The sequence below is a fragment of the Nocardia sp. NPDC059229 genome (genome assembly GCF_042754165.1).
Lineage (GTDB): Bacteria > Actinomycetota > Actinomycetes > Mycobacteriales > Mycobacteriaceae > Nocardia.
Map to the genome: position 1 here is coordinate 818668 of NZ_JBHZAK010000001.1, position 57671 is coordinate 876338.

Annotated in this window: 52 protein-coding genes and 2 pseudogenes (2 of these 54 only partly in view); 27 read left to right on the forward strand and 27 right to left on the reverse strand. The window is 68.8% G+C overall.

Going from position 1 to position 57671, the window contains the following annotated elements; genetic code table 11:
• A protein-coding gene (locus ACFXHE_RS03825; RefSeq protein WP_379379485.1) for a flavin-containing monooxygenase crosses the window boundary here: on the reverse strand, positions 1-179 show its beginning. It extends 1174 nt beyond the left edge of the window; the window shows 179 of its 1353 coding nt (coding positions 1-179); it begins with the start codon at positions 177-179; its stop codon lies off the left edge, out of view.
• Between the two features lie 146 nt (positions 180-325).
• On the opposite strand from ACFXHE_RS03825, the gene ACFXHE_RS03830 reads away from it, so the two are divergent.
• Complete coding sequence (locus tag ACFXHE_RS03830) at positions 326-982, forward strand: TetR/AcrR family transcriptional regulator (protein WP_379379487.1); 657 nt, start codon at positions 326-328, stop codon at positions 980-982.
• Between the two features lie 13 nt (positions 983-995).
• Here the strand turns inward: ACFXHE_RS03830 and ACFXHE_RS03835 are convergent, their stop codons facing one another.
• From ACFXHE_RS03835 to ACFXHE_RS03870, 8 genes and pseudogenes are all read right to left on the reverse strand, one after another.
• The gene (locus ACFXHE_RS03835; RefSeq protein WP_379379489.1) at positions 996-1505 is read right to left on the reverse strand and encodes a nuclear transport factor 2 family protein; all 510 of its coding nucleotides are present in this window, start codon (positions 1503-1505) and stop codon (positions 996-998) included.
• A gap of 99 nt (positions 1506-1604) precedes the next feature.
• Positions 1605-1817 (reverse strand): hypothetical protein, encoded by a 213-nt coding sequence (locus ACFXHE_RS03840; RefSeq protein ID WP_379379491.1) that lies wholly within the window; start codon positions 1815-1817, stop codon positions 1605-1607.
• A gap of 155 nt (positions 1818-1972) precedes the next feature.
• Positions 1973-2785 carry a sirohydrochlorin chelatase gene (locus tag ACFXHE_RS03845; RefSeq protein ID WP_379379493.1) on the reverse strand — a complete coding sequence of 271 codons (813 nt, stop codon included), beginning with the start codon at positions 2783-2785 and terminating at the stop codon, positions 1973-1975.
• 263 nt (positions 2786-3048) lie between these two features.
• Positions 3049-4194, reverse strand: a pseudogene (locus ACFXHE_RS03850) (uroporphyrinogen-III synthase); the annotation flags it as partial.
• A complete protein-coding gene (gene nirD / locus ACFXHE_RS03855) occupies positions 4191-4604 on the reverse strand; it encodes a nitrite reductase small subunit NirD (protein ID WP_379379495.1) in 414 nt (137 codons plus the stop codon). The gene nirD and the pseudogene ACFXHE_RS03850, both read right to left, overlap by 4 nt.
• A 64-nt stretch (positions 4605-4668) precedes the next feature.
• Positions 4669-7233: a nitrite reductase large subunit NirB gene (nirB, locus tag ACFXHE_RS03860; protein ID WP_379379497.1), complete on the reverse strand. Its 2565-nt coding sequence runs from the start codon at positions 7231-7233 to the stop codon at positions 4669-4671.
• Between the two features lie 24 nt (positions 7234-7257).
• On the reverse strand, positions 7258-8748 hold the full coding sequence (locus ACFXHE_RS03865; RefSeq protein WP_379379499.1) for a nitrate/nitrite transporter: 1491 nt from the start codon (positions 8746-8748) through the stop codon (positions 7258-7260).
• A 269-nt stretch (positions 8749-9017) separates the two neighbouring features.
• Positions 9018-10307: an MFS transporter gene (locus tag ACFXHE_RS03870; protein ID WP_379379501.1), complete on the reverse strand. Its 1290-nt coding sequence runs from the start codon at positions 10305-10307 to the stop codon at positions 9018-9020.
• Positions 10308-10372: 65 nt separating this feature from the next.
• On the opposite strand from ACFXHE_RS03870, the gene ACFXHE_RS03875 reads away from it, so the two are divergent.
• Both ACFXHE_RS03875 and ACFXHE_RS03880 read left to right on the forward strand, forming a co-directional pair.
• Positions 10373-11056: a FadR/GntR family transcriptional regulator gene (locus tag ACFXHE_RS03875; RefSeq protein ID WP_379379503.1), complete on the forward strand. Its 684-nt coding sequence runs from the start codon at positions 10373-10375 to the stop codon at positions 11054-11056.
• 173 nt (positions 11057-11229) lie between these two features.
• Complete coding sequence (locus ACFXHE_RS03880; RefSeq protein WP_379379505.1) at positions 11230-12690, forward strand: MFS transporter; 1461 nt, start codon at positions 11230-11232, stop codon at positions 12688-12690.
• Positions 12691-12813: 123 nt separating this feature from the next.
• Here ACFXHE_RS03880 and ACFXHE_RS03885 read toward each other — a convergent pair whose 3' ends face one another.
• The 3 genes from ACFXHE_RS03885 to ACFXHE_RS03895 all read right to left on the reverse strand — a co-directional run bounded on the left by ACFXHE_RS03885 (position 12814) and on the right by ACFXHE_RS03895 (position 16075).
• Positions 12814-13665, reverse strand: a complete 852-nt coding sequence (locus ACFXHE_RS03885; protein ID WP_379380379.1) for a TIGR02569 family protein — start codon at positions 13663-13665, stop codon at positions 12814-12816.
• A 178-nt stretch (positions 13666-13843) separates the two neighbouring features.
• Positions 13844-15028 (reverse strand): adenylyltransferase/sulfurtransferase MoeZ, encoded by a 1185-nt coding sequence (gene moeZ, locus ACFXHE_RS03890; RefSeq protein ID WP_379379507.1) that lies wholly within the window; start codon positions 15026-15028, stop codon positions 13844-13846.
• A gap of 96 nt (positions 15029-15124) precedes the next feature.
• Positions 15125-16075 carry a sigma-70 family RNA polymerase sigma factor gene (locus tag ACFXHE_RS03895; RefSeq protein WP_379379509.1) on the reverse strand — a complete coding sequence of 317 codons (951 nt, stop codon included), beginning with the start codon at positions 16073-16075 and terminating at the stop codon, positions 15125-15127.
• A 127-nt stretch (positions 16076-16202) separates the two neighbouring features.
• Between ACFXHE_RS03895 and ACFXHE_RS03900 the strand changes: the two genes are divergently transcribed.
• Positions 16203-17621, forward strand: a complete 1419-nt coding sequence (locus ACFXHE_RS03900) for a DHA2 family efflux MFS transporter permease subunit (RefSeq protein WP_379379511.1) — start codon at positions 16203-16205, stop codon at positions 17619-17621.
• Here the strand turns inward: ACFXHE_RS03900 and ACFXHE_RS03905 are convergent.
• A complete protein-coding gene (locus tag ACFXHE_RS03905; RefSeq protein ID WP_379380381.1) occupies positions 17606-18565 on the reverse strand; it encodes a DUF3152 domain-containing protein in 960 nt (319 codons plus the stop codon). The genes ACFXHE_RS03900 and ACFXHE_RS03905 overlap by 16 nt on opposite strands.
• A 532-nt stretch (positions 18566-19097) precedes the next feature.
• Between ACFXHE_RS03905 and ACFXHE_RS03910 the strand changes: the two genes are divergently transcribed.
• Positions 19098-19763, forward strand: a complete 666-nt coding sequence (locus ACFXHE_RS03910; RefSeq protein WP_354834016.1) for a TetR/AcrR family transcriptional regulator — start codon at positions 19098-19100, stop codon at positions 19761-19763.
• 103 nt (positions 19764-19866) lie between these two features.
• On the opposite strand, the gene ACFXHE_RS03915 is transcribed toward ACFXHE_RS03910, so the two are convergent.
• From ACFXHE_RS03915 to ACFXHE_RS03925, 3 genes are all read right to left on the reverse strand, one after another.
• Entirely contained in the window at positions 19867-20094 is a 228-nt protein-coding gene (locus tag ACFXHE_RS03915; protein WP_379379513.1) for a DUF3107 domain-containing protein, read from the reverse strand.
• A gap of 148 nt (positions 20095-20242) precedes the next feature.
• On the reverse strand, positions 20243-20968 hold the full coding sequence (locus ACFXHE_RS03920; RefSeq protein ID WP_379379515.1) for a ferritin-like fold-containing protein: 726 nt from the start codon (positions 20966-20968) through the stop codon (positions 20243-20245).
• A gap of 104 nt (positions 20969-21072) precedes the next feature.
• Positions 21073-22107: an alpha/beta fold hydrolase gene (locus tag ACFXHE_RS03925; RefSeq protein WP_379379517.1), complete on the reverse strand. Its 1035-nt coding sequence runs from the start codon at positions 22105-22107 to the stop codon at positions 21073-21075.
• Positions 22108-22587: 480 nt separating this feature from the next.
• Between ACFXHE_RS03925 and ACFXHE_RS03930 the strand changes: the two are divergent.
• The 4 genes and pseudogenes from ACFXHE_RS03930 to ACFXHE_RS03945 form a co-directional block, all read left to right on the forward strand.
• A pseudogene (locus ACFXHE_RS03930) lies at positions 22588-24087 on the forward strand (DEAD/DEAH box helicase); the annotation flags it as partial.
• Positions 24088-25170: 1083 nt separating this feature from the next.
• On the forward strand, positions 25171-26394 hold the full coding sequence (locus tag ACFXHE_RS03935) for a hypothetical protein (RefSeq protein ID WP_379379519.1): 1224 nt from the start codon (positions 25171-25173) through the stop codon (positions 26392-26394).
• A 72-nt stretch (positions 26395-26466) separates the two neighbouring features.
• Positions 26467-27078: an acid phosphatase gene (locus ACFXHE_RS03940; RefSeq protein ID WP_379379521.1), complete on the forward strand. Its 612-nt coding sequence runs from the start codon at positions 26467-26469 to the stop codon at positions 27076-27078.
• 14 nt (positions 27079-27092) lie between these two features.
• Complete coding sequence (locus ACFXHE_RS03945; RefSeq protein ID WP_379379523.1) at positions 27093-27572, forward strand: GNAT family N-acetyltransferase; 480 nt, start codon at positions 27093-27095, stop codon at positions 27570-27572.
• Positions 27573-27706: 134 nt separating this feature from the next.
• On the opposite strand, the gene ACFXHE_RS03950 is transcribed toward ACFXHE_RS03945, so the two are convergent.
• A complete protein-coding gene (locus ACFXHE_RS03950) occupies positions 27707-28144 on the reverse strand; it encodes a hypothetical protein (protein ID WP_379379525.1) in 438 nt (145 codons plus the stop codon).
• A 117-nt stretch (positions 28145-28261) separates the two neighbouring features.
• Between ACFXHE_RS03950 and ACFXHE_RS03955 the strand changes: the two genes are divergently transcribed.
• Positions 28262-29200: a diacylglycerol/lipid kinase family protein gene (locus ACFXHE_RS03955; protein ID WP_379379527.1), complete on the forward strand. Its 939-nt coding sequence runs from the start codon at positions 28262-28264 to the stop codon at positions 29198-29200.
• Between the two features lie 255 nt (positions 29201-29455).
• A complete protein-coding gene (locus ACFXHE_RS03960; protein WP_011211115.1) occupies positions 29456-29710 on the forward strand; it encodes a WhiB family transcriptional regulator in 255 nt (84 codons plus the stop codon).
• Between the two features lie 214 nt (positions 29711-29924).
• Here ACFXHE_RS03960 and ACFXHE_RS03965 read toward each other — a convergent pair whose 3' ends face one another.
• Together ACFXHE_RS03965 and ACFXHE_RS03970 are read right to left on the reverse strand one after the other, a co-directional pair.
• Entirely contained in the window at positions 29925-31439 is a 1515-nt protein-coding gene (locus tag ACFXHE_RS03965; protein ID WP_379379529.1) for a sensor histidine kinase, read from the reverse strand.
• A gap of 88 nt (positions 31440-31527) precedes the next feature.
• Positions 31528-31743 (reverse strand): biotin/lipoyl-binding carrier protein, encoded by a 216-nt coding sequence (locus tag ACFXHE_RS03970; RefSeq protein WP_379379531.1) that lies wholly within the window; start codon positions 31741-31743, stop codon positions 31528-31530.
• A 92-nt stretch (positions 31744-31835) separates the two neighbouring features.
• Between ACFXHE_RS03970 and ACFXHE_RS03975 the strand changes: the two genes are divergently transcribed.
• Complete coding sequence (locus ACFXHE_RS03975; RefSeq protein WP_153805149.1) at positions 31836-31910, forward strand: 50S ribosomal protein bL37; 75 nt, start codon at positions 31836-31838, stop codon at positions 31908-31910.
• 83 nt (positions 31911-31993) lie between these two features.
• Here ACFXHE_RS03975 and rsrA read toward each other — a convergent pair whose 3' ends face one another.
• Positions 31994-32263 (reverse strand): mycothiol system anti-sigma-R factor, encoded by a 270-nt coding sequence (rsrA, locus tag ACFXHE_RS03980; RefSeq protein WP_379380383.1) that lies wholly within the window; start codon positions 32261-32263, stop codon positions 31994-31996.
• A gap of 8 nt (positions 32264-32271) precedes the next feature.
• Positions 32272-33144, reverse strand: coding sequence for a sigma-70 family RNA polymerase sigma factor (locus ACFXHE_RS03985; RefSeq protein WP_379379533.1), 873 nt, complete (start codon positions 33142-33144; stop codon positions 32272-32274).
• 149 nt (positions 33145-33293) lie between these two features.
• On the opposite strand from ACFXHE_RS03985, the gene ybaK reads away from it, so the two are divergent.
• From ybaK to ACFXHE_RS04005, 4 genes are all read left to right on the forward strand, one after another.
• Positions 33294-33788: a Cys-tRNA(Pro) deacylase gene (gene ybaK, locus ACFXHE_RS03990; protein ID WP_379379535.1), complete on the forward strand. Its 495-nt coding sequence runs from the start codon at positions 33294-33296 to the stop codon at positions 33786-33788.
• Between the two features lie 155 nt (positions 33789-33943).
• Positions 33944-34492: a MarR family winged helix-turn-helix transcriptional regulator gene (locus ACFXHE_RS03995; RefSeq protein WP_379379536.1), complete on the forward strand. Its 549-nt coding sequence runs from the start codon at positions 33944-33946 to the stop codon at positions 34490-34492.
• 71 nt (positions 34493-34563) lie between these two features.
• Positions 34564-36186 (forward strand): MDR family MFS transporter, encoded by a 1623-nt coding sequence (locus ACFXHE_RS04000; protein WP_379380385.1) that lies wholly within the window; start codon positions 34564-34566, stop codon positions 36184-36186.
• A gap of 172 nt (positions 36187-36358) precedes the next feature.
• Complete coding sequence (locus ACFXHE_RS04005; RefSeq protein WP_379379538.1) at positions 36359-36655, forward strand: hypothetical protein; 297 nt, start codon at positions 36359-36361, stop codon at positions 36653-36655.
• Positions 36656-36729: 74 nt separating this feature from the next.
• On the opposite strand, the gene ACFXHE_RS04010 is transcribed toward ACFXHE_RS04005, so the two are convergent.
• Positions 36730-37497: an SOS response-associated peptidase gene (locus ACFXHE_RS04010; protein ID WP_379379540.1), complete on the reverse strand. Its 768-nt coding sequence runs from the start codon at positions 37495-37497 to the stop codon at positions 36730-36732.
• Between the two features lie 131 nt (positions 37498-37628).
• Here ACFXHE_RS04010 and ACFXHE_RS04015 point away from each other — a divergent pair, with 131 nt between their 5' ends.
• The gene (locus ACFXHE_RS04015) at positions 37629-39137 is read left to right on the forward strand and encodes an aldehyde dehydrogenase family protein (protein ID WP_379379542.1); all 1509 of its coding nucleotides are present in this window, start codon (positions 37629-37631) and stop codon (positions 39135-39137) included.
• Between the two features lie 64 nt (positions 39138-39201).
• Here the strand turns inward: ACFXHE_RS04015 and ACFXHE_RS04020 are convergent, their stop codons facing one another.
• Positions 39202-39495: a hypothetical protein gene (locus ACFXHE_RS04020; protein ID WP_379379544.1), complete on the reverse strand. Its 294-nt coding sequence runs from the start codon at positions 39493-39495 to the stop codon at positions 39202-39204.
• A gap of 202 nt (positions 39496-39697) precedes the next feature.
• Between ACFXHE_RS04020 and aroA the strand changes: the two genes are divergently transcribed.
• The 4 genes from aroA to ACFXHE_RS04040 all read left to right on the forward strand — a co-directional run bounded on the left by aroA (position 39698) and on the right by ACFXHE_RS04040 (position 42816).
• On the forward strand, positions 39698-40981 hold the full coding sequence (gene aroA / locus ACFXHE_RS04025; RefSeq protein WP_379379546.1) for a 3-phosphoshikimate 1-carboxyvinyltransferase: 1284 nt from the start codon (positions 39698-39700) through the stop codon (positions 40979-40981).
• On the forward strand, positions 40942-41985 hold the full coding sequence (rsgA, locus tag ACFXHE_RS04030) for a ribosome small subunit-dependent GTPase A (RefSeq protein WP_379380387.1): 1044 nt from the start codon (positions 40942-40944) through the stop codon (positions 41983-41985). Before aroA ends, rsgA begins: the two co-directional genes overlap by 40 nt.
• A gap of 72 nt (positions 41986-42057) precedes the next feature.
• Entirely contained in the window at positions 42058-42276 is a 219-nt protein-coding gene (locus ACFXHE_RS04035; RefSeq protein ID WP_379379548.1) for a hypothetical protein, read from the forward strand.
• 15 nt (positions 42277-42291) lie between these two features.
• On the forward strand, positions 42292-42816 hold the full coding sequence (locus ACFXHE_RS04040) for a nitroreductase family deazaflavin-dependent oxidoreductase (protein WP_379379550.1): 525 nt from the start codon (positions 42292-42294) through the stop codon (positions 42814-42816).
• Between the two features lie 57 nt (positions 42817-42873).
• On the opposite strand, the gene ACFXHE_RS04045 is transcribed toward ACFXHE_RS04040, so the two are convergent.
• Positions 42874-45561 carry an AAA family ATPase gene (locus ACFXHE_RS04045; protein WP_379379552.1) on the reverse strand — a complete coding sequence of 896 codons (2688 nt, stop codon included), beginning with the start codon at positions 45559-45561 and terminating at the stop codon, positions 42874-42876.
• Positions 45562-45854: 293 nt separating this feature from the next.
• Between ACFXHE_RS04045 and ACFXHE_RS04050 the strand changes: the two genes are divergently transcribed.
• Positions 45855-46067 carry a hypothetical protein gene (locus ACFXHE_RS04050; protein ID WP_379379554.1) on the forward strand — a complete coding sequence of 71 codons (213 nt, stop codon included), beginning with the start codon at positions 45855-45857 and terminating at the stop codon, positions 46065-46067.
• A gap of 101 nt (positions 46068-46168) precedes the next feature.
• A complete protein-coding gene (locus ACFXHE_RS04055; RefSeq protein WP_364607517.1) occupies positions 46169-46486 on the forward strand; it encodes a hypothetical protein in 318 nt (105 codons plus the stop codon).
• A 31-nt stretch (positions 46487-46517) separates the two neighbouring features.
• Here ACFXHE_RS04055 and ACFXHE_RS04060 read toward each other — a convergent pair whose 3' ends face one another.
• From ACFXHE_RS04060 to secA, 3 genes are all read right to left on the reverse strand, one after another.
• Complete coding sequence (locus ACFXHE_RS04060) at positions 46518-49139, reverse strand: AAA family ATPase (RefSeq protein ID WP_379379556.1); 2622 nt, start codon at positions 49137-49139, stop codon at positions 46518-46520.
• Between the two features lie 354 nt (positions 49140-49493).
• On the reverse strand, positions 49494-49733 hold the full coding sequence (locus ACFXHE_RS04065; RefSeq protein WP_379379558.1) for a hypothetical protein: 240 nt from the start codon (positions 49731-49733) through the stop codon (positions 49494-49496).
• Between the two features lie 182 nt (positions 49734-49915).
• Positions 49916-52750: a preprotein translocase subunit SecA gene (gene secA, locus ACFXHE_RS04070; protein WP_379379560.1), complete on the reverse strand. Its 2835-nt coding sequence runs from the start codon at positions 52748-52750 to the stop codon at positions 49916-49918.
• 483 nt (positions 52751-53233) lie between these two features.
• Here secA and ACFXHE_RS04075 point away from each other — a divergent pair, with 483 nt between their 5' ends.
• The 4 genes from ACFXHE_RS04075 to ACFXHE_RS04090 form a co-directional block, all read left to right on the forward strand.
• Positions 53234-54655, forward strand: a complete 1422-nt coding sequence (locus ACFXHE_RS04075) for a wax ester/triacylglycerol synthase family O-acyltransferase (RefSeq protein WP_379379562.1) — start codon at positions 53234-53236, stop codon at positions 54653-54655.
• A gap of 52 nt (positions 54656-54707) precedes the next feature.
• Positions 54708-55238, forward strand: coding sequence for a DUF6912 family protein (locus ACFXHE_RS04080; RefSeq protein WP_379380389.1), 531 nt, complete (start codon positions 54708-54710; stop codon positions 55236-55238).
• Between the two features lie 322 nt (positions 55239-55560).
• On the forward strand, positions 55561-56724 hold the full coding sequence (locus tag ACFXHE_RS04085) for a ferredoxin reductase (RefSeq protein WP_379379564.1): 1164 nt from the start codon (positions 55561-55563) through the stop codon (positions 56722-56724).
• Positions 56725-56855: 131 nt separating this feature from the next.
• On the forward strand, positions 56856-57671 hold the 5' portion of the coding sequence (locus tag ACFXHE_RS04090; protein ID WP_379379566.1) for a fatty acid desaturase family protein. The gene runs 639 nt beyond the window's last position; only the first 816 of its 1455 coding nucleotides appear in the window; it begins with the start codon at positions 56856-56858; its stop codon lies off the right edge, out of view.

Here is a 57671-nt window from a genome sequence, read left to right on the forward strand (position 1 = left end):
GAGGTGTCGATGTGCAGGCTCTGGTAGCAGGCCGACATGCCGTTCGGGTTCTTGTAGTACCAGTTGCCGCCCACCTCGTCGGAGGCTTCGTAGCAGTCGAACGGGATGCCGTATTCGGCGAGCCGCTTCGCGGCGGTGATACCCGACGGGCCCGCGCCGATGACGCAGACCCTGGGCAATTCACGATTGTGTGCAGATAGCGCAGCCAATTCACTCTCCTGGTTCGGCGACGGGTCACAGAGCCCTGCCGGACGTGATGTGCCACACACGCTAACACTCGCTAGACAGGGTGTCTAGTGAGTGAACTTGCGTCTATCATTCAGTCGTGACCCGATCCGACGTAGACCACCCCGAGACACCTGGCCAGAGCGACACGCCCCGGCGCACATCGCTGCGCGACGAACAGAAACGGCTGACCCGCAGCCGGCTCATCGACGCGGCCAAACAGCTGTTCACCACGCAGGGGTACGCGCCGGTCCGCGTCGACGACATCGCCGCCGCCGTCGGCTGCAGCCGTGCCACCTTCTACCTGCACTTCACCGGCAAACCGGATGTGCTGCGCGCGATCGCCGAACAGGGCACGCTGCCCAGCGTCCAGCACTTCTACGAGGACCTCGACCACGTGCTCGACACCGGCTCGCGGGAGGAGTTCGCCGCCTGGATGCGGCGCGCCATCGACTGGTTCCAGGAATACAAGGACCTACTGCCCGCCTGGGACGAGGCCACCACCCTCGAACCCGAATTCCGGGAAGTGGCACGAGAGGGCATCATGGCGCTCCCCAATGTCATGAGCTCCTACCTGTCCCGCTGGCCCGCCGACCGCCAGGACGAAGCCCGCCTGCGCGTGGAACTCCTTGTCGCCCAATTGGAACGGTTCTTCACCCGCTGGGCCATGCAGGGCACCATCGACGTCTCCGCCGAGGAAGCCGCGAGTGTGCTCACCGACATCTGGTTCCCGGCCCTGCAGACCCCGAAGGGCTGATCCCTCCGGAGGGCTACTGCGAAATCGGCGTGACGCGGGCGCGGTCCAGTTCCCAGAACGCCCGCAGGGCAACGATTTTCGCGTCCGCATCCACCCGGTAGACGGCGACGAGATCAACCTCGACGACCACCCCGGGGCGTGCGCTGCGAATGGTCCCGGTGAAGGCCGCTTCATCGCCGCACGCGAACGAATCGGCCCACTCGAATTCGATTCGGCTGGGCTCGATCGCTTTGTCCCAGAAGGCCGCAATGGCCTCGTGGCCCGCATGCCCCTCGCCCACCGGGTCATACGGGGAGATGCCGACCGGATCCTCGACACGCGCGTCGGCCGCGAAGAGGGCGAGCCACTCGGCCTTGCGCTTGGCGCGCACCGCCGCCTGCGAGGCGAGTCCGGCGCGGCGGGCGGGATGTTCGAGCGACACCCCGCCATCCTGATCGCCGCCGAACCGAAGGGAACCGGTGAATACCGGTGAGCGAGACAGGTCCGGCCGCAGGACGGCACATAAGCGGAGCGCCTTAACCATTGTTAAGGAGTAGCTACTGTGGTGTGGATCACGCGGACACGACTCGGGCCGACGCTATTCGGCGTCGGCCCGAAATCTGAAATTAGATTGTTTTGGAATTCAGTGGCCGGCGGCGGAACCGGTCCAGCCGAAACCCGCGCCCTGATCCGTCGGCTGGGTGTTGTTGACCAGCGCCTGGCACTGGTCGTAGGTCTGGCCCGACTGGATGCACGCCGTCCACGGGTCGTAGATCGTGGGGAAATCGGCGGCGGCGGTGGCGGCCGGGCCGGCGATACCGCCCGCGATCACAGCGGCGACGACAAACTTCTTCACGTGGGGATCCTCCAGGGTCTTTACCGAATTGCGGTAAAGGTTGCCATGCGAATCGAAAATCACCAAGTGATAGGGGAATTGGGCGATTCGGTTCGGGCCGGGCCCCTAACGGATCGGGGCGAGCCCCTAATCCGGCCGGGCCCGGACCGTGCCGATCAGGCGACCCGGACGGCCGTCAGCGAATCTGTTGCCGCGAAGTAGCGATCGGTCAGCAAGCGCACCACGGCAGGGTGCACACCGATCGGCTCGGCGACACCGTCCGCGCCCGCCTCGTGCAGGCGCTGGTGGAACAGCCCGTGGGCGAGCAGATAGGAGGCTACGAAGACCCGGCGCGCGCCCGAAGCCCGCACCGCCGCAACCACTTCCGGCACCTTGGGCTCACCGGTCGCGATATAGGCCAGGTGGGCGGTCGTGCCGACGCGCTCCGAGAGCAGGCGCGCCGCGCGCTGCACATCCCGGCGCGCCCGCGCGTCCGAGGAACCCGCGGCGGCGAACACCACCGCGTCCCCCGGCCGCCAGCCCGCCGCACGCAGCCGCAGGTGCATCACCTCGGCCAGCGCCGGGTCCGGACCCATCGCCTGGGTGACCGCGACCGCGTCATGAGCACTCGCGGCCACCTCTCGCGGCACGTCCTGATACACGTGGTAGCCCGAGGCCAGGAAGGCCGGAACTACCACGGCGGGAACCGGATCCAGATCCCGCAACACCTCGGCCGGGGAGGGCCCCAGCACATCCACGAACGCGGTGCGCACCCGCGGCGTACCGGCGATCGCGATCTCACGCAACGATGCCGATGCGGCCCCGAAATCGGCACCGGCACCTGTCTCGGCGATCCCGCCGCGGACACCGTGCGCGAGCGCCGACGCACCCAGCTCCCGCGCAACAGCTCCCGCCAGTTCGGCGATCATCTCCACACCCCGGGCGCTCCGGGTGCCGTGCGCGACGAGCACCAGCGCCGGCGCGCTCACCACGCACTCCCGGCCGGACGGCCGGGGCGCGCGGCCACCGCGGGGCGGGCGGCGGAGACGGACTGCGCCGGGAAGCCCACCGGGCGGGCCGTCCCGTTCACCGGGGCGATCGGCCGGCGGGCCGCCGCGGCGGGCGGCGGGACCTCGGCGTGCGGCGCGCGGGTGCCGGGGATGCGCGGCGGCAGGTCGCGGCGCGCGCCCAGACCCTGGGTGTGCGCCGGAACTGGCTGGCGCGCAGCCTGATTCGGACCCTCCGGATGCGGATTGTCGGTGCACTCGGCGGGGTCGAGAGCCAGCCGGTAGCCGCGCTTGACGACGGTCTGGATCGCCTTGGGGGTGCCGAGGCCCGCGCGGAGACGAGCGATGGCGGTCTCCACGGCGTGGGTGTCGTCGCCGCCACCGGGCAGGGCGGCGAGCAGGTCCTCACGGGAGACGACCCGGCCCGGCTGGCGGGCCAGGGAACGCATGAGCGCCATGGGCGCGGGGGCCAGCTGGCGCACCTGACCGTCCACGACGACGCAACCGCCGCGGACGCTGAGCAGGTGTCCGGCGGCCTGAATCCGGTTGGCGCGCCGGGGAAGTTCCTCGGCGACGTGGCGGGCCAGCGCGCCCAGACGGGCGCGGCCGGGCATGGACGTGGTGACGCCCAGCTCCTCCAGCGGCGCGGCCGTGATGGGACCGACGCAGGCCGGCAGCACCCGGGTGCGGAACGCGTGCAGGACGGCCTCCAGCAGCCCGGTCTCCTTGGCGCGCATGAGAAGTGACGCCACGGCCGGAGCGCTGGTGAAGGTCACGCAATCCAGTCCGGCGGTGACGATGCCCTCGATGAGGCGGTCCATGGGAGTACGGTCCTCCGGCGGAATCCACCGGTAGACCGGGACCGGAACCACATCGGCTCCGGCGCAGCGCAATACCTCGCAGAAGTCCGGCACCGGCTCCCACTCGGTGGTGGCGCCGTGCAGCTGCACCGCGATGCGGACCCCCTCGACCCCCTGGGCCAGCAGGTGATCCAGCACCTCGGCGCTGGATTCCGAAGCGGGAGACCATTCTTCGCGCAGCTCGGCAGCGCGGATGGCGCCCTTGGCCTTGGGGCCGCGGGCCAGCATGCGGGTCGAGCCCAGGGTGGCGCGCAGCTCCTCGGCCAGGCCCCAGCCCTCCGCGGCCTCCATCCAGCCGCGGAAGCCGATGCCGGTGGTGGCCACGGTGATCTGCGGCGGGGCCGCGACCAGCTGCCGCGTCACCCGCTCCAGCTCGGTGTCGTCGGCCAGCGGAATGATCCGGATGGCCGGGGCGGAAACAACATTCGCGCCCCTGCGGGCGAGCAGGGTGCCGAGTTCCTCGGCGCGCCGAGCGGCCGTGATACCGACCGTGAAGCCGGCCAGCGGGGTACCGCTGTCAACCTCGGTCATGCCGTACCGCCGATGAATTGGACCGGGTCGTTGGACACCGAGACCACGCCGTCCGCGACGCGGACCGCGTACACCGGCAGGGAAATCGAGTCGTCGTCCAGGCAGCGCCCGTCGATCAGCGAGAAGGCCTGCTTGAGCAGCGGCGACGCCACCACCGGCACACCGCCGCGGTCGCCCACCAGGCCGCGCGACATGACCGCCGCGCGCCCGAAGGGATCGATATTGCCGACGGCGAACAGCGTCCCGTCGCCGGTGAGGAACAGCGCCGCCTGGCGGCCGCCCTTCAGCAGGACCGCCACGCCGCGGCCGGGAATCAGATAGTCCTGCCGGCAGGCCTGGGTCCAACCGACTGCACCTTTACTGGAAGATACGGTCGTGACTGCGGTGCCGGGTGTGTCGATCACGGTCATCGGTACTCTCCTCCGAACGCCCTACCTATTGGTACCGGCGCCCTGTTTCCTCGCGGTTAAGCAGTCATTTCCCGTGCGTGGCGGTCTCTGTGGCGCGGGTCGCATCGACCGGGATATCCGGGATTCCGAGCAGGACCGGCACCTTGCGCTCGCCGGTCTCGTCGAAACCGATGGTCGGGTCCGACTCCTCCGGCGCGTTCACGAAGGACACGAAGCGGGACAGCTTGCCCTCGTCCTCGAGCACCGCCGCCCACTCGTCCTTGTAGCCCTCGACGTGCTTGGCCATGGCCGCTTCCAGATCCGCGGCGATGCCCAGGCTGTCCTCGCAGACGACCTGCTCGAGGTAGTCGATGCCGCCCTCCAGGGCCTCCTGCCACGGCGCGGTGCGCTGCAGCCGGTCTGCGGTGCGGATGTAGAACATCAGGTAGCGGTCGATGTACTTGATCAGCGTCTCGTCGTCGAGCTCGCCGGCCAGCAGCACCGCGTGCTTCGGGGTCAGACCGCCGTTGCCGCCCACGTACAGGTTCCAGCCGTGCTCGGTGGCGATGACGCCGACGTCCTTGCCGCGCGCCTCCGCGCACTCGCGGGCGCAGCCCGACACCGCCAGCTTCAGCTTGTGCGGGGAACGCAAACCGCGGTAACGCTTTTCGAGCAGCACGGCCATGCCGACCGAGTCCTGCTGACCGTAGCGGCACCAGGTCGAACCCACGCAGGACTTCACCGTGCGCAGCGACTTCCCGTACGCGTGACCGGATTCCATGCCCACGTCCACCAGGCGCTTCCAGATCAGCGGCAGCTGCTCCACGCGCGCACCGAACAGGTCGATGCGCTGACCACCGGTGACCTTCACGTACAGGTCGAACTCCTTGGCCACCTCACCGATGGTGATGAGCTGCTCGGCGGTCACCTCACCGCCGGGCATGCGCGGCACCACCGAGTAGGTGCCGTTCTTCTGCAGGTTGGCCAGGAAGTGGTCGTTGGTGTCCTGCAGCGAGGCCTGCTCGCCGTCGAGGATGTGATCGCTCGAGGTGGACGCCAGGATGGAGGCGACGGTCGGCTTGCAGATGTCGCAGCCGGTTCCGGTGCCGTACTTGGCGATCAGACCCGAGAAGGTGCGGATGCCGGTCGACTGGATGATGTGGAACAGCTCCGCGCGCGACTGCGTGAAGTGCTCGCACAGCGACTTGGAGACCTCCACACCCGACTGCTCCAGCAGCTTCTTGAGCATGGGAACGCAACCGCCGCAGGAGGTTCCGGCATTGGTGCAGCTCTTGATGGCCGGCACGTCGCAGGCGCCGTCGGCGATGGCGCCGCAGATCGAGCCCTTGGACACGTTGTTGCAGGAGCAGATCTGGGCGTCGTCGGGCAGCGCGTCCGCGCCCAGTTCCGCACCCGCCGGGGAGATCAGCGCGGCCGGATCGGCCGGCAGCGGGCGGCCGACCAGCGGGCGCAGCGCCGAGTACTGGGTGGCGTCACCGACCAGCACACCACCGAGCAGGGTCTGGGCGTCATCGGAGACGACCAGCTTGGCGTAGGTGCCCTTGGCCGCATCGTGCAGCACCACCGACAGCGCGCCCTCGGTCCGGGCGTGCGCGTCACCGAAGGAGGCCACGTCCACACCCAGCAGCTTCAGCTTGGTGGACAGGTCCGCGCCCGGGAACTCGCCCGCGCCGCCGAGCAGGCGGTCGGCGACCACCTCGGCGGTGTTGTAGCCGGGGGCGACCAGGCCGTAGCAGACGCCCTCCACCGCGGCGACCTCACCGATCGCGTAGATGTTCGGGTCCGAGGTGCGCAGGCTCAGGTCGGTGAGGACACCGCCGCGCTCGCCGACGTCCAGCCCGGAGGTACGGGCGATTTCGTCACGGGGACGCACACCGGCCGCGAAAACCACGACCGCGGCACGCAATTCGCTCTCGTCGGAGAACTTGACCGACAGCCGCTCGGCGACCGGCGCGCCCTCGACGGTCTCGATCGAAGAGGTGCCGACACCGGTGTGCACGGCCAGGCCCAGCTCGGTCACCAGCTTCTCGAGGATGGCGCCGCCGCCCTCGTCGATCTGGGCCGGCATCAGCCACTTGTTGAACTCGACCACGTGCGGGGTCATGCCCAGCAGGCGCAGCGCGTTGGCCGCCTCCAGACCGAGCAGACCGCCGCCGACCACGATGCCGACCGCGCCCGGACCGGCCGCCTCGGCGGCGGCCCGGATGCCGTCCAGGTCCTCGAGGGTGCGGTAGACGAAGCAGCCCTCGGCGTCGTGGCCCGGCACCGGCGGCACGAAGGCGTAGGAGCCGGTCGCGAGAACCAGTGCGTCGTAACCGATCACCTCACCGGTGGAGGTGGTGACCTTGCGGGCGATGCGGTCGATGGCGTCGGCCTTCACGCCGAGCCGGACGTCGACCAGGGTGTCGCCCTCGTAGTCGTTGCCGGGCAGCGCCAGCGCGGACGCCTCCCAGATGCCGACGTAGGAGGACAGGCCGACGCGGTCGTAGGCGGCCAGCTTCTCCTCGCTGAGGACGATGACCTGCCAGGTTCCGGCCTCGTCACGGGAGCGCAGCGCCTCCACGAAGCGGTGTCCGACCATGCCGTGGCCGACCACCACAACGGTTTTGCGTTCGATGCTGTGGATCATGACAGTCCCTTTCGCGAATGGACGTCAGGCGCGAGCCGACGAGGTGGACGAGGAATCGGTTGCGGCGGAGCCGGTTTCGGCTTCGAGGACCAGAGCCTCGGCCTCGACGACGACATCGGCGTCGGTGGCTTCGGAGGTCAGCGAGCGCAGGCTCGGGCGGCGCATGAAGACCGCCCAGCAGACCACGGCGCACACCACATAGAAGGCCATGAAGACCCCGAACGCGGTGGTCGCGGACTTGGTGGAGGCGTAGGAGGAGCGCAGCACCAGGTTGATGCCGACACCGCCCAGCGCGCCGATGGCGCCGACGAAGCCGATGAGCGCGCCCGAGGTGTTGCGGGCCCAGGCCGCCCGGGTGGACGAATCACCGTCCAGGGAGCGGGATTTGGCCTCGAACACCGACGGGATGATCTTGGTGACCGCCCCGTTGCCGAAGCCCGAGATGACGAACAGCGCGGTGAAGCCGACGATCATGGCCACCAGCACGCCGCCCTGCGGGTGCCCGGCGCGATCACCCAGGGTCGAGGCCACCGTGACCACCAGGGCCGCCACCGTCATGGCGGCGAAGGTGAGCAGCGTGACCTTGCTGCCGCCGATGCGGTCGGCCCACTTGCCGCCGTAGGGGCGCGCCAGCGAACCCAGCAGCGGGCCGATGAAGGCGATCTGCGCGGCGTGCAGGGTGGCCGCGGCGACGCTCGCGCCGCCGGCCTTGAAGCTGATCTGCAGCACCTGGCCGAAGGCGAAGCTGTAGCCGATGAAGGAACCGAAGGTACCGATGTAGAGGAAGGCGATGGCCCAGGACTGCGGCACCCGCAGCGCCTTGAGCATGTAGGACAGGTCGGCCTTCTGGTTCTTGACGTTGTCCATGTAGAGGGCGGCGCCCAGCGCCGCCACCACGATCAGGACCAGGTAGACCGCGCACACCACCGAGGCATTGCCGTAATGGTTGCCCAGGGTGGCGATCACCGCCAGGCCGACCAGCTGCACCACCGGCACGCCGATATTGCCGCCGCCCGCATTGACGCCGAGCGCCCAGCCCTTGAGCCGCTGCGGGAAGAAGACATTGATGTTGGACATCGACGAGGAGAAGTTGCCGCCGCCGAAGCCCGCGAAGGCCGCCACGACCAGGAAGGTCGTGTAGGAGGTGCCCGGCTGGTTGACGAAGTACAGCGTCAGCAGCGTCGGGATCAGCAGCAGCAGCGCGCTCACGATGGTCCAGTTACGACCGCCGAACTTGGCGGTGGCCACGGTGTACGGGATCCGCATGAAGCCGCCGACCAGGGTCGGCATCGCGCCCAGGAAGAACTTGCCGGCCGGGTCGATGCCGAACTTGTCGGTCGGCATGAACAGCACCATGACCGACCAGATCGACCACACCGAGAACCCGACGTGCTCGGCGAACACCGACCAGATCAGGTTGCGGCGAGCGATGTCCTTACCACCGGCTTCCCAGGCCACGACATCCTCGGCATCCCAATGCTCGATGTCGCGCTTGCGGGTCAGCGTCGTCAACAAGAGGCCCTCCTGAAATCTGGATGGCCCCAAGGTAGGAAATCGGTATTGCGTCGATGCTGCGCGAAATGACCGGCAAATCAACGGTTGCTCACGAATATCGGGCGACCGGCGTGAGAAGTGTCCTCATGTTTCGACCATGTGACACAAGGGTTTCCGGCGGCCACAAATCGCCAGGAAACGCGGAGAAACGCGTAACCGAGCCGGAAGTTGAGAGCCTTGCCACAAAATCATGGCCCCAACCTCACGGCTCGGCAACTCGAACGGTGAATTTATTTCCAGGTATCTTCCAGCATCTGCGGCTTGCACGCCACCCAGGCGCCCGCCATCAGGATCAGGACCGCCACCACCAGGAAGCCGAACGGCGCCAGCCAACCCCCGGTCATCGTGTGCAGCGCGCCGAACAGCAGCGGGCCCACGCATGCCACCGAGTAGCCGACACCCTGGGTGAAGCCGGACAGCGCGGCCGAACCGGCACCGGTGCGGGTCCGCAGGTTGATCAGGGTCAGCGCCATCGGGAAGGTCGACGGGCCCAGGCCCACCGCCAGCACCCACAGCAGCGGGGCGCTCATCGGCGCGAGCAGCAGACCGGCGAAGCCGATGAAGAAGAACACCGCGCAGCCGATGACGACCGGGAACGGATTGGCCATGCGGCCCACCACGATCGGCGCGCTCAGCGCCGCCACCAGGCCGATGAGGGCGAAGATGCCGACCATGCTGCCGCCGAAGGAGGCGCTGGCGCCGGCGTCGCCGAAGATCGTCGGCATCCAGGTGAACAGCGAGTAGGTGATCAGCGAGGTCATGCCGAACATGAAGGCCATGCCCCAGGCCACCGGCGAACGCCACACCTTGCCGGTGGATTCGACCGCCTCCGAAGGCAATTCGGTGGTGTCCACGCGGGCGTGGTCACGCCGCACCCGCAGCACCGCGATCCACGGCAGCGCGGCGGCGAAGGCCAGCGCGGCCCACATGCCCAGCGACAGCCGCCAGCCGTGCGCGTCCGCGACCGGCACCGCGATCAGGGCCGGGAACACGGTGCCCAGCTGCACCATCACGATGTAGACCGAGCTGAGCGCGGCCAGCCGATCCGAGAAGTACCGCTTGACCAGGGGCGGGATCACCACATTGCCGATGCCCATGCCGGCCAGGGCCAGCGCGGAGAAGGCCAGCAGCTCCCAGGTGGCGGGCACCAGGGCGCGGATCACCGAGCCGACACCGGTCATGAGCATGGCCACCAGGGCGGTGGTCTCCAGGCCGAGGCGACGCGACAGCACCGGGGTCAGCAGCCCGCCGAGGGCGAACATGGCGGTCGGCAGCATGCCGAACACGCCGACCACCGCGGTGGAGTAGCCGATGTCCTGCCCGATGCGGGCGGCGAGCGGCGTGAATGCGGTGACGGCGACGCGAAGGGTGAGAGCGGACATGACGATGGCGACGAGCACGAGCAGGCGGCCCTCGAACAGGGCGCGCTTCGACATTTCGGGGCGGAACCCGGTCGTCTCGCTCGGGGCATTGGAAAGGCCCCGCACCGGGGCCATCGTCTCATCCATCGTCGCAGTCACCCGGAAATCATAGGATGACCCGATGATGTGATGCAACGAATGTGAGGCAAGGTACGCTGTCACCCGTGCAACCAGTCCGGCGCACGAGCCTCATCGCCCAGGTGACCGAGCAGCTTCGTGCCGAAATCCGTTCCGGCCGTTGGGCCGTCGGCTCGCGTATCCCCACCGAACCCGAGCTCACCGAACTCACCGGCACCGGCCGCAATACCGTGCGCGAGGCCGTCCAGGCCCTCGTGCACGCCGGCATGCTCGAGCGCAGACAGGGCTCGGGCACCTACGTCATCTCCACCTCCACCCTCGGCGGCACCCTCACCGAGTACCTGGCCGACGCCCAGCAGCGCGATGTCCTGGAACTGCGGCGGGCGCTCGACACCACCGCCGCCCGGTTGGCCGCCGAGCGCCGCGACGACACCGACATCGCGACCCTGCGACGCGTGCTCGAAGAACGAAACCGCAACTGGGACACCGACTTCGATGCCGCCATCGAGGCCGACGTGCAACTGCACCGCGCCATCGTGGTCGCCAGCCACAATGCGGTATACCTGGAGTTCTACGACTCGCTGCTGCCCGTCATCGCGGCCGGCATCCGCTTCCGGTCCGAGCGCGAGGGCGAGACGTACCACGACGAGCACGCCGAACTGGTGCAGGCGGTCATCGACGGCGATCCGGAACGGGCGGCCCGCACCGCCAACTGCTTCCTCGACTCGCTCATGGCCGAATACCGGACGCTTGATACGAAATTCGAGTAACCGAAAGGTCACCATTCGACACGCCGCCGGGTGAGGTCGAATTACCGTCTCCGTCACGGAAAAACACTCGGATGTAAAAAGCGCTTCCTACGGTTGGACGCGACCGCAGCGGTTCCCCGACGGCCGGGAACCCATGATGAGGGCGGTCGCGACAGCCGAGAGGACAGCTGCTCATGGCAACCGTAGTAGAGGCACCGGAAACGACCTTTGCCTTCCAAAGACGCGGACGGTGGATCGACCGCTGGGAACCGGACAACAGTGAATTCTGGGAAAACGGGGGTAAACAAACCGCCCGGAAAAATCTGATCTTCTCCGTTTTCGCGGAGAACCTCGGATTCAGCGTCTGGGTGCTGTGGGCCAGCGTGGTCACCGCCATGGGCTCGGCCGGATTCGCCTTCCTGAGCGCGAAGAATCCCGACTCGGTCAACAACGCGCTGCTGCTCACCTCCACCCCGACCCTGGTCGGCGCGGCCCTGCGCGTGCCCTACACCTTCGCCATCCCACGCTTCGGCGGCCGCGCCTTCACCGCCTTCAGCGCGGCCATGCTGCTGATCCCCACGCTGGGTCTGGCGTATTTCATCAACCAGCCGAGCACACCCATGTGGGTGTTCATGGTGCTGGCCGCACTCGCGGGTGTCGGCGGCGGCAACTTCTCGTCGTCGATGGCCAATATCAACTTCTTCTTCCCCGAGGGTAAGAAGGGCGCGGCGCTGGGCATCAATGCCGCGGGCGGCAATCTCGGTGTGGCACAGACACAATTGTTCGTGCCGCTCATCATCACGCTGGGCACCCACATCATGGCCAAGAACCCGGGCGGCTACCGGTTCGGCATCACTCTCGCTGTGCTGATGTGGATTCCGTTCATCCTCGTCGCCCTGTTCGGCGCGCTGCGCTACATGGACTCGCTGTCCGGCGCGAAATCCGATGGCAAGTCCTACAAACTGGCCCTGAAGAACCGGCACACCTGGGTGATGGCCATCCTCTACATCGGCACCTTCGGCTCCTTCATCGGCTTCTCCTTCGCCTTCCCCACCCTGCTCAAGGCCAACTTCCCGAGCCTGGCCAAGATCGGCTGGATGGGCACCCTGGGCAACCTGGCCTTCCTCGGCGCGCTCGTGGGTTCCATGAGCCGGCCCTTCGGCGGCTGGATCGCCGACAAGCTCAGCGGCGCGAAGATCACGCTGTACGTCTTCGGTGGCATGGCGGTCGCCGCCGCGCTCATCGTGGCGTCGCTGTCGGCCAAGAACTTTCCGTTGTACCTGATCTCGTTCCTGCTGCTGTTCGTGTTCAGCGGCATCGGCAACGGGTCGACCTACCGGATGATCCCGATGATCTTCACCGCTGAAGCGCGGCGGTACGCCTCGGAGACCGGTCAGGACATCGGGGCGGCCCTGATCTCCTCGAAACGGCAGGCGGGTGCGGCCATCGGCGTCATCGGCGCGATCGGCGCGGCGGGCGGCTGGATCCTGCAGCAGGCCCTGCGGCTGTCGAACACCCACTACCACAGCATGAATCCGGCCTTCTGGGGCTACGTGGTGGCCTACCTCGCCATGGGCGCGATCTGCTGGTGGTTCTACCTGCGCTCGTCCTTCGCGGTCGGACGCGCACCCTCCCTGGCCCACGCCAACGTCTGAGCCGACCCGACTCTCAGGCAATGACTTTGGAAGCACGCCCTTCCAGAGATCTCCATCCTCAGGGGAGCAGAAAGGCCGCGCCGGATTCGTCGCCCGGCGCGGCCTTTCCGGCTGTTCATCCCCCTAGAGCAGCAGGCGGATCATGTCGGCGGTGCGGGCCAGACCCGGGAACGCCTCGGGGGTGGATCGCGGGTGCAGGGCGTGCACGGCGAGGCGGAACATGACCGCGCGCACCAGCATCTGCGGCCATTCGGGGAGATCGCCCCAGCGCTCCAGCAGGCCGTCGTCGGCGCCGCCCCAGGACAGGGCATCGACCACGATGACCGCCGCCGCCCAGGGGGCCGGTCGCCAGTACGGGGTGATGTCGGTGAGACCGGGCGCGAAACCGCCCGAGAACAGGACGGTTCCGAACAGATCGCCGTGCACCAGCTGTGCGGGAGTGGTCACCGGTTTGCGCAGCGTGGACAGCTGAGTGATCAGGATCTGGCTGCGGTCGCCGTCCGGGGACGTCGCCTGCAGCATGCCGCCCAGCTTGAGACTGCGCAGCGGAACCGCTTCCCACGCAGCGCGATCCGCGGCCGCGAAGACATCCACATCCACCCACGGCGCGACCGGCTGCGCGGCCAGGAAACGCGGACGCTCCAGCCGCGCGGTCACCTGGTGCAGGCGCAAGGACAGCGACACCACTTCGTCGTGCCGCGGCTCCGGCATGCCGTCGAGGAAGGTGTCGGCGCGCCAACCGGATACGACATATCGTCCGTCGGTGGCCCGCACCGGCCGCGCCAGGCGCAGCCCGTCCACCCGCAGGGTCTCGCGCACCTTCGCCGACCACGCCGCTCGCGCGTGATCGGTCACCGGGCTCAGGACCACATCGCCACAACGCCAGCCGCCGTCCCAGTTCCCCAGCGGAACCGGCACTTCCTCGCGCAACCCGAAGGTCGAGCGCACATGCTCGGGAGGTTCCACAGCAGTCATGGTCACGCGCGTACGGTACCGCTGTACCGCCTCCCCGCGACTTAAGGCCAGACTGGGAGCCGTCGGAGTGTCGTCCGCGACCGGCGGTCGGGCGCGTCACCGATTTCGGACGTACCCGGGGAGTTACCCGGATCCTTCCGAAATCAGTTGTCACGTCCCGATAAATCGACGCTTTCGGTCAGTAGACCGGCAGCGACGGGTCGACCTGGTTGGCCCAGGCGATGATTCCGCCCTGGAGGTGGGTGGCGTCCGAGAAACCGGCGTTCTTGAGCGCCGCGAGCGCCTCGGCGGAGCGGATTCCGGTCTTGCAGTGCAGGACGATCGGGGTGTTCTGGGGCAGTTCGGCCAGGGCCTCGCCGGAGAGGATGCGGTCCTTGGGAATCAGGGTCGCGCCCTCGATGCGGACGATGTCCCATTCGACGGGCTCACGCACGTCGATGATGGCGACGTCCTTGCCGGCGTCGAGCATCTCCTTGAGGTCCCGGGCGGTGATGGTGGAACCGATGGCCGCGGCCTGGCCCTCCTCCGACACCACGCCGCAGAACGCGTCGTAGTCGATGAGCTCGGTGATGGGCTGACGCTCCGGATCGCGGCGCAGCTTGATGGTGCGGTAGCTCATGTCCAGTGCGTCGTACACCATGAGCCGGCCCAGCAGCGGGTCGCCGATACCGGTGATCAGCTTGATCGCCTCGGTCACCATGATCGAGCCGATGGAGGCGCACAGCACGCCCAGCACGCCGCCCTCGGCGCAGGACGGGACCATGCCCGGCGGCGGAGCCTCCGGGTAGAGGTCGCGGTAGTTGATGCCGCGGCCGTCGGGGGCGTCCTCCCAGAACACCGAGACCTGGCCCTCGAACCGGTAGATCGAGCCCCACACATAGGGCTTGCCGGCCAGCACCGCGGCGTCGTTCACGAGGTAGCGGGTGGCGAAGTTGTCGGTGCCGTCGACGATCAGGTCGTAGCGGCTGAACAGCTCGACCGCATTGTCGGGTTCGAGGCGAATCTTGTGCAGCTCCACGGTGATTCCGGAGTTGATCTCCAGAATCGAATCGCGGGCGCTGTCCGCCTTGGAACGGCCGATATCGGACTCGCCGTGGATGATCTGACGCTGCAGGTTGGAGGCATCGACCTCGTCGAACTCCACGATGCCGAGCGTGCCGACACCGGCGGCCGCCAGGTACAGCAGCGCCGGGGAGCCCAGCCCGCCGGCGCCGATCACCAGCACCTTGGCGTTCTTCAAGCGTTTCTGACCGTCCACCCCGAGGTCCGGGATGATCAGGTGGCGGCTGTAGCGGGCGACCTCGTCCCGGGTCAGCTCCGCTGCCGGCTCCACCAGGGGCGGCAGGGAGGGATGCGATGACACGTCTTCGGACTCCTCAATCGAATTCGCCGGAAACTCGCGGCCATTTCTGCAACACCGCAGGGCGGGGCGTTCTTCCCCAAGCCTACGGATGTCACGTCACAGCCGGGCGGGGAGGTCGAACAGTCGGAAGAGGTCCGGGGAGTGGAACAGGTCCAGGCGGGCGAAGCCGTCGCGATCGAGGGTGAGGACGTGGAGGTTGGCGGCCTCGAAGACATCGCCGCGCTTGACGTAGGCGGCCAGGGCCGGGCGGTTGTTGGCGCGGGTGGGTAGCAGGCGGAAGGCCTCGCCGCGGGCGAAGACCCGGCCCAGGAAGGCGGTGACGGCGTCGCGGCCCTGGAACCAGGCCAGGAACGGCGGCATCTGGAGCATGGCGTCGTCGCGCAGGATGCGCTTGAGGGCGTCGATGTCCATGGCCTCGAACGCCTCGACGTAGCGCTTCAGCAGCTCGCGCTGCTCGTCGTCGCCCAGTTCGGCGGGACCCGCCTGGACGCCGGACAGCTGCGCGTGCGCCCGCTGCAGGGCGCTGTTGACGGCGGCGGTGCTGGTGTCGAGCAGCCCGGCCACCTCGGCCGCCCGCAGCGCCAGCACGTCCCGCAGGATCAGCACCGCGCGCTGCAGCGGCGGAAGGTGTTGCAGCGCGGCCACGAACGCCAGCCGCACACTCTCCCGGGCTGCCACCACCGCGGCCGGATCGCCGTCCCCGAGCAGCGCGTCCGGGAACGGCTCCAGCCACGGCAGTTCGGGCGAAGGATCGAGACGCTCCGCCCCCACCACCGGATTCGGCTGTGCCAGGTCGACCGGCAGCGCTCGCCGCTGCGCGCTCTTCAACGCGGTCAGGCAGACATTGGTGGCGATCCGATACAGCCAGGTGCGCAGCGAAGCCCGTTGCGGGTCATAGGAATCCGCCGACCGCCAGGCGCGCACCAGGATCTCCTGCACCAGATCCTCGGCATCGTGCAGCGAGCCGGTCATCCGGTAGCAGTAGGCGAGCAGTTCGGGGCGGTGCGTATCGGCGACGGCGACCACGTCGTCGACGGTGGCGGTCATCCCACCTTGCTAGCACGGCGTCGCCGAGCCGTCGAGCGATGGGTCGCCGACCAGCGGCCGATGAGTTTTCGCGAGCCGGTGAGTACGTACCGATGACACCCGAACCGACCCGAAAGGTCACTCCCCCATGACCACTCACCAGCGCTGGACGCTCGCCCTCACCTCGGTGGCGTCACTCATGGTGGGGCTCGACGCACTCGTCGTCACCACCGCGCTCAACACCATCCGGGTCCAGCTCGGCGCGTCGCTCGAGGCGCTCGGCTGGACCTTCAACTCCTACACGCTCGCACTCGCGGTGTTCCTGCTGACCGCCGCGGTGATCGGGGACCGCATCGGCCGCCGCCGCCTGCTCATCGCCGGGCTCACGCTGTTCACCGTCTCCTCCGCCGCCTGCGCGCTGGCCACCGGCATCGGCGCGCTGATCGCCGCCCGCGCGGTGCAGGGCGTCGGTGCGGCCATGATCATGCCGGCCGCCTTCGCCCTGCTCGGCGTGGCGTTCCCGCCCGCCCAGCGCGGACGGGCCATGGGCATCTTCGCCGGGGTCACCGGGCTGGCCATCCTGGGCGGACCCGTCGTCGGCGGGGCCGTGGTGCAGGGCCTGACCTGGCAGTGGATCTTCTGGCTCAATGTGCCCATCGGCGCGGCCCTGATTCCGGCCGTCCGCCGCTGGGTCACCGAGAGCACCGGGCCCGCCGCCCAGGTCGACACCGCCGGCGTCCTGCTGTCCGGGCTCGGCGTGCTCGGGCTGGTGCTCGGACTGGTGCGCGGCAATGCGATCGGCTGGACCAGCGCCGAGATCCTGGGCGCACTGCTCGGCGGCGGTGCGCTGCTGGCGGCCTTCGTCGGCTGGGAGCTGCGCACCCCGCAGCCCATGGTGCCCATGCGGCTGTTCACCCGCCCCGGCTTCGGCGCCGCCAATCTGGCGGGCCTCCTGATGACCGCCGCGATCTTCGGCACCGCGTTCTTCTTCGCCCAGTACCTGCAGGCCGGGCTGCACAACACCCCGCTCGGCTCCGGGCTGCGCCTGCTGCCCTGGACCGCAACGCTTTTCGTGGTCGCGCCGCTGGCGGGCGCGCGCATGAGCCGGATCGGCGAACGCCGGTTGATCGTGGCCGGACTGCTGCTGGCGGGGATCGGCCTGCTCTGGATCGCCCTGGCCGCCGGGGCCGGGGCCGGATACCCAGCGCTGATCGGGCCGATGCTGCTGACCGGTATCGGCATCTCGGCCGCCATGCCCGCGGTACAGAACGCGGCGATCAGTTCGGTCGGACCGGAGTCCATCGGTACCGCGTCGGGGATCTACAACGCCCTGCGCCAGCTCGGCGGCAGCTTCGGAATCGCGGTCACCTCAGCGGTTTTCACCGTCACCGGCGGCTACACCTCGACGACGGCCGTTCAGCACGGCTTCCGCGCGGCGCTGCTCACCGCGGCCGCGGCGGCGGCTCTGGGCGCCCTGGCGGGTCTGGGCATCGCCCGGCACCGGCCTTCGGCCGCAATGGAATCCGTGCCCGCCGTCGCGGTGGAGGGCGCTCAGGCCCGCGGGTAGGGCCACGGGTTGAAACGGCAGGTCTTGCCGTCCATCGGCACCACGCCTTCGGGATCGAGCTTCGCGATGTCGTTGTTCCTGGTCCCGAAGGTCTGCTGCATCATGACCGGCGCCAGCCCGCCGTCGACCTCGCACGGCTGGTGCTCGTGGTAGCCGATGGCATGTCCCACTTCGTGATTGATCTGGTACTGCCGGTAGGAGCCGACATCGCCCTCGAAGGCCAGCGCCCCGCGCACCCAGCGCACCTGCGAGAGCACCACGCGGCCCAGATCGGCGTTGTAGCAGGAGGAGTCGACCGGGATCTCGAAACCGCAGGACTTGCGGGTGGTGTCGCGGGAGGTCAGCGAGACGCGGAAATCCGGAGTGCCGGTGTCCACGCGGCGGAAGCCGAAACGCGGATCATGGGTCCAGGACTTGGGATTCGCGAGCGTGGCGTCGACCATCTGGCCGATCGCCGGATCACCGCCGAGGCTGGCGGTGTCCACGCCGTCCTCGATCTCCACGGTGTAGGTGAACACGTGCTGGGAGCCGGTGCCGACCTGCGCGGTATTGCCGGGCACCACGTGCCAGTTGCCGGTGCCGGTGTCGGTGTAGGGCCCGCCGGGCGGGACCGCGCCGGTGGGCAGATCGGCCGCGTACTTGCCGTCGCCCTTGGGGGCGCCGCCGATGATGCCGCTGGGCTTGTCGGTGTGCTCGCTGAGGCGGCCGAAGCCGGGGAGTCCGGTGCTGGCGTCGCCGGTGTGGCGCAGGGCGTCCACGGCGACCAGGACGGTGACGACGAGCAGCACGGGCAGGGCGTAGGCGCGCCAGCCGTACGTGCTCACGAAGCGGCCCAGCGGACTCTGCTTCTTGGTCTCGCGATCGGGGCGCTGCCGGTTGCGGGCGTCGGCGGGCGGGGCGGTGGGATCCCAGCGGGCGCGCAGCGGCTGGTGCGGCAGCGGCAGGTGATCACCGGCGGGCTGACTTGGATCGGGTGCGGGTTCGGGCGGTGTGATGAGCCCGGAAGATACCGAGGGGCCGGTCTGCGATGCGCTGGCGCCGGTGTACAAACCGAGCGGATCGTAGATCGGCCCGCTGGGTCTTCCTCGGCGCTTGTTATCGGCGGTCTTCGGCACACCCGCCCCCACGGGGCGGCGCGAATCAGGCCCGCCGGAACTACTGCCCCCATGGTCGGTCACGACTGACAGACTCTCATAGCCCGCCCCCACGCACGGAAGGGCCGTCGCCGCGCGCTGCTATTGCTGCGAGATATCTCACGCCAATGCGGCAGAGCTCACAAATCAGAACATGTGCTACACAGTTGTGATCGGCCTCGCATAATCGACGCGAGTCCCACTCGACCATCACAGGTGCTGATCGACAACAACCAGCACACCAAAATTCGGAACCTGGATCGGCACGGGCCCCATGAGCGAGTATCGTTCGTGGGATACCGGTGACATCCTTCCCACCGGGAATCAACTGGGAGAAAAGGCAATGACTGACCTCGTGGACCGGATGACGTCGCACCGCATGTCATCCGAGGCCATGGCGGCGAGCAAGCGCGGAACCCGCCTGCCCCGTGAGGCGCGCCGGGCGCAGCTACTCGCGGCCGCCAGCGAGGTCTTCGTGCTACGCGGCTATCACGCCTCGGGCATGGATGAGATCTCGCAGTGCGCCGGCGTCAGCAAACCGGTGCTCTACCAGCACTTCTCGAGCAAGCTCGAACTGTATCTGGCGGTCCTGCAGAACTACGTCGACGCCCTGGTGTCGAGCGTGCGCCAGGCGCTGCGCTCCACCACCGACAACAAGCAGCGCGTGCGCGCCGCCGTGCAGGCCTACTTCGACTTCGTCGATCACGAAACCCAGGGCTTCCGACTGGTTTTCGAATCCGATCTGACCAACGAGCCGCAGGTGCAGCGCCGTGTCGAGCAGGCCACCGAGGCCTGCGTGGACGCGGTCTTCGACCTGGTCGCCCACGACTCCGGCCTGGAGCCCTACCGCGCCCGTGTGCTCGCCGTCGGCCTGGTCGGCGCCAGCCAGCTGAGCGCGCGCTACTGGCTCGAGGCGGACCGGCCGATCAGCAAGGACGACGCGGTCGACACCACTGTCGCGCTGTGCTGGGGCGGCCTGAAGCACGTGCCGCTGCACCCGATGGATTGAGACCTGAATCCCCGACAACAACAAAAGAATTGCCCCGCCGAGCGGCTCGGCGGGGCAATTCTTTTATGTCACTAGGGGTTTCAGGAAGTCCCCGAGAGTTCGGCTAGACGGCCGCGAAGCCGACGCGACCCGAGGAAGGGGTGCCGATCTCGACATAGGCGACCTTCGAGGCCTGGATCAGGAACTTGCGGCCCTTCTCGTCGGTCAGCGTGACGACGCCGCCCTCACCCTGGAGCGCGCCGGTGACGGCCGCCTCGACCTCGGCGGGGGTCTGCGAGCTGTTGATGACGAGCTCACGCGGGCTATCCGAAATGCCGATCTTGACCTCCACGGCCAACCTCCGAACCTAGAGTCCTTGTGCTGTCCTGATCACGCTAGCGCAGCCGGGACAGCGTCCGGCCGCGACCGCCTGCGCTGTCAGCGAACAGCACCCACGGCACTGTCGGGGAACAGCGCAGACGGCAGGAAGAACGGGAGCGTCAGCTCAGGCCGAGTACGCGCATGCGCTCGGCGTGACTGTTCTGCATGTGCTCGAACAGCGTGGCGACGCCGTTCAGATCGCCGGTGGCGGTGAGCACCAGCTCGGTGAGCCCGTCGCGCTGCGCCATCACGTACTGCGCCTGGGTGATGGCCTCGCCCAGCAGACGGCGGCCCCACAGCGCCAGCCGGTCCCGCTCGGACCGGTTCTGGGCGACCGCGGTGCGCACCTCCTCGATGACGAACTCGGAGTGGCTGGTCTCGGCCAGCACGTCGCGCACCACGTCGGCGACCTCGGGAGCCAGGGCGCCGGCGATCTCGGTGTAGAAGTCGGCGGCGATGCCGTCGCCGACGTAGAACTTGACCATCGACTCCAGCCAGGTGGAGGGGTCGGTGGAGGCGTGATAGGCGTCCAGGGCGCGCACGAACGGGGCCATGGCGTCGAAGATGTCGACGCCACGATCGGCCAGCGCCCGCTCCAGGGTCTTGAAGTGTTCCATCTCGTTGCCGGCCATCTTGGCGACGGCCACCCGGCCGCGCAGTGTGGGCGACAGCTTGGCCTCTTCGGCGAGACGGTAGAAGGCGGAGATCTCACCGTAGGCGAGGACCGCGAAGAGATCGGTGGCTCCAGGATGTTCGGCGGAGATGCGGCCGTCGGAAGACGAGGAAATACGGCCGTCGGAAGACTCCGAGGCAGCGCCGAGCGCAGTGGACGAGTTTGCTCCCATGGGACCCCACCCTAGCGGCCGGAAACGACGCGCATTCACCCATCGGCGACGACACCCGGGATGCACCCTTCATACGTTCGTAAGTCCTTGCGACACAACGCAATTCAGGGCTGGTCGCGCAGGAACTTGTCCAGATGGGTCCACGTGGTGTCACGGGCGATGAGAATGCCGAGGTGAGAGCCGGGTGCGGTCTCGTACCGCACCTCCGGCGAACCGGTCAGCGTCGTCGTCCCGTGCTCCACGGCGGCGGCCGGTGTGATCACGTCGTTCGGTCCGCCGACGAGCAGCACCGGCTGAGTAATGTCGGCCAGCGCGATCCGCTGCTCGCCCAGGTGCACCACGCCCTTGCCGATGTCGTTGTTGAGGATGAAGCGGCCCCACAGCTGGTTGTAGAAACGCCCCGGATAGCCGGGCAACGAATTCTGGAACCGGTCGATGGTCTCCATCCGGGCCAGGGTCGCGGTGTCCGCGAGATTGCTCGCAATGAAGAACGGCCGCTTGAGTTCCCGATCCCAGGCGGTGGCGCGGTAGGCGATCCGGGTCAGCTGCGCCGAGACCCCGCCGGCGGCGCGAATGGCCGCGGTGGCGGTGCGGCCGCCGTCGATGCGGGCCAGGGTGCGCAGTTCGCGTGCACCGATCATGTGGTCGTAGCTCAGCGGCGCGCCGACGGCCGTGATGGACCGGATGGGCAGCGCCTGATCGGCCGCGGCGGCGAGCAGGGCCAGGATGCCGCCGATGGACCAGCCCACCAGATCGACCGGACGGCCGCCGCGATCGGCCGAGACCTCGCGGATGGCCTCGGGCAGGATGTCGTCGATCCAGGTCTCGAAGCCCATGCGCCGGTCCTCGAAGGTGATGTCGCCGTAGTCGACCAGGTAGGGCGCGCGGCCGGTCTCCAGCAGGAAGCGGGCCAGGCTCTGATCGGGGCGCAGGTCGAAGCAGAAGGCGGGCGCGGCCAGCGGCGGGACCAGCAGCACGGCCGGATCGTCGGGGCCCGCGCCGTCGTAGCGGCGCAGTTCGCGATGCGGCGCGTCGGACAGCACCGTCGACGGGGTGGGTTCGGGGGCCTCGATGCCGTCGCCGAAGGTCAGCGACCACATGTTGCGGGCGGCGGTGCTCACGGTGTCTGCCAAGCTCACAGCAATACCTTCGCAGATAGTGCTACACGGCGTATCACCTATGTGAGCAACTCAACTGTCCGCGCGGTGGCCGACACGGTTGTCCCCGGACGAATTATGGTGCGCCACAATCATTAACGGCAATGCGAAACCCCGGATCAGACCGTCTTTCGCTACCGATAAGCGCGCCTACCAGCGCAATAACGCCACACATTAGCGGTGGCGGAAATCAGGGCGGAGGCCGTATCACGCTACAATCTCCGCGGACGGCGGAATTCATACCCGTAGTCCATGGAAAATGTGCGCGCACTCCGATCCGCAGCACTGCACCGCCGCGCCAGGTCGACGCCCATCCACCGGAGAGGCATCCCGCAGCGGCGAGAACGGATCAAGTGGTCGTCGCGGACCGACCGGGTCCGCCCCACGCCTCGTGCGCGCGAGACGCGATAAACGAGGAAAGGCAAGAACCTGAGCAAGATCACCGTAGAGCAGGAACCGGGTGTGGCGGACACGCTGCTGACCGCGGAACTCGACGACACCCACCTCGCTCCCACTTTCGCCGAATTGGGCGTGCGGCCGGAAATCGTCCGGGCCCTCGCCGAGATCGGCATCGAACGCACTTTCGCCATTCAGGAACTCACCCTGCCGCTCGCGCTGGCCGGTGAGGATCTCATCGGCCAGGCCCGCACCGGTATGGGTAAGACCTTCGGCTTCGGTGTGCCGCTGCTGCACCGCATCGCCACCGGCGACTCCGGCACCAAGGCCCTCGACGGCACCCCGCGTGCGCTGGTCATCGTGCCGACCCGCGAGCTGTGCATCCAGGTCACCCAGGATCTGGAGAACGCCGCCAAGTATCTCGACGACAGCACCGGAACCAAGGTGCGCATCACGTCGATCTACGGCGGCCGCCCCTACGAGTCGCAGATCGAGGCGCTGCGCGCCGGTGTCGACGTGGTCGTCGGCACGCCGGGTCGCCTGCTGGATCTGGCCGAGCAGCAGCATCTGATCCTGGGCAAGGTGCAGGTGCTGGTCCTCGACGAGGCCGACGAAATGCTCGACCTGGGCTTCCTGCCCGATATCGAGCGCATTCTCAATATGGTTCCCGAGCAGCGCCAGACCATGCTGTTCTCGGCCACCATGCCGGGTCCGATCATCACCCTGGCCCGCACCTTCCTGAACCGGCCGACGCACATCCGCGCCGAGGAGCACCACGAGTCCGCGGTGCACGACCGGATCACGCAGCTGGTCTACCGCGCCCACGCGCTGGACAAGAGCGAGCTGGTGGCTCGCATCCTGCAGGCCGAAACCCGCGGCGCGACAATGATTTTCGCGCGCACCAAGCGGACCGCGCAGAAGGTCGCCGACGATCTGGCCGAGCGCGGCTTCGCCGTCGGCGCGGTGCACGGCGACCTGGGGCAGATCGCCCGTGAGAAGGCGCTCAAGAAGTTCCGCGAGGGCAAGATCGACGTGCTGGTCGCCACCGATGTGGCCGCCCGCGGCATCGACATCGACGACGTCACCCACGTCGTCAACTACCAGTGCCCGGAGGACGAGAAGACCTACGTGCACCGCATCGGCCGCACCGGCCGCGCGGGCAAGACCGGTGTCGCGGTCACCCTGGTGGACTGGGACGAGCTGAACCGCTGGGGCCTCATCGACAAGGCCCTCGACCTCGGCATCCCGGAACCGGTCGAAACGTATTCCCGCTCCCCCCACCTGTACGAGGAGCTCGGCATCCCGGAGGGCGTCACCGGCGTCATCCGCAAGCGCAAGCCCGAGCGCGACGAGGACGCCGTCGTGGTGGAGCGCGAACGCCGCGGCACCCGCAACCGCAACCGCCGTCGCACCCGCGGTGGCCAGCCGGTCGAGGGCGACGCGGCCGTGGTGACCACCGAATCCCCTGCCGCCGAGGCCGATTCGGCCACCGGTGATCCGGAGAAGTCCGGCCGCCGTCGCCGCCGTCGTCGTCGTGGCAAGGGCGGCACCACCCCGGCCGACGCCATCGTCGCGACCACGGTCGAGACCGAACTCGACACCGACGGCCCCGCCGAGGTTGCCGACGTCGTCTCCGAGGATACCGGGGACGGCGCCCGCCGGGGACGCAAGCGCACCCGCCGCGGGGGCAGGGGTTCCGCCGAGGGCACGAGCGCGACCGAGGCCGCCGACGCCGTCTCGGAGACCGCGGTCGCCGAGACGCCCGCGCCGGTCGAGGCGAGCGTGGCCACCACGACGGTCGAGCCGGTCGCCGATGCGGTTGTGGCCGATGCGGTCGTGGCCGACGCGCCCCGCAAGCGCACCCGCCGGACCAAGGCGGCCACCGAGGCCACGGTCACTGCCGCCGAGGCCCCGGTCGCCACGGAGTCGACGGTCGTCGCCGAGACCGACGCCGCGGCAGCGGCTCCCGTGACCGCCGAAGCGGACGCGCCCCGCAAGCGCACCCGCCGCACCAAGGCCGCCGTGGCCGAATCCAGCACCGGCGCAGAGGGTTCCGCCGTCGCGGTGGAATCGGCTGCCACCGATGGTGACCCGGCCGAGCCCGCCCTGCGGACGCCGCGCAAGCGCACCAGCCGCGCCGCGAGCACCACGCCGACCGCCGACGAGACCGCCACCGGCGCCGCCGCCGAGGTCGCCGCGGAGGCTCCGAAGAGCGCGCCGCGCAAGCGGACTCGCAAGGCCGCGGCTGCGACCGTCGAGGCCAACGGCGCCGCCGAGGCCACCGCCGAAGCGGCGGACGGTGCGGAAACGCCGAAGGCCGCGCCCCGCAAGCGGACTCGTAAGGCGGCCGCGGCGACCGCGGACGCCAACGGCGCGGCCGAGGTGGTCGCGGAGGCGGCGGACGGTGCCGAGGTGGTCGCGGAAGCGCCGAAGGCCGCGCCGCGCAAGCGGGTCCGCAAGGCCGTCAAGGCGGAGGTCGAAGCGGTCGAGTCTGATACTGCGGCAAGCGGTTCCGACGAGCCCGCGGCGGCTCCGGTGCGGCGGACGCGGCGGAAGAAGGCCGATGCGGACGCCGAGGCCGCCGTGGTGGTGACCGATACCGCGGTCGCGGCCTCGGCCTAGCCGCGCGGATCGGTTACTCTCGCTGTCGTGCTCGCACCCGAGCGGCGGACGCGCGCCGATATTCTCACCGCTGTCGCGATCGCCGCTCTGGTGGCGATCGCGGCAGCGGTCGTCGCGCTGACCAGCGATGTGCGCGGCACCCACGCGCAGTCCGCGAACCACACCCTCACCCCGCCACCGGCGGCCGACTCGGTGCCCGCGCAGGTCAAGGAGCTGTGGCACGCACCGGACGGCGCGGCCATGCGCTCGCTGACGGTGGGCGCGGTGGCCGTCACCGCCGACGACGACACCGTCACAGGGCGGGATGCCCGCACCGGCGACGAGGTCTGGACGTACCAGCGGGACATGCCGTTGTGCGCGGTGGAGGTCCAGTTCGGGACGGTCATCGCCACCTACCGGGATCAGCGCGGCTGCAGTCAGACCACCCTGCTCAACGCCGAGACCGGGACCCGGGTGGCGGCGCGGTCCAGCTACATGGACAAGCGGATCACCCTGGCCCCGGACGGCACCTATGTGCTAGCGCTGGGCGACGACCGCCTGGAGATGTGGCGCTCGGATCTGGTCCGCACCCTCGAATACGGCTATGTGGACGCCCCGGTGAATCCGCACACCCAGCCGCGCACCGACTGCCGGCTGCTCTCGGCGGGCTCGGCGCCCAGCCGGGTGGCGGTGCTGGAACACTGCCCCAAGGACTCCGCCGACCGGCTGTCCATCCTCAATCCCGCGCCCAAGGACGGCACGGTGCCGGAGGAGTACAGCACGCACGTGCTCAACGAGCCCGGCGGCGCGGTGGACGGGGCGCGCGTGATCGCGGTGTCCGACACCCGGACCGCGCTCTACCTCCCCGCCACCGCGACCACCCCGCCGGTGCTGACCATCTATGACGTCAGCGGCAATCTGCTTGCCACCCACCAGGTTCCGGCCTTCACGGACACCGCCATGGTGGCGCGCCTGTCCACCGGTTTCTTCGTCTTCACCGGCGACAGCCTGATCGCCCTCAACCCCACCACCCTCGACCCGCAGTGGGGCGCCCAGCACGTGCTCGGCACCCCGGCGCTGATGGCCGGCCAGCTGGTCGCCCCGGTCCCGGACGGCCTGGCCATCCTGGATCCCGGCACCGGCGCGCAGGTCTCGCGAATCCCGCTGCAGCGCAGCGACTATCACAACGAGCCCATCGGGCTGAGCGTCTCGGGCAGCGTCTTCCTGGAGCGCCGGGGCACCCAGGTGTACGGCGTCGGCGCGGCCGCTTGACCCGGTCGCCCACGGGTGCCCGAATCCGACGGGTCTCTGCCGCCGGCTAGGTATTCGGGGAGGCGGTGGAGCATGATCGAATTCATGAGTGGTGGCGAATTCCGGTTGGTAGTGCTGCGACACGGGGAGACGGCCTGGTCGGCCGCGCGCCGCCACACCGGCCGCACCGATGTGCCGCTCACCGAGATCGGCGAGGCGCAGGCCCGGGCCGCCGGAAAACTGCTGTACGACATGGAATTGCGGAATCCGCTGGTGCTGTGCAGCCCCCGGCAGCGCGCGCTGCGCACCGCGGCGCTGGCCGGACTGCCCGGCGTCATCGTCGACGACGATCTGGCGGAGTGGGACTACGGCGAATACGAGGGCCTCACCACGCCCGAGATCCAGCAGATGTCCCCCGGCTGGACCATCTGGACCGGCGAGACCCCCGAGGGCGAGACCGCCGAGCACGTCCGCAAGCGCGCCGACCACGTGCTGGCCACCGTCATTCCCGAGCTGGCCACCCGCGATGTGGTGCTGGTCGGCCACGGCCACTTCTCGCGCGCGCTCATCGCCCGCTGGGCCGAGTTCGAGGTGATCGAAGGCCGCCGATTCTTCCTGTCCACCGCCGCGGTTACGGTGCTGGGACACGATCACCAGGCTCGAACCGTGCTCGCGCACAATCTGGTTCCGCCGCTCAACCCGTAGGAAGGGGCCGCCGAATGATTCGCCGCGCCACCCCCGCCGACATCCCGGCGCTCGTCCAGCTCGTCCACGACCTGGCCGAGTACGAGAAGGCCGCTGAGGAGTGCACCCTCACCGCGGCCCAGCTCGAGACGGCCCTGTTCGGGCCGCAGCCCGCGCTGTACGCCCATGTGGCCGAGACCGATCACGGCGTGGTGGGCTGCGCCATCTGGTTCCTGAACTACTCCACCTGGAAGGGCGTGCACGGGGTCTATCTGGAGGATCTCTACGTCAAGCCGGAGGTCCGCGGCCGCGGGCTGGGCAAGAGCCTGCTCGCGACGCTGGCCCGCGAAGCCGTCGAGCAGGGGTACGCCCGCGTCGACTGGTCGGTGCTCACCTGGAACACCCCGAGCATCGACTTCTACGAATCCATCGGGGCCGAGCACCAGCACGAGTGGACCGGCTACCGCCTGCGCGGCGCGGCCCTGGCCCGCCTGGCGACGCACGCCGACGACTGAATTCGCCGCGGCATCCGAATTCGCCGCAGCATCGCTGGAAAGCGCTCGCTCACCCGAGTGGTGGGCGAGCGTCCGAAAACTCGCTCACGGACCACTGAGCAACGATTACGGCGACTCTGTGCAAACCGCTGCGGCTATTCCTCGACGGAACCGTAGCCCGCGGCCATCCACCGATTCGAGGCCGGAGCGAACAGCGCACCCAGTGCACCCAGCGCCAGCAATCCCAGCGGCGCCCCGAACTCGGGCCGGTCCGAGGTGAACATGTAGTACGCGACACCCAGCAGCAGCAGCTGGGTCAGCGTGGCGATGGCCCGCCCCCACCGCTTTCCGCGCATCAGCCCGATCCCGGCGGCCAGCACCGCGCCGCCCAGGATGGCCGCGTACCCGGCGGTGAGATAGCTGTTCTTGGGGCTCTGCGCCGACCCGTTCACGCCGACGATGATCAGCACGACCATCGCGACCAGGCCCAGCGCGCCCTCCAGGGCGACCAGCGCGCCCGCCACGCGCACCGTCGTCGGCACCGCGTCGCTCTCGCCCGCGGGCTTGTTCTCGCCGTTGTTCTGCTCAGCCACCCGCCCAGCCTACGACCGAGCGTCGTTGCCGAATCCTGGACCCGCCCACCCGCATTCACCGGGGTGGTCACCGGACTCGGGCAGCCGTGTCGCGGCGGACGTCAGTAGGCTGCGGGTGTGCGGACCTTGCTTATCGTGAACCCGAATGCCACTTCGACCACTCGGTCCACTCGCGATCTGCTCGCTCACGCACTGGAAAGCCGCACCCAGCTGACCGTTCGCCACACCGAGCACCGGGGGCACGCCGCCGAGCTGGCGCGCTGGGCCGCCGACACCCGGATGGACCTGATCGTGGTGCACGGCGGGGACGGCACGGTGAACGAGACCGTCAACGGTTTCCTCCCGCTGCCGGGTGAGCCGCAGCGGGAGTGGCTGCCGCGGCTCGGCGTCATCCCGGGCGGCTCGGCGAATGTGTTCGCGCGCTCGCTGGGCATCGAACCGGATCCGGTGACCGCCACCAATCAGCTCATCGATCTGGTGGCCGACGACGCGGACCGCCGTATCGGGCTCGGCGTCGCCGACGATCGCTGGTTCCTCTTCAGCGCCGGTGTCGGGCTCGACGCGGATGTGTGCGAGGCCATCGACGCCAAGCGCGCGGATGGCAAAACCGCGACGCCCGCTCGCTATCTGCGCACCACGGTCCGGCAGTTCTTTCGCGCCAAACGGCATGCCCCGCAAGTGCGTCTCGACATTCCAGGTCACGAATCGGTCACGGATGTGCATTACGCATTCGTGACGAATGCCAGTCCCTGGACTTATCTCGACAACACGCCCGTGGTCACCAACCCGGGTACCACATTCGAATCGGGTCTCGGAGTGTTTGCCATGCGCACCATGGGCGTTCTACCCACCCTGATGGTCGCCCGGCAGTTGCTGGCAGCCCATGGAGATCCCAAGAGCCGCACCTTGTTTCGCGATGACGACGTGCCGGCCGTGACCGTCACCGCGGCCGAACCGATCGGCTTGCAAATCGACGGCGACTTCATCGGACGCCGCAACATGGTGAATTTCACAGCCGTCCCGGATATCCTCGATGTGGTCGCGCCGAAGCCCTAGCCGGTTCGACACGCCTGAGAAACATCGCGGTTGCGCTGCGAAAACTGGCTCAACCGAGTACAAATGACACGGCGGATCCCCATGTAGGGGTCTTACAGCGTGAGCTTCCCCACGGTGCACCGGGTATCTATTGACATCTACGGTGTTCGTGAAAGCATTCACAAGCAACCGTGCGGAAACATTCGAGTCGCACAAGTGAACGGACCACAAACCCAAGGGGCAGCGCCGTGCGCGCCCTAGCAAAGGAGCAGAGGAATGGACTGGCGCCACAAGGCCATCTGTCGCGACGAGGACCCCGAGCTGTTCTTCCCGGTGGGAAACAGTGGTCCGGCGCTCGCGCAGATTGCCGATGCCAAGCTGGTCTGCGCTCGCTGCCCCGTCACCGCTGACTGCCTTTCCTGGGCCCTGAAGTCGGGCCAGGATGCCGGCGTGTGGGGTGGTATGAGCGAAGACGAGCGTCGCGCGCTGAAGCGCCGCAACGCGCGTACGCGTACCCGCACCGTCGTCTAACCAGCTAGGCGACAGGCGTTACGGTCGACCCCAGCCTCGCGGCCGCAACGCAATTCGGCCCGGCACCAATTCAGGTGCCGGGCTTCAGTGTGTAAAGGGGCGGACCCGAGTCTGATCACGAGAGGAATTCCCGTTCAACGGGATTGACTCTTCGAACGAAAGTTCGGGCGCAGATTTTTCACTACGCCCGAACTTGTACGCCGCGCAATATGTTTCAGCGGGCGGAGCGCCGGCCGAGGGGAACTCGCAGCACCGCGTCGGTGCCGACATCGGCGCCGGGGTGAAGTCCGATGGACCCGCCCAATTCCGCCGTCACGAGAGTGCGGACGATTTGCAGGCCCAACCGGTCGGAGGCTTCCAGGCTGAATCCGTCGGGCAGGCCGCGGCCGTCGTCGCTGATGATGACGTCGAGCCAGCGGGCCGAACGCTCGGAACGGATTGTGACAGTACCGTTCTCGCCGGCGTCGAAGGCGTGCTCGATGGCGTTCTGCACCAGCTCGGTCAGCACCATGACCAGCGGCGTCGCCCGTTCGGCGGAGAAGACGCCGAGCGATCCGGCGCGGCGCACCTTGATGCGGGCGGTGTGCACGGTCGCCACATCGGCCATGATCGGCAGCAGGCGGTCCACCACCTCGTCCAGATCGACCTCTTCGTCAACCGACATGGACAGCATTTCGTGCACCGAGGCGATCGAGGTGACCCGGCGGACCGATTCGGTCAGGGCCAGGCGGGCCTCCTCGTTCTCGGTGCGGCGGGCCTGCAGTCGCAACAGCGCGGCCACCGTCTGGAGGTTGTTCTTCACCCGGTGGTGGATCTCGCGAATCGTCGCGTCCTTGGACAGCAGCGCACGGTCGCGCCGCTTCACCTCGGTGACATCGCGGACCAGCACCGCGGCTCCGCCGAGTTCCCCGTGCGGGCGCAGCACCAGGGTGCGCAGCAGCACGGTCGCCCCGCGCGCCTCGACTTCCATTCGGCGCCCGGCCTTTCCGGCCAGGGCCGCCTGGATGTCGCCGACGACTTCCTGCGCGTCGAACGGATCGGTGATCAGCGAGCGGGTGGTCAGCGCCAGATCCTGGCCGACCAGGTCGTTCTGCAAACCCATGCGGTGATAGGCCGACAGGGCGTTGGGGCTGGCGTAGACAACGGTGCCCTCGGTGTCGAGGCGGATGAAACCGTCGCCCGCGCGGGGGCTGGAGTGCGCGCCGGTGCGGTCCTCGAGCGCGGGCCAGGTGCCGTCGGCGACCATCTGGCACAGGTCGTCCGCGCAGGACATGTAGGCGATCTCGAGGCTGGAGCGCATCTTGCGACGCTGGGTATCGGTATCGCGGCCGAGCACGGCGATGATGTCGTCACCGACCCGCACCGGAATCGCCTCGCGCATGGCGTGCACGGGATGCGGGTGATAGACGCCGGTGAGGGCGGTATCGGTCTCGGTACGAGCGATATCGGCGGTCAGCAGGGCCTCGAACACCTGCGGATTCGCCTCCTTGGTGGCGAGGGTGCCGACCAGATCCTCGAGGTGCACGGTGGGCGCGGTGGTGGGGCGGCACTGGGCCACGCACACCACCTCCGCGCCCGCACTGATCGGGCCCGTGCCCACCCAGAGCAGCAGATCCGCGAAGGACAGATCCGCCAGCAACTGCCAGTCCCCCACCACCCGCTGCAAATGGTCGACGGCCGCACCCGGTAGATCGGTGTGTTCGGCCAGTAGCTCACTCAGTGTCGACATTCACCCACGCTCCTCTGTTCCCACGTCGCGTGTATGTTCCCACGCGACATGGCAAGGGCGCGTCAGGAGCAGGTCGGGGGCTCGTTGCTCAGGAGATGACGGCGATCAGGTCACCCTGCTGCAGCACCTGGCCGGGGCTGACGTGGATGGAGGCGACGGTGCCCTCGATCTCGGCGATGACGGGGATCTCCATCTTCATCGACTCCAGCAGGACCAGGGTCTGGTCGACGCTGACCTTGTCGCCGACAGCGACCTCGATGTTCAGCACAGTCGACACCATCTCGGCCTTCACTTCCTCAGCCATGTACACCTCTCGCGTTCGAGTTGACCCGTAGCCCCTGAAGGTACAGCCAACCACACATGACAGAATGACGGCCGACTGAAGGGAGATTACCTATGGGTAAGCGTGGACGTAAGAAGCGTGGCCGCAAGAAGAATGCCGCCAACCACGGCAAGCGGCCGAACGCCTGAGCCGTAGCGAAAAGCTCGAAAACTGCTGAGCGGCACCACTTCCCATCGGGAAGGGTGCCGCTCAGCTGTATCCGGGTAGGTCCCTATTCCGCGGATTCGATCCGGGTCTCGACCCGCGTGTAGCTGGTCCGGATCTCCAGCGTCAGGCGCTGGCGCAGCGAATCGGGTGCGCGGTCGCCGCCGCATTTGCGATTCAGCAGCGACTTCAGCTTCTCCTCCAGGCCGTAGGCCTCGATGCACGGCGAGCAACGGTCGATGTGCTCACGCAACCGTGCCTTCACGGTGTCGTCGCACTCGTTGTCCAGGAGCAGCCAGACATCGGCGAGCACCGCCGAGCAGTCCAGTTCTTCCATCTCGTCGCTCACTGGGTTACCTCCTCACGCGCCGCATCGCTGCCCGACCGATTGAATCCACGTTCCCGCGCCACGTCGGCGAGCAGGCCCTTGAGCTGCTTGCGGCCACGGTGCAGACGGGACATCACGGTACCGATGGGAGTTCCCATGATCTCGGCGATTTCCTTGTAGGGGAAGCCCTCCACGTCGGCGTAGTACACCGCCATCCTGAACTCCTCGGGAAGCGACTGCAGAGCGGCCTTGATGTCGTCGTCCGGCAGCGCCTCGAGGGCTTCCATCTCCGCGGAGCGCAGACCGGTGGAGGTGTGCTCGGCGGTGGAGGCCAGCTGCCAGTCGGTGATCTCGTCGGTCGGATACTGCGCGGGCTGGCGCTGCTTCTTCCGATACGAGTTGATGTAGGTATTGGTGAGGATGCGGTACAGCCACGCCCGCAGGTTGGTGCCCTCGCGGAACGAGCGGAACCCCTGGTAGGCCTTGGCGAAGGTCTCCTGCACCAGATCCTCGGCATCGGCCGGGTTGCGAGTCATGCGCAACGCCGCCCCGTAGAGCTGGTCCAGCAGCGGGAGCGCGTCACGCTCGAATCGCGCGGCCAGTTCCGCCGCGGATTCGGTACTCCTGGCACCGGATTCGCTCACCTCGTCATAGTCGACCGCTTGATCGTCGCCGGCGTCGATGCGCTCGCTGTCCGCGTCGTCATCACGCTGGCGATCGACCATGTCGTCGTCGCTCGTCACGCTAATCCCTTCGATCGCCGTAGCAATTGAATCTACCGCGAACAGGGATTCGGCCAGGAAACCGGCCGGGGGCGCGACGTCGGCGGCTCCCCTGCGGAACAGCAGCGGCCCGGTCCGCACCGGGGGCTCTTCGACCAGAACGGTCACCGACTCCTCCTTGGATGAATGGGATGCGTGCGCCCGCGAACCGTGGGCCCTGCGGTTGCTGCGAAGCGCGTATCGCGTGCAACAGGCGTGGCGCTCACCCTGTTCCCAGCACCCGAAATCCGGTTGCGTTCGCTGGATAGGGTGAGCCCATGGCTGCAGCTCCGACCCCGGCGATCAAGGCTCTGATGCAGGCGAAGGTGGATCACCGGGTGCACTCGTATACCCATGACCCGCGCAGTGATTCGTACGGGGCGGAGGCAGTGGAGGCGCTCGCCGGCGAGCTCGGGGTTACCGCCGGGCAGATCTTCAAGACGCTGGTGATCGAGCTGGGGTCGGGCGGGCTGGCGGTGGCGGTACTGCCGGTGCCGACCACGCTGTCGCTGAAGGCGGCGGCCGCGGCGCTGGGCGGCGGCAAGGCCGCCATGGCCGACAAGGCCAAGGCGGAGCGGACGACCGGGTATGTGCTGGGCGGGATTTCGCCGCTGGGGCAGAAGAAGCGGCTGCCGACCGTCGTCGACGAGTCGGCGCTGGAGTGGGATCGGGTGCTGTGCAGCGCGGGTAAGCGCGGGCTGGAGATCGAGCTCGCCCCGGCGGATCTGGTCCGGCTCACGGGAGCGGTGACGGCGGCGGTCGCGGTGGCCTGACCTGCCCCAGAAGGGCGAATTGTCCGATTCTCCCGTGAGCGGAGACACAACCTCCGGAAAAAACTTGCCAAGGGACAACCATGTCGGAATACTTGCGCCGTACAACTAGTTGACGCATACAAGCAGTTGACCGACGCAAGGAGGTGAGACCGACCGTGACCGACGATGACCCGGCGACTACCCCCACCGACATCGACGACGGCCTTGTCGACGCCATCGCCTACGAGATCGCCCGGCTCACCAAACTGCGCGACCGCACCAATGCGCAGGTCGCGTCCATGACACAGGGCGAGATCGAACCGGCCGCGTTCAGCATCCTGTTCCAGCTGATCCACGACGGCCCGAAACGCTCGGGCGCGCTGGCCGAGGCCCTCTATTCCGACGCCTCGACCATCAGCCGGCAGGTCGCGAGCCTGGTCAAGCGCGGACTCATCGAGCGCCGCGCGGATCCGGCCGACGGCCGGGTCAGCGTCCTCGACGTGACCGACACCGGCCGCACCGTGGCCGCCCAGATCCGGGCCCGCCGCAACGATTCGCTGCGCCACATGCTGGTCGGCTGGGATCCCGATGAACGGGAGACCTTCGCCGCCCTGCTGCGGCGCTTCGTCGACGGCTACGAGGAGACCCGGCAGCGCATGCTGGCCGATATCGCGGCCCACAGAGACCTTCAGTCCTATTACGCACCCGCGGAGAGCAATTCGTGACTACACAAACGGAAGTGGCGGAGCCGGAACTCAATTCGGCCGGCTTCACCCACAAGCAGATCCTGGTCATCATGAGCGGCCTGATCATGGGCATGCTGCTGGCGGCCCTGGATCAGACCATCGTGTCGACCTCCATCCGCACCATCGCCGATGAGCTGCACGGCTATTCGGCGCAGGCGTGGGTGACCACCGCCTACCTGATCACCTCGACCCTGGCGACGCCGCTCTACGGCAAGCTCTCGGACATGTACGGCCGCAAGCCGTTCTACCTGGCCGCCATCTCCATCTTCGTGGTCGGCTCACTGGCCTGTTCCATGGCGACCTCCATGTACGAGCTGGCCGCCTTCCGGGCCTTCCAGGGCCTGGGCGCGGGTGGTCTGATGTCGCTGGCGCTGACCATCATGGGCGACATCGTGTCCCCGCGAGAGCGCGCCCGCTACCAGGGCTACTTCCTGGCCGTGTTCGGCACCTCCAGCGTGGTCGGCCCGGTCGTCGGCGGCATCCTGTCGGGCACCGACCAGATCCTGGGCGTCACCGGCTGGCGCTGGGTCTTCCTGGTGAACGTCCCGGTCGGCATCATCGCGCTGGCCGTGGTGACCCGCGTGCTCAAGCTGCCCAAGCGCCCCGTCACCAAGGTGCCGATCGACTGGATGGGCATCTCGGCGCTGATCGTCGGCCTGGTGCCGCTGCTGGTGGTCGCCGAGCAGGGCCGCGAATGGGGCTGGACCAGCAGCCATGCCATCCTCTGCTACGCGCTGGGCGCGATCGGCGTGCTGTCCTTCATCGCGGTCGAGGCCAGGCAGGGCGACGCGGCGCTGATCCCGCTGCGCATGTTCAAGAACTCCACCTTCGCCCTCGGCGTGGTCATCTCGGTGGTGGTCGGTGCGGCCATGTTCGGCGGCATCACCCTGCTGCCGCAGTACCTGCAGGTGGTGCAGGGCGCGAGCCCGACCAAGGCGGGCCTGCTGATGCTGCCGCTGGTGGCGGGCATGATGACCGGCTCGATCCTGGCCGGCCAGCTGATCGCCCGGACCGGACGGTACAAGTACTTCCCGCCGGTGGGCGCGGCGCTGCTGACCTCGGGCCTGTTCCTGCTGCACCTGGTGTCGGCCGACACCGGGCTGTGGGTCGTCATGATCTTCATGGCCATCACCGGCTTCGGCCTGGGCAACCTGATGCAGCCGCTGACCCTGGCGCTGCAGAACGCGCTGCCGCCCAAGGACATGGGCGTGTCCACCGCGGCCGCGACCTTCTTCCGCCAGATCGGCGGCACCCTGGGTGTGGCGGTGTTCCTGTCGGTGCTGTTCACCCAGCTCGCTCCGAACATCACCACCTCGCTGGAGAGTGTCCGGGGCGACCAGGCCTATACGCAGGCCGCCGCGGACGCGGTGAAGGGCCCCGACTCGGTCGACAAGAAGGTCGTCCTCGGCCTGTCGAACCAGGAGACCGCGCCGGCGGTCGTGGGCCAGGTGCTCAACGACAGCTCGGTGATCCAGCAGCTGAATCCGACGCTGGCGCACCCCTTCAAGGAGGGCTTCGCCAAGTCCATGGACCGGGTGTTCCTGTCGGCCACCTTCGTGGCGCTGCTCGGATTCATCCTGGTGCTGTTCTGGAAGGAGGTGCCGCTGCGCAGCGCAGGTGGCATCCAGGCCAGAAAGGAAGCCATCGAGGAGGCGGACGCCGCCGCGGTCTGACCGGCCGGACGACAATCGAATCGGCAATGCCCCCGACGCGGAGACGCGGCGGGGGCATTGCCCTTTCACAATTCGGCCGAATTTCTGTGAGTTACTTGGGAGCGCGCAGTGAGCTTGTTGTGAACCTTTTGTCCGCAAGGTCCTATACGAACCCGAGGATGTGATGCGGTTTATGTCTCACCATCGGCGAATTCGCACGGCCGTCGCCGCCGGAGCTCTGGTACTGGCACTGGGATCCGCCCCGCTGACGATCGCGCTCGCGACGGCCGCGCCGGTGCACGCCGCTCCGGTCAATCCGAGCTTCCCCGACCCGGGCGCTCCGGGCGGCGGGCAGCAGCAGAAGAAGGACGAGCGCATCGACAAGGCGGAAAAGCTCGGCGGCAACATCATCACCAGGATGATCGACTCGATGGCCGACACCCTCAAGTGCACGCTCAATATCGGGCTGCCGACCGTGAAGTGCGGTTGAGACGAACTCTCGAAGCTCCCGTGCCCCGCTGCATTCCGCAGCGGGGCACGGTATTGGAACGGGAAGGAAGACGTTCAGATCAGGCTGATCTGACCGGCCTGTTCGTCCACCTGCGCCAGCAGTTCGGGGCCGTTGTTCTTGACGCTGTTGACCAGCGACGGCACTTCGCGCACCAGAATGTCCGAAACCGCTGCGGGGTAAGGCGTTTCCAGCAGCGATTCGGGAGCGGGGTGGTCGGGGTCCAGCCACGCGTCCCAGTGCTCGCGCGGCATCGGCAGGGGCATGCGGTCGTGGACCTTGGTCAGATCGCCGACCGCATCGGTGGTCAGGATCGTGCAGGACAGCAGGGGCTGCGCCTCGTCGCCCTGGCTGCGGTCCCGCCAGACCGACCAGAGACCCGCCATATAGAGGCGTCCCCCGTCGGCGCGGGACATGAAATACGGCCGCTTGACGGCCTTTCCGAGCGCATCGGCCTCGGTGACCCACTCGTACCAGCCGTCCATGGGCACCAGGCAGCGGCGCTTCTTCACCGCATCACGGAAGGAAGCGGTGGTGGCGGCCTTGTCGGCGCGGGCATTGAACAGCGGTTTGCCCTTCACCGGGATCCCGGGCTCGGCGGCCTTGGTCCAGGGCGGGATCAGGCCCCAGCGCATGGCCCGGATGCGCAGGGTGGCCGGGTCCTCCGGGTGGTCGCGGTCGTGGCGTTCGACGACCGTGAGCACCTGATTGGTGGGGGCCACGTTGTAATTCGGATCGAAGCCCTTGTCGCCGGTCTCGTCGATAGCGTCGAGCTCGACGGCCAGCTTCGCGGGATTCGTCGTGGTCGCGTATCTACCGCACATGACGACCATGCTGCCATCGCGTACCGACAGTCACCAGAAGTGAATCGCCCGCGATGTGATGGCAATTGACATCACTTGGACGGTATGAGACGTTCGTCTCATCACACTCTCATCAAGGGACGCCGCCAATCATGACTGCAACCGAAACCGCCCCGCTCGATCAGGCCGACACGCTGACTTCGGTCAACCCTGCCACCGGCGAGGCCCTCGCCACCTACAAGATCGATGATGAGGCGGCGGTGCGCGCGGCCGTCGCCAAGGCCCGGACCGCCGCCGCCACCTGGGGCGCGCTGACCTACGCCGAGCGCAAGAAGCACATTCTGCGCTGGGGCAGCAAGCTGGTCGAGAAGTCCGACGAGCTCAGTGAGCTCATCCACGCCGAGAACGGCAAACCCCTCGACGACGCCTTCCTCGAGCTCATGCTGGCCCTCGAGCACATCAAGTGGGCCGCCTCCAATGCCGAGAAGGTGCTCGAGCCCAAGAAGGTCGCGCCCGGCGCGTTCATGGCCAATTTCGCCGCCCACCTGGAGTACCGCCCGCTGGGCGTGGTCGGCGTGATCGGGCCGTGGAACTACCCGATCTACACCCCGAACGGCTCCATCGCCTACGCACTGGCCGCCGGCAACTGCGTGGTCTTCAAGCCGAGCGAATTCTCCACTGGCATCGGCAATTTCGTGGCCAAGGCATTCGCCGAGGCGAATCCGGAACTGCCGGACGGCGTCTTCATCACCGTCAACGGCTACGGCGCGACCGGTGCGGCGCTGGTCAAGTCCGGCGTCGACAAGCTGGCCTTCACCGGGTCCACCGCGACCGGCAAGAAGATCATGGCCTCCGCCGCCGAGACCCTCACCCCGGTGCTGCTGGAGTGCGGCGGCAAGGACGCGGTGATCGTGGCCGCGGACGCCGACGTCAAGGCCGCCGCCGACGCGGTCGCCTGGGGCGCCACCGCCAACTCCGGCCAGACCTGCGCGGGCGTCGAGCGGGTGTACGTGGACAAGTCGGTCGCCGACGAGTTCGTCGCCGAGGTCAAGCGCATCCTCACCGACATCAAGCCGGGTTCGGACGCCAAGGCCTCCTACGGTCCGATGACCATGCCCAGCCAGGTCGACATCGTGCGCCGGCACATCGACGACGCGCTGAAGAACGGCGGCAAGGCCGTGCTGGGCGGGCCCGAATCGGTCAAGGGCCCCTTCATCGAACCGGTCGTGCTGGTCGACGTGGACGAGTCCTCGGATGCGGTGTGCGAGGAGACCTTCGGGCCGACCGTCACCATCCGCACCGTCAACGGCGTGGACGAGGCCGTGGAGCTGACCAACAAGAGCAAGTACGGGCTCGGGTCCGCGGTGTACTCGAAGAATCAGGGCATGGAGATCGCCCGGCGCCTCCAGGTCGGCTGCACCTCGGTGAACTCGGTGCTGTCCTACGCGGCGATCTCGGGGCTGCCGTTCGGTGGCGTGCGCGACTCCGGCATCGGCCGCATCCACGGCGCGCCGGGCCTGCTGGAATTCTCGCGTCCGCACTCGATCGCGGTGCAGCGCTTCGCGATTCCCGGCATGGCGCTGCTGTCCTACACCCGCACCGACCGGACCATGAAGCTGCTGCGCAAGATCGTGCCGCTGATTCACGGGCGCGCCAAGTAGGGAGAGCCGACCCTCCGGAATCCCAGGGATAGCCGGTCTCCGTACGGAGACCGGCATTTCGCGTTCAAGGAGCCGGCGGCAAGGGCGTGGGCGCGAAGAACTCCTCGAGCGGGGTGGGACCGGTATAGCGCTGACAGTTGCAGCGCGCCCAGGCTTTGATACCGGCGCCGGTCTTACGGAAGGTCTCGGCGTGGCAATGCCCCGCTTCGCGGTCGTGCAGGGCGAGGTCGTGGCCGCAGCCGCAGACGGCCGGCCCGGCCGCGGTGCCGGGTTTGCTGCGGCGGGAGCCGAATCGGCCCGCGAGCCAGCCGCCGCCGACGAGCGCGCCACCGATTACGAGACTGATGGGATCGATCACCCGAATAGTGTACGTACTCATATACGTATACGTCTAGGCTCGTCCATGCCCGACGGAACAACTGATCTGGTGAGTTCGGGGTAACTCATCGGGTACGGGCTCAGTCGGGCACGGCACCCGACCGCCGGTCCGCAACGCAAGTCCCGTGAGAATTATCGGTCGGCGAAAAGGCTCGGGGAGGCGGGAGTGCGAAGATGGCTTTGTGACTTTCTGGCCCGCGCCCCACGTCCGAATTCCCGTCCACGCGACAGTGACCCTGCCCGGGTCCAAATCCATTACCAATCGGGCGCTGATCCTCGCCGCGCTGGCGGATCGGCCGTCCACCATCACCGGCGCGCTGCGCAGCCGGGACACCAACCTCATGATCGCGGCGTTGCGGGCCATGGGCACCGGCATCGAGGGCGAGGGCGAGACGCTCACCGTCACCCCGCCCGCCGAATTCACCAGCGCCATGGTCGATTGCGGGCTCGCGGGCACCGTCATGCGCTTCCTGCCGCCGGTCGCGGCGCTGGCGCGCGGCGATGTCGCCTTCGACGGCGACGAGCAGGCGCGGGTGCGGCCACTCGGCACGATCCTGGACGCGCTGCGCTCACTGGGCCTCGATATCGACGGCAACCAGCTGCCCTTCGTGGTGCACGGCATGGGCGCGCTGCGCGGCGGGCCGGTCACCATCGACGCCTCGGGCTCCTCGCAGTTCGTGTCCGGGCTGCTGCTGTCGGCGGCGCGGTTCGAGCAGGGCGTCACCGTGAACCACGACGGCGCGGCGCTGCCGTCCATGCCGCACATCGAGATGACCGTGGAGATGCTGCGGCGGGCCGACGTTCGCGTGGACGCGCCCAACGATCCACGCAAGGCGCAGACCTGGACCGTGGCCCCCGGCCCGATCCGGGCGGTGGACTGGGAGGTCGAGCCGGACCTGTCCAATGCCACCCCGTTCCTGGCGGCGGCGGCCGTCACCGGCGGCGAGGTGAGCATTCCGCACTGGCCGCGGCTCACCACACAGCCGGGCGACGTGATCCGGGAGATCCTGGTGCGCATGGGCGCAGAGGCGCGCTTCTTCGACAGCGTGCTCACCGTGCGCGGGCCCGAGCGCCTGGCCGGCATCGACATCGACCTGCACGACGTGGGCGAGCTGACCCCGACCGTGGCCGCCCTTGCGGCACTGGCGGATTCGCCGTCCCGGCTGCGCGGCATCGCGCACCTGCGCGGGCACGAGACCGACCGGCTGGCCGCGCTCGCCACCGAGATCAACCGGCTGGGCGGCAAGGTCACCGAGACCGAGGACGGGCTGGCCATCGTGCCCAACCCGCTCACCGGCGGGCAGTGGCGCTCCTACGCCGACCACCGGATGGCCACCGCCGGCGCGATCATCGGCCTGGTGACACCGGGCGTGGAGATCGAGGACATCGGCACCACCGCCAAGACACTGCCGAACTTCGTCGAACTCTGGGACAGCATGCTCGGCTCGTCGGGAGCAGACCACTGAGGCGGCGCGAGTACGACGAGTCCGATGTCCGGGTACGCCCGGGCAAGGGCTCGCGTCCGCGCACCAAGACCCGGCCGCTGCACCTGGATGCCGAAGCGGCGATGGTGGTTTCGGTGGACCGCGGACGCTGGGGGTGCGTGCTGGACGGGGATCCGGACCGGCCGCTGACGGCCATGCGGGCGCGCGAGCTCGGCCGCACGCCGATCGTGGTCGGCGATCAGGTGGACGTGGTCGGCGACCTGTCCGGCAAGCCCGACACCCTGGCCCGCATCGTGCGGGTGGTCGATCGGCGAACGGTGTTGCGCCGCACCGCCGATGACACCGATCCGTTCGAGCGCGTGGTGGTGGCCAATGCCGAGCAGCTGTTCATCGTGGTGGCGCTGGCCGATCCGCCACCGCGCACCGGATTCGTGGAGCGGGCCATGGTGGCGGCGTATGTCGGTGGGCTGCAACCGATTCTGTGCCTGACCAAGCACGATCTGGCCGCCGACTCCGAATTCGCCTCGGCCTTCGAGGATTTGGATCTGACCATCGTCTACGGCGGCATCGAGGATCCGCTGGAGCCGGTGCTGGACCTGCTGGACGACAGGCTGACCGCGTTCATCGGGCACTCCGGGGTGGGCAAGTCGACCCTGGTGAACCGGCTGGTTCCGGAGGCGGAGCGCGCCGTCGGCGAGGTGTCCGGGGTCGGCAAGGGGCGGCACACCTCGACCCAGTCGGTGGCGCTGCCGCTGCCCGATGGCGGCTGGGTCGTCGACACGCCCGGTGTGCGCTCGTTCGGCCTGGCGCACATCACCCCCGACGACGTCATCCAGGCGTTCTCCGATCTGGCCGACGCCATCGAGAACTGCCCGCGCGGCTGCACCCACCTGGGCCCGCCCGCCGACCCGGAGTGCGCGCTCGACGAACTGCCCGGCAAGGAGCTCCGGGTCGCTGCCATCCGCCGCCTGCTCACCGCCCTCAATTCGAACGATCCGTGGTTCCGGGGCAGCAGCGACAGCTGAAGCTAGCCCTGAGTTAGCTGGGAAATCGCCCATTCGATACCTTTTGTGCATAACCGGCACGAAGGGATGGTCATGAGCGAAGAACTTCCCGAGTTGCAGCACGCCAATGGACGGCGGCACAGCGATGCCCGGCCCGCACCCGACGAGGCCGATCGATCGGGGCGGGAACAGGACGATTCCGGGCCGCGGGACCAGGACGAGACCCTGCCGCCCGCGCATCCGGACGACCGGTCCCCGGCCGACGCGCACGAATGGCAGGACGACTGGGATCGGGCGCGCTGGGCGCCCTAGCAACATAATCGGGGCATGGCATTCGCTGAATGGCGGCGCCGGCCCGAGGCGCCCGCCCGCTGGAACCCGCTCCCGCGGCTGGGCCGCGGCCTGGCCCGCCGCCGGACCGTCATGCGCATCGCACCGGCGGTGTTCGCGCTCGAACGCTTCACGCGGCGAGTGACGCACGGCCGCAAGGGAATACTCGATGTCGCGGGCCTGCCCGCGCTGCAGCTCACGGTGGCCGGCCGCCGCACCGGCCTGCCGCGCACGGTCAGCCTGCTCTACGTCCCGGACCCGTACGACGAGAAACGCTTCCTGATCGTCTCGTCGAACTGGGGCCTGCCCGAACAGCCGTCCTGGTCGGCCAATCTGCGCGGCGCCGAACGGGCCGAACTGCTGGTCCGCGGGGAACGGTTCCCGGTCGAGGTGCGGCAGCTGACGGGCGCCGAGCGGGATCGCGCGTGGCGGCGGGCGCTGGAGTTCTGGCCGGGTTACGCCATGGAGCAGCGACTCGCGGGCACTCGCCGTTTCCGGCTGTTCGAGCTCACCCGAACCTGATCCGAAAATTGCTGCTGGACATTAGCTGTCAGCGTTCGCGGCGGCCGGAACCGCGCCTCAGTGCGGGCGCGTCAGGCGCATGCCATTGTCGAAGTCGACGCCCCGCAGCTCGGCACGGCTGGTGAGGCCGAGCTTCTCGAGAATCCGGGACATGTGGTGCCCGACCGTGCGCGGGCTGACGAACAGTTCCGCGCCGATCTCCCGATTGGTGAGCCCCTGGGCGGCCAGCCGGGCCACCTGGGATTCCTGCGCGGTCAGCGGTGTCGAGCCGGCGCCGTGCTTGGCGCCGGTGCCGGTGAGGTCCAGCTCGGAGCGGGTGCGGGTGGCCCAGGCGGTGGCGCCGATGAGGTCGAAAGCGTCGGCGGCGGCGCGCAATTGCTCGGCGGCGTCGCGGCGGCGGCGAACCCGGCGCAGCCACTTGCCGTAGAGCAGCTGGGTACGGGCGCGGCCGAAGCTGGTATGCCGGGTGTCGCCGACCGCCAGGGCGCGGCGGTAGTAGTGCTCGGCGCGGTCCTCGTCGGCCAGCAGCGCCCGGCAGGAATAGGCGGTCGTCAGCGCCCAGCGGGCTCGCGTGCGCCGCGTCCAGGCCGCGATCAGCTCGGCGTACTCGGCGGCCTCGTCGAAACGGCCCACGCGGCAGGCGGCCTCGACCGTGTCGAGGGTGGCCAGCCGGGCCAGCGTGGGATGCGCGGCCTCGTGGCCGGGTAGGTAGAGCGCGCGCAGGCGTCGATAGGCCGACTCGGCATCCCCGGCGGTCAGCGAGTGGAAGCCGTGGTGCCAGTACGCGCCGCCGATCAGCGCCGACACCGCGTGTGGGCGGGCCAGGGCCAGCGCGCGATCCACGCTCTCGGCCACCGTGTTCGCGTCGCCGCGCTGGGCGGCCAGCCGGGCCCGCAGGTTCCAGCACTGGGCCAGGATATTGGCCGCGCCCGCGCCGGCGGCCAGGTCGAACGCCTCGGCCAGGGTGCTCTCCCCCGCCTCCCAGTGACCGGTGGCGAACTGCACCACGGCCAGTTGCGGCAGCACGCCGAGCGCGGCCGGCCGGCCGCCCGAATTGCGCAGGCCCCCGGCCACCCTGAGATACGGCTCCAGCGCCCGCTCGGCCAGACCCCACTCGAGCAGCTGCCCGGCCGGCGGCAGCAGATGTGCGGCCGCGATGGGTGAGGGCGCGGCCCCGGCCATTTCGAGCTGACCGTCCAGCGGCAGGTCCGTGGCGCGGCCCACCGACCAGGCCGCCCGGTCGGCGAGCAGCCGCAGGCCGGCCGCGAGGTCGGCGCCGCCGCCCTGCCATGGCGAATCCGGGGTCACGGCAGCGGTTTCCGGCATCGCGGCGGATGCGCGGATGGCCTCGGCATCACGCAGCAGCAGGATGTGCGCCTGGGCCGGGTCGCCGGTGACGAATTCCAGCAGGCCGGGCAGGCCGCCGCTGGCCGCGGCGATCGCGGCGGGCGTGGTGCGGGTCTCGGCGAGGGCGAGCAGACGCTGGGCCGACTCGATATCACCGCCCTCCCAGGCGAATCGGGCCGCACCGGCCAGCCGCACCCCGGCGGTGTCCGGGTCCGGGGTGATGGCCGCGGCGCGGCGCAGCACCGCGGCCGCGGCCAGCGTTCCGGCGCGGGCCCGCACCCGCTCGGCACCGTCGGCGAGCGACTGTGCCAGCGTGGGATTCGGGCCGTCGAGGACGGCGGCCAGCTGCCAGGTGCGCAGATCGCCGTTCTCGGGGCCGGGCAGGGCATCGGCCAGGGCCAGGTGGACGGTGCGGCGCTCGGCCGTGGACGCGGCGTCGTAGGCCGCGCCGCAGAGCAGCCGGTGCCGCATTTCGACGCGCCCGTCGGTGACCGTGAGCAGCCCGGCCGCCACCGCCGACTCCCAATCCGCCGCGGTGACACCGAGTTCGGTCGCGGCCGTCGCGACCGGGCACAGCGTGCCCCGATCCTCCGCGGCCACCACGGTCAGCAGAGTGCGCACCCGCGGCTCCAGGGCAGCCAGCCGATCGGCGCAGGCGGCACGCAGCCACGGACCGAAAGGCGCCGGTCCGCAGCCGATTCCGGCACCGTCCTCGGAGTCGATGGGAAATTCCTGCAGCGCCAGCGGATTGCCGTCGGCCAGCCGCAGCATGCGCGTCGCGCGCGGCTCGCCGATGCCGCCGGAGCGCAGGGCCAGCAGCCGTCGCGCGTGCACCTCGGTCAGCGGTGCGACCGGCAGCACGGGCAGCGGCTGCCACACCGTGGTGGCCGGGCATTCGCGCATCGCGGCCAGCAGCGCCACCCGGGCGGCGCCCAGGCGGCGCAGCGCGAAGGTGAGCGCCTGCCCGGTCTCGGCATCCACCCACTGGGCGTCGTCGACGATGAGCAGCAACGGCCGTTCCCGGGCGACCGTCGCCAGCAGTGTCACCAGGGCCGCGCCCACCAGGAAGCGGTCGGCCGGCCCGGCGTCCCGGCCGAGGGCCGCGGCCAGGGCCCGCGCCTGCGGGACGGGCAGCGCGGCGACCCGATCGATCAGCGAGAGCAGCAGTTCGTGCAGCGCGCCGAAATCCAGCTCCGATTCGGCGGGAAATCCGCGGCAGGTCACCACTCGAAAATCGGTGGCACGCAGTTCGGCATCGCGTAACAGTGCGGTTTTTCCGATTCCCGGTTCACCCCACAAGAGCAATCCCCCACCACGACCCGCGCGTGCCTCGCTCAATACACGAGACAACTCGGCCTGTTCTCGTTCCCTCCCCTGGAGCAACCGGATATCGCGCACATTGCAAGCTACCTCGGCCCCCGAGAGCCGGACAAACTCGAAGTCGCCGCCGTCCCATCGGCTGAGATCACCTGGGAGATATGCGATTCCGAGTCTTTCATCGATGACCGATACGATGACCGATACAGCGACCGATTTTGATTCGCATACTGTCGGCTAAAATGCTGCGCGAATTCGATAGAAAATCGGGCGACTCGCCCAATTCGATACCCATTGCATTCCCAGAAGATTGCGTGCTAAACATTCGTCATCAGCTGAATTTCCCCTGATTCGATTGATTCCAAGGAGATTTCATGCGCAAGATCCGTGTTCTGGGTGTGGCCGCCGCTGCCACCGGTCTGCTGTTCGCCGGTGCGGGCCTGGCTTCCGCCGACGGCACCGCCCCGACCACCCCCGCCACTCCGACCACCGGATCGGCCGAGATCCTCACCAACGTCATCAAGTCGCTGATCACCGGTAGCGCCTCCACCCCGGGCACGACCACGACCACCACCACCGGAAACTGATCCGACCGGTTCCCACGCCGTCCCGGATCGACGCCGAAGGGGGTCGCCGATCCCGGCGGCCCCGGGGTGCGGACACCGCCGGAAATAGTTAGCCTGCCGAGGTGGAAGACCGTGAGCGCAAGGAATTTTCGCCGCTCCTCGACGACGCCCTCGGGCCCGGCGCGCCCGTCACCCCGGAAGTCCGGATAGGGCGCAACGATCCGGACGGCGCGCTGCCGGAATGCGTGCGCTGTGGAAAGCCCGCCGCCCTGCACCTGCGGGCGGTGTGGCTTTCCACCCGCGCCGTGCTCGCCGGAGACACCGATGTGGACAACCTGATCCAGGTACACGCCTGCGGTGGCTGTGCGGGCAGCGTGGCCGGGATGATCCTCATCAACTGGGACCCGCGCTACTGGGGCGAGTCGGTCCACCTGGAATGACGCCCGGGAGCCTCACTCCGATACGAGAACTTCAGCGCGGCCGCACAATTCGCATGCCATTGTCGAAATCCACGTCGACCAGATCGGTCCGGCCGCTGAGCCCGAGCTTGCCGAACACCCGCGACAGGTGATGGCCCACCGTACGCGGGCTCAGGAACAGGTCGGTCCCGATCTCCCGATTGGTCAGGCCCTGCGCCGCCAGCCGCGCGACCCGCAGCTCCTGCGCCGTCAGCACCGAGGTCTCGCCGTGCGCGGTGACCGGTGCGGCCCGGCGGCCGGTCAGCTCGAGCTCCTGCCGGGCGCGCAGCACCCACTGGGCCGCACCCATGCCCTCGAACGCCTCGGCGGCCGTGCGCAATTGCTCGGCCGCGTCGGCGCGCCGCCGGGCCCGGCGCAGCCACTTGCCGTAGAGCAACTGGGTGCGGACATGATTCAGATCGTGGCGGGTGCGCCGGACGGCCAGCGCACGCCGGAAGTAGCGGTCGGCCCGATCGCCGGCGCACAGCAGTGCCCGGCAGGTGTAGGCGGCCGAGAGCGCCCAATCCGCGCGGGACCGCACCGCCCAATCCCGGATCTCCCCGTAGTATTCGAGCGCGTCGGCCTGCCGGCCGACCCGGGTGGCGGCCTCCACCAGCTCCACCGCGGCCAGCCGCGCGTAGGTCGGATGCCAGGCGTCGTGCCCCGGCTGGGCCAGGGTCCGCAGCCGCAGGTACGCGGTCTCCGGATCACCGAGGCTCAGCGCATGGAAGCCCAGATGCCAGTGCGCCGACGCGATGAGCGCATGCGACCGGCGCGGCCGCGCCAGCGCCAGCACCCGGTCCGCGCTGTCCAGCACCGTGTCCGAATCACCGTGCAGCGCGGCGATCTTCGCGCGCAGGGCCCAGCACTGGGCGAGCACGTTCTCCACCCCGCCCGCAGTGGCCAGCTCGAACGCCTCGGCCAGGGTCTGCTCGGCGGCCGCGAACCGGCCATTGGCGAACTGGATGATCGCCAGCTGCGGTAGTAGCGACACCGCGGCGGGCGCCGAACTGCCCCGCAGGTACGCCGCCGCCCGGGTGTACGGCTCCAGGGCCGCGTCCGCCAGCCCCCACAGCAGCACCAGTGGCGCCGGCGGCAGCGGCCGGATCATGGTGTGGAAGCGCGAAATACCCTCCCGCACGGTCATTTCCGCGGGATCCAGATCGAGGACGCCGTGCCCGGCCACCCAGCGCGCGCGTTCGGCGTCGATCCGGAGGAGCGCGGCCGTCTCGGGATCCACCAGCTCGGCATCGCGCAACAGCAGCCGGCTCGCCCGCTCCGGTTCTCCCGCAACGAATTCCAGCAGCCCGGCCAGCCCGCGCCCGGCCACCGCGGCCCGCTCCGGCCCGAGCCGGGCGGTGGCACGATCGAGCAGGCCGCGCGCGGAGGCGATATCGCCGCCCGCCCAGGCGGATCGACCGGCCGCGGCCAGCCGCTCCCCCGCCCGCTCCGGATCCGGCGTGATGGCGGCGGCCTGTCGCAGCATGGCCGCGGCGGTCATGTGCCCGTGATCCGAGCCGGCGGCCGCCGCGGTCAAGGCCGCGGCCAGCTCCTCGTCGGGGCACTCGGCGGCCATGGCCCGGTGCCAGATACGCAGATCCGCCGTGCCCGGCCCGGTCAGCGCGTCCGCCACGGCCAGCTGCGCGGCGCGGCGCTCGGCGGCCGTGGCGGCATCGTGAACGGCGGCGCACAGCAAGGCGTGGGCACGTTCCACCCGGCCGTCGCCGACCGTGAGCAGGCCTGCGGCCGTAGTGAATTCCCACGCGGCGGCATCAACGCCGAGGGCCGCCGCGGCGGCGGTCACGATACCCAGCACGCCGCGGGTCTCGGTGGCGGCGACGGTCAGCAGCACACGCACCCCGGCGGGCAGCGCGGCGACGCGATCGTGGAAGGCCGCGCGCAGTCCGGGTCCCAGCGCCATCGGCTCGGGCGCGGTGCCCGCGAGATCACCGACGACATCCGGCAATTCGTGCAGGGCCAGCGGATTGCCACCGGCCACGGCGAGGATCCGGGCCAGCCGCAACGCGCCCAGCGGGCCGTGCCGCTCGGCGACGAGACAGCGTGCGTCGGCCTCGGGCAGGCCGGTGACCGGCAGCGCGGGCAGTTCCCGCCAGAGCGTGTCGGCCGGATCGTCGCGCAGCGCCACCAGCAGCGTCACCGGCGCCGCGGTCAACCGGCGGATGGCGAACACGAGCGCCTGCGCCGACTCCGGATCCACCAGCCGGGCCTGGTCCACGACCAGCAGCAGTGGACCCTCGGCCGCGAGCGCCGACAGCAGCCGCACCAGGGCGGCGCCGACCAGGAAGGCGTCGGCCGCACCCGCGTGCAGGCCGAGCACCACGCCCAGGGCCCGGGACTGGGCGGTGGGCAGCGTCGGCAGCCGGTCGGCCACCGGCAGCAGAAGTTCGTGCAGGGCAGCGAAATTCAGTTCGGATTCGGTGCTCATGCCCTGACAGCGCAGCACCCGGAAATCGGCGGCGCGATCGACGGCGGTGCGCAGCAGCGCGGTCTTGCCGATGGCCGGATCGCCGTACAGCACCAGCGCCGATCCCCGCCCCGACCGGGCCGCCGCGAGAGCGCGATCCAACTGGCTCCGTTCGCGTTCCCGCCCGTAAAACTTCAGATCCTCCCACACATCCGGGAATTTAACTCAGCTAATAGAGCGCAACCAAGCTACCGCCGAGTAAATGGCACAAAATGTCTCGAATGACACACATCACAAATTTGAGGGGAGTAATTCAATTAACGCGCAACCCGGTTCGCGCGATAAAAATGCCCTTGATTGCGATCCCAGCGAAGTGAAAAGGGTACGAATGGGATTCGGATCGGCGGCAGGCCGCAAGGACCGCACCCAGAGACCGAATACCCCCTTGCCGGGCCGCCGAAACACCTGAGCGGCAGTAATTTTCACCGAACACCGAAAATGACAGTGCCCCCGGCGATTTCGCCGAGGGCACGGTTTCCGCGCGAGCCGGGGACCGGCGTTCGATCAACGGAAGATGGTCATGTACCACAGGCCGTCGGAGCCCTGATCGCACCGCCACTGCCAGCCGTCCTCGCCGCGCAGCTGCACGCCGCCCGCCTGGAACTGGCCGCCATTGCCGTCGGCGGCGCAGGCGTCGACGGTGGCGTAGTTACCGTCGACCGTCAGGGTCTCCGCGTGCGCGGTCGCGGCGCCCAGCCCGGCGATGCCCAGGGCCATGGCGGTGAGGGCAAAAGTCTTGCGCATGATCGTGATTCCTTCCTGCTCGGCCGCCCCACGGCGACCGGACTGGAACCCATTTCAGCGAACCGATCGTGACTGTTTCATGACCACGCGAAAACCGCTGGTCCAGACCGGAAAACACGACGCCCCGGGTGTGAACACCCGGGGCGCAGTGCGTTTCGATTCGCGCGGTGGCGGCGCCTGGCTCAGTGGCGGCGCTTGGAGCGCGGGGCGCGGTCGGCCTTGCCCTGGGCGCGGGCCGCCTCACGGCGCTCGCGGCGGGTGCCGCCCTGCCCGTCCTCGAGGCCGTACTCGTCACGGTCGCTGCGGATGGCGGCGTGACCGCCCTCGTCCGGACCGGAGTAGGACAGGCCGCGCGGACCGGACTCGTCGATGCCCTTGGCGCGCAGGGCCGCCGGGGCGCCATTGCCGTTGGCGGCCGCGTCCTCCTCGGTGGGGAGCGGGCGGTTGCCGACCGGCGACTGCAGGCCCGCGGCCACGTTCACGCCGACCGGCTGCGGCTGCTGCACCTCGACCTGGAGGTTGAACAGGAAGCCGACCGACTCCTCCTTGAGGCCCTCGAGCATGGCCGCGAACATGTCGAAGCCCTCGCGCTGGTACTCGACCAGCGGGTCGCGCTGCGCCATGGCGCGCAGGCCGATGCCTTCCTTGAGGTAGTCCATCTCGTAGAGGTGCTCACGCCACTTGCGGTCCAGGACGCTCAGCAGGATCTGGCGCTCCAGATTGCGCATGCTGCCCTCGCCCGCGAGGCCGTCGATCTCCGACTCGCGGTTGTCGTAGGCGGCGTGCGCGTCCTCGAGCACCGCGTCCAGCAGCTCCTCGCGGGTCAGCTCGCCGACCTCGCCGCCGTCGCTCTCGCCGGTGAGGTCCTTGTAGTCGATGCCGATGGGGTACAGCGTCTTCAGCGCGCCCCACAGCTTCTCCAGATCCCAGTCCTCGACATAGCCCTCGGCCGTGGCGCCATTGACGTAGGCGGTGATCACGTCGGTGATCATCTCCTGCACCTGGCCCTCCATGTCCTCGCCCTCGAGGATGCGGGCGCGCTCGGCGTAGATCACCTTGCGCTGCTGGTTCATGACCTCGTCGTACTTGAGGACGTTCTTGCGGATCTCGAAGTTCTGCTGCTCGACCTGGGTCTGCGCGGACTTGATGGCACGCGAGACCATCTTGGCCTCGATCGGCACATCGTCGGGCAGGTTCAGCCGGGTCATGATCGACTCGAGCGCGGCGCCGTTGAAGCGCCGCATCAGCTCGTCGCCCAGCGACAGGTAGAACCGGGACTCGCCCGGGTCGCCCTGACGGCCGGAACGACCGCGCAGCTGGTTGTCGATGCGCCGCGACTCGTGCCGCTCGGTGCCCAGCACGTAGAGGCCACCCGCGTCGCGGACCGCCTCGGCGTCCTCGTCCACCTGCTCCTTGACCCGCTCCAGGGTCGGGTGCCAGTGGGCCTCGTACTCGTCCGGGGTCTCCACCGGGTCCAGGCCCTGCCGGCGCAGCAGGATGTCGGCGATGATGTCCGGGTTGCCGCCCAGCACGATGTCGGTACCACGGCCGGCCATATTGGTGGCGACGGTGACCGCGCCCGGGCGACCCGCCTCGGCGACGATCTGCGCTTCCTGCTCGTGGAACTTGGCGTTCAGCACGTTGTGCGGGATACCGCGCTTGGTCAGCAGCTTGGACAGGTACTCCGAGCGCTCGACCGAGGTGGTGCCGACCAGGACCGGCTGGCCCTGCTCGTGTTTCTCCTGGATATCGTCGGCGACCGCGGCGTACTTGGCCTCTTCGGTCTTGTAGATCAGGTCGGACTGATCCTGGCGAACCATCGGCTTGTTGGTCGGGATCGGCACCACGCCCAGGCCGTAGGTCTGGTGCAGCTCGGCCGCCTCGGTCTCGGCGGTACCGGTCATGCCGGACAGCTTGTCGTAGAGGCGGAAGTAGTTCTGCAGCGTGATCGTGGCCAGCGTCTGGTTCTCCGGCTGGATCTCGACGCCTTCCTTGGCCTCGATCGCCTGGTGCATGCCCTCGTTGTAGCGGCGGCCCACCAGGATTCGGCCGGTGAACTCGTCGACAATGATGACCTCGCCGTTGCGGACGATGTAGTCCTTGTCCTTCTGGTACAGCTCCTTGGCCTTGACGGCGTTGTTCAGGTAGCTCACCAGCGGCGAGTTGGCGGCCTCGTACAGGTTGTCGATGCCCAGCTGGTCCTCGACGAATTCGACGCCCGCCTCGTGCACACCGATGGTGCGCTTCTTGATGTCGACCTCGTAGTGCAGGTCCTTCTTCAGCAGCGGCGCGATACGCGCGAACTCCGCGTACCACTTCGAGGAGGCGTCGGCCGGGCCCGAGATGATCAGCGGGGTGCGGGCCTCGTCGATGAGGATGGAGTCCACCTCGTCGACGATGGCGAAGTTGTGCCCGCGCTGGACCAGATCGTCCAGCGAGTGGGTCATGTTGTCGCGCAGGTAGTCGAAGCCGAACTCGTTGTTCGTGCCGTAGGTGATGTCCGAGGCGTAGGCCTCGCGGCGCTCGGCCGGGGTCATGCCGCCCAGGATCACGCCGACCTCGAAGCCGAGGAAGCGGTGCACGCGGCCCATCCACTCGGCGTCACGCTTGGCCAGGTAGTCGTTGACGGTGACGACGTGCACGCCCTCCCCGGAGATGGCGTTGAGGTAGGCGGGCAGCACACAGGTCAGGGTCTTGCCCTCACCGGTCTTCATCTCCGCGACATTGCCGATGTGCAGGGCGGCGCCGCCCATGATCTGCACCTTGTAGTGCTTCTGGTTGAGCACTCGCCAGGACGCTTCCCGCGCGGTCGCGAAGGCTTCCAGCAGCAGCTCGTCGAGGCTCTCGCCGTCGGCGTAGCGCTGCTGGAACTCCGCGGTCTTGGCCTGCAGCTCGGCGTCGGTGAGGGCCGTGTACTCCTCGTCGAGGGCGATGACCTCGTCCGCCAGACTTGCCAGCCGCTTGACCGTGCGACCTTCACCAATCCGTAGCAACCTTGAAAAACTCAGCGCAGGCACGGGTCTTGTAGTCCTCTGGTCGGTGTTGTCGGTAGCCCCCACCATGGCGGGAAGCCTGCGCGCGGGCGCGCAATCACTAGCCATGGTAATCCGGAGCCCATCGTAGGTGCTGAACTGCGCGGGCGAGGGCGTGCGTGCTGAGGGAAAGCTGTGAAACCGGGCCGCCCGCACGGTTGCCCGGGAGCCGATCGGAGGCGCCAGCGACCGTTCAGCGAATGATCTTGCGTCCGAGGCTGATTCGTTACCCCTGACGTAGGATGTAGGGGGTCCGGCGTGCGGAGGCCTGCGCCCGCGCACCCGGAGCAGGGGACACCGCTGACGGTGTGTGATCTCGGGCAGTGCCGCCCATCCATTCCCCCAGGTGATCGGATTGCGATAGCTTGCCTTCGAAGAATGCCACGGCAACATTCGATGGAAGAACCGCCGGCGCCTAGGCAGGGGGACACTGCGGGCGCAGGCAGGGACTAGGGAGTAGCGGGCAGCGTGATCACCAGACTGACGCCGCAGGACGCGTCGTTCTACCGGCTGGAATCCAGCAGCAACCCCATGCATATCGGTTCCCTGGCCATCCTGCGCAATCCCGCGCCGGCCGGAAACTCGGGGCACGGGCCGCTGGATTATGACCGGCTGGCAACCCTGGTCGAGTCGCGACTGCCGCTGGTGCCGCTGTACCGCCGCAAGGTGCGGGAGATCCCGTTCACGCTGGGCCGCCCGGTGTGGGTGGACGACAGCCACTTCGACATCACCTATCACATCCGCCGCTCCGCCCTGCCCGAGCCGGGCACCGACGAGCAGCTGCTGGACCTGGTGGCGCGGCTGGCGTCACGCCCCCTCGACCCCTCCCGGCCGCTGTGGGAGATGTATCTGGTCGAGGGCCTGTCCGAGGGCCGCTGCGCCATCTTCACCAAGACCCATTCGGCCCTGGTCGACGGGGACAGCGCGCTCGAGATCGGGCATGTGATCCTGGACACCTCGACCGCGCCCCGCGAGGTCGCCGACGACGCCTGGATCGCCCATCGCGAGCCCGCCGACCTCGAACTGCTGCTCGGCGCGGTGCTGCACCTGGCCACCCAGCCGCGTGAGGGCCTGGAGGTGGCCCGACACCACGCGGCCGAGGCCTTCGCCATGGTCGACGCCACCGGCAAGGCGGTGCAGAAGCTGGTGTCCATGGTCCGGGCCGCGGCCATCGGCGCGCCCGACAGTCCCCTGAACACCCGCACCTCGCGCAATCGCCGGTTCGAGGTGGTGCGCACGGAGCTCGAGGACTACCGCAAGATCCGCAAGCGGTTCGACTGCTCCATCAACGACGTGATCCTCGCGGTGGTGACGGGGGCGCTGCGCAATTGGCTGCTCTCGCGCGGGCAGGTGCTGACCGAGGCCGACGCGCTGCGGGCGGTCGTTCCCATGTCGGTCTACGCCGACGGACCGAACGGTGAGCTCAAACCCGCGGGCGAGGTCACCTCGCTGCTGGTGGATCTGCCGGTGGGCGAACCGAATCCGGTGATCCGCATGGAGCACATCAAGCACGCGACCGAGCCCCATTCCCGGCATCAGCTCGGGGTCCGCGCCCGCACGCTGATGCACATGGCCGGATTCGCTCCGGCGAGCCTGCATGCCATGAGCGTGCGGTCGGCGAGTACTTTTGCAGAGCACACGTTCAATCTGGTGATCACCAACGCGCCGGGTCCGCAGCAGCCCATGTACATCGGGGGCGCGCGGATGCTGGAGATGTACCCGGTGTCGCCGCTGCTGCGCTTTCAGGCTCTGAGCATCGGGCTCACGTCCTACGACGGACGGGTGTTCTACGGACTCACCGCCGATCGCGACGCCATGGCGGACATCGCGGTGCTGACCGCTTCGGTGCACGAGTCGATGGAGGAGATGCTCGGTGCCTGCGTCCAGTGAGTCGTCCCGCGTCTCGAAGAAGCTACGGGTCTACGTCCCGGCCACGGTGCCGATGCTGCGGGAACTGGTCGCCGACCGCGAGATTCGCGCGCTCAACGACACCGCCTTCGCGGTGACGCCGGCGCTGCGCGAGGCCTATGCCTCCGGCGACGACGAGGAGCTGGCCGAGGTCGCCATGGCCGAGGCCGCACGCGCCTCGCTGCGACTGCTCGCCGAGGAACAGGCCGCCGCGGAGGTACGCGGCGATCGTGCGGGCGACGAATCCGGCGACGAATCCGATCCCGCCCCGGCCGGACCGGTCTTCCGCCGCGCGGTCATCGCCGCGGATGTGGACGGCGCGACCCTGCGCCCGGATCTGGACGACGCCGTGGTGCGGCTGTCCGGCCCGATCGCCTACGACCGCATCGCGTCCATCCACGTGGACCTGGCCGAGGCCGAGTCCGAGGTCGCCAAGGCCGTCGAGGTCATCGACGCCGCCGACATGGGCGACGCCGACGCCGAATTCGTGCTCGGCGACGCCGAGGACCACCAGCTCGCCTGGTACGCAGCGCAAGAACTCCCCTTCCTGCTCGATCTGCTGTAACCCACAGGCAGGTTCGCGTAAACCCACAGGTTCGCGGCCGTCTCGATTCTGGACTGACGGAGCGGGGGAGCGAAGCGGAGGAGCGGAGGAGGGGAGCGAAGCGGAGGAGCGGAGGAGGGGAGCGAAGCGGAGGAGCGGAGGAGGGGAGAATCGAGACCTCAGGGCCGCGAACCCGCCCCGGAGCGAAGCGGAGGGGCAATCCAACCCCGCCCCCGTAACCTACGATGCCGTAACCTTGCTGTGATGGTTGCTCATCACATGGGCGACAGGCGTACGACGACGCGCTGACCAGCGCGCACGACGACAGGAAGCGTTCCGGGATATGGCATCGAAGAGTGGTGGGTTCTCCGTGCGAGGACTGCGGGACTGGCTGGAAGCCCCCGTGGCCGAAGGCGGCACCGGCGGACGGACTCCCCTCGACGCGCTGCGCGGCGCCGCGGCGCGCATCACCACTCCCCTGCTGCCCGACGACTACCTGCACCTGGTGAACCCGCTGTGGTCGGCGCGCGAGCTGCGCGGCCGCATCGTGGAGGCGCGCAAGGAGACCGCGGATTCGGCCACCCTGGTGATCAAGCCGGGCTGGGGTTTCGACTTCAAATTCGAGCCGGGCCAGTACATCGGCATCGGCGTGCTGGTGAACGGCCGCTGGCACTGGCGCTCGTATTCGCTGACCTGCCCGCCGGATTGGACCGGCGACAGCGCGCACAAGGGCAGGCGGCTCATCTCCATCGCGGTGAAGGCGATGCCGGAGGGCTTCCTGTCCAGCCACATCGTCTCCGGGGTGCCGGCCGGGACCATCGTGCGGCTGGCCGCGCCGCAGGGCGGATTCGTGCTGCCGGATCCGGCACCGTCCAAGGTGCTGTTCCTGACCGCGGGCTCGGGCGTCACGCCCGTCATGGCCATGCTGCGCACCATGGATCGCCGCAATGCGGTCCCGGATGTCATGCACATCCACTCCGCCCGCACCCCCGACGACGTGATGTTCGGTGACGAGCTGCGCGACATGCACGACCGGCACCCGGGTTTCACCGCGCACCTGCACCTCACCGGCGGGCAGGGCAAGTTCGCGCTCGCCGATCTGGACCAGGTGGTGCCGGACTGGCGCGAGCGCGAGGTCTGGGCCTGCGGACCGCTGCCCATGCTGGACGAGATCGAGAAGCATTGGGCCGCCGCCGGTCTGGAGTCCAAGCTGCACGTGGAGCGCTTCGAGATCGAGCGCAACGCCACCGCCGAGGGCGGCACCGTCACCTTCGCCAAGGCCGGCCGCTCCGCCGAGGTGGACGGCGCGACCACGCTGCTGCAGGCCGGTGAGGGCGCGGGCGTGCAGATGCCGTTCGGCTGCCGCATGGGCATCTGCCAGACCTGCGTGGTCACGGTCACCGAGGGCCATGTGCGCGATCTGCGCAACGGCAAGGAGCACCGCGCCGGGGACAAGATCCAGACCTGCATCTCGGCCGCAGCGGGTGACTGCACCCTCGAAGTATGACGCGCACACAGTGTGAGACGGCCCCGCCCGAGAACGGCTACCCTCGATAGCAATCGAGCCTGAACACGGTCCCATCGGGACCGACCACCCGCGCAGCGGTGCGAGGCAGATCAACCACGGAAGGACTGCCGGTGGCCATCACCGACATCAAGGCATTCGCCCATCTGACGGCGGCCGATATCGAGACCCTGGGTCAGGAGCTCGACACCGTTCGGCGCGATATCGAGCACTCGCTCGGTGAACGCGATGCCCGCTACATCCGGCGCACCATTGCGGCACAACGGATTCTGGAGGCCGCCGGCCGCGCCACGCTCTTCGCGTCGAAGAAGCGCTGGGCGTGGCTGACCGGCACCGCACTGCTGTCGGTCGCCAAGATCATCGAGAACATGGAGCTCGGGCACAACATCAGCCACGGGCAATGGGATTGGATGAACGACCCGGAGATCCACTCCACCACCTGGGAGTGGGATATGACGGGCACCTCGGCGCAGTGGAAAGCCGCGCACAACTATTCGCATCACATGTACACCAACATCCTCGACATGGATGACGATCTGGGCTTCGGCATCCTGCGCATGACGCGCGACGAGGAATGGAAGCCGATCAATCTGGCGCAACCGGTCGCGAATCTGTTTCTGGCCGCGCTGTTCGAGTGGGGCATCGCGCTGCACGATCTGGCGGCCACCAAGGAACAGATGGGTGTGCCCCCGAGCCGGTTCTTCCCCCCGCGCCACATCGTCAACGAACCGAACAGGGCGTTCTGGCGCAAGGCCGGTAAACAGGTCGCCAAGGATTTCGTGATCTATCCGGCGCTCACCGGTCGTGCCTGGAAGTCGACACTGAAGGCGAATGCCACCGCGAACCTGATTCGCAATCTGTGGGCGTACGCGGTCATCTTCTGCGGCCATTTCCCGGACGGCGCCGAGAAGTTCACCGTGGATCAGTTC

Excerpts from the sequence above, each read along its gene's own strand:
- ACFXHE_RS03920 (WP_379379515.1), bottom strand. The coding sequence starts at position 20,968 with ATGGGAGCAAACTCGTCCACTGCGCTCGGCGCTGCCTCGGAGTCTTCC.
- ACFXHE_RS04040 (WP_379379550.1), top strand. The coding sequence starts at position 42,292 with ATGGCATTCGCTGAATGGCGGCGCCGGCCCGAGGCGCCCGCCCGCTGG.
- ACFXHE_RS04000 (WP_379380385.1), top strand. The coding sequence starts at position 34,564 with ATGAGCGGCCTGATCATGGGCATGCTGCTGGCGGCCCTGGATCAGACC.
- ACFXHE_RS04015 (WP_379379542.1), top strand. The coding sequence starts at position 37,629 with ATGACTGCAACCGAAACCGCCCCGCTCGATCAGGCCGACACGCTGACT.
- ACFXHE_RS03965 (WP_379379529.1), bottom strand. The coding sequence starts at position 31,439 with ATGTCGACACTGAGTGAGCTACTGGCCGAACACACCGATCTACCGGGT.
- ACFXHE_RS03880 (WP_379379505.1), top strand. The coding sequence starts at position 11,230 with ATGGCAACCGTAGTAGAGGCACCGGAAACGACCTTTGCCTTCCAAAGA.
- ACFXHE_RS03945 (WP_379379523.1), top strand. The coding sequence starts at position 27,093 with ATGATTCGCCGCGCCACCCCCGCCGACATCCCGGCGCTCGTCCAGCTC.
- ACFXHE_RS03940 (WP_379379521.1), top strand. The coding sequence starts at position 26,467 with ATGATCGAATTCATGAGTGGTGGCGAATTCCGGTTGGTAGTGCTGCGA.
- ACFXHE_RS03960 (WP_011211115.1), top strand. The coding sequence starts at position 29,456 with ATGGACTGGCGCCACAAGGCCATCTGTCGCGACGAGGACCCCGAGCTG.
- ACFXHE_RS04080 (WP_379380389.1), top strand. The coding sequence starts at position 54,708 with ATGCTGCGGGAACTGGTCGCCGACCGCGAGATTCGCGCGCTCAACGAC.
- ACFXHE_RS03910 (WP_354834016.1), top strand. The coding sequence starts at position 19,098 with ATGACTGACCTCGTGGACCGGATGACGTCGCACCGCATGTCATCCGAG.
- ACFXHE_RS03885 (WP_379380379.1), bottom strand. The coding sequence starts at position 13,665 with ATGACTGCTGTGGAACCTCCCGAGCATGTGCGCTCGACCTTCGGGTTG.
- ACFXHE_RS04035 (WP_379379548.1), top strand. The coding sequence starts at position 42,058 with ATGAGCGAAGAACTTCCCGAGTTGCAGCACGCCAATGGACGGCGGCAC.
- ACFXHE_RS03895 (WP_379379509.1), bottom strand. The coding sequence starts at position 16,075 with ATGACCGCCACCGTCGACGACGTGGTCGCCGTCGCCGATACGCACCGC.
- rsrA (WP_379380383.1), bottom strand. The coding sequence starts at position 32,263 with ATGGAAGAACTGGACTGCTCGGCGGTGCTCGCCGATGTCTGGCTGCTC.
- ACFXHE_RS04010 (WP_379379540.1), bottom strand. The coding sequence starts at position 37,497 with ATGTGCGGTAGATACGCGACCACGACGAATCCCGCGAAGCTGGCCGTC.
- ACFXHE_RS03835 (WP_379379489.1), bottom strand. The coding sequence starts at position 1,505 with ATGGTTAAGGCGCTCCGCTTATGTGCCGTCCTGCGGCCGGACCTGTCT.
- ACFXHE_RS04085 (WP_379379564.1), top strand. The coding sequence starts at position 55,561 with ATGGCATCGAAGAGTGGTGGGTTCTCCGTGCGAGGACTGCGGGACTGG.
- ACFXHE_RS04005 (WP_379379538.1), top strand. The coding sequence starts at position 36,359 with ATGTCTCACCATCGGCGAATTCGCACGGCCGTCGCCGCCGGAGCTCTG.
- ACFXHE_RS03900 (WP_379379511.1), top strand. The coding sequence starts at position 16,203 with ATGACCACTCACCAGCGCTGGACGCTCGCCCTCACCTCGGTGGCGTCA.
- nirD (WP_379379495.1), bottom strand. The coding sequence starts at position 4,604 with ATGACCGTGATCGACACACCCGGCACCGCAGTCACGACCGTATCTTCC.
- ACFXHE_RS04065 (WP_379379558.1), bottom strand. The coding sequence starts at position 49,733 with ATGCGCAAGACTTTTGCCCTCACCGCCATGGCCCTGGGCATCGCCGGG.
- ACFXHE_RS04050 (WP_379379554.1), top strand. The coding sequence starts at position 45,855 with ATGCGCAAGATCCGTGTTCTGGGTGTGGCCGCCGCTGCCACCGGTCTG.
- nirB (WP_379379497.1), bottom strand. The coding sequence starts at position 7,233 with ATGATCCACAGCATCGAACGCAAAACCGTTGTGGTGGTCGGCCACGGC.
- ACFXHE_RS03970 (WP_379379531.1), bottom strand. The coding sequence starts at position 31,743 with ATGGCTGAGGAAGTGAAGGCCGAGATGGTGTCGACTGTGCTGAACATC.
- ybaK (WP_379379535.1), top strand. The coding sequence starts at position 33,294 with ATGGCTGCAGCTCCGACCCCGGCGATCAAGGCTCTGATGCAGGCGAAG.